At 68.7% G+C, this 50200-nt stretch carries 91 protein-coding genes and 1 pseudogene (1 of these 92 only partly in view); 79 read left to right on the top strand and 13 right to left on the bottom strand.

Annotated features, from left to right (window positions below; all coding sequences use genetic code 11):
- Positions 1-56: 56 nt before the first annotated feature.
- The 3 genes from ABZ453_RS31610 to ABZ453_RS31600 form a co-directional block, all read right to left on the bottom strand.
- Positions 57-1388 carry a tyrosine-type recombinase/integrase gene (locus tag ABZ453_RS31610; RefSeq protein WP_359020214.1) on the bottom strand — a complete coding sequence of 444 codons (1332 nt, stop codon included), beginning with the start codon at positions 1386-1388 and terminating at the stop codon, positions 57-59.
- 77 nt (positions 1389-1465) lie between these two features.
- Positions 1466-1651 carry a hypothetical protein gene (locus ABZ453_RS31605; protein WP_359020212.1) on the bottom strand — a complete coding sequence of 62 codons (186 nt, stop codon included), beginning with the start codon at positions 1649-1651 and terminating at the stop codon, positions 1466-1468.
- Between the two features lie 135 nt (positions 1652-1786).
- Positions 1787-2326, bottom strand: a complete 540-nt coding sequence (locus ABZ453_RS31600) for a helix-turn-helix transcriptional regulator (protein ID WP_359020210.1) — start codon at positions 2324-2326, stop codon at positions 1787-1789.
- 268 nt (positions 2327-2594) lie between these two features.
- Between ABZ453_RS31600 and ABZ453_RS31595 the strand changes: the two genes are divergently transcribed.
- The 31 genes and pseudogenes from ABZ453_RS31595 to ABZ453_RS31445 all read left to right on the top strand — a co-directional run bounded on the left by ABZ453_RS31595 (position 2595) and on the right by ABZ453_RS31445 (position 17239).
- The gene (locus ABZ453_RS31595; RefSeq protein WP_359020208.1) at positions 2595-2813 is read left to right on the top strand and encodes a helix-turn-helix transcriptional regulator; all 219 of its coding nucleotides are present in this window, start codon (positions 2595-2597) and stop codon (positions 2811-2813) included.
- Complete coding sequence (locus ABZ453_RS31590) at positions 2800-3111, top strand: hypothetical protein (RefSeq protein WP_359020206.1); 312 nt, start codon at positions 2800-2802, stop codon at positions 3109-3111. Before ABZ453_RS31595 ends, ABZ453_RS31590 begins: the two co-directional genes overlap by 14 nt.
- Positions 3112-3201: 90 nt before the next feature.
- Positions 3202-4059, top strand: coding sequence for a hypothetical protein (locus ABZ453_RS31585; protein WP_359020204.1), 858 nt, complete (start codon positions 3202-3204; stop codon positions 4057-4059).
- The gene (locus ABZ453_RS31580; RefSeq protein ID WP_359020202.1) at positions 4056-4277 is read left to right on the top strand and encodes a hypothetical protein; all 222 of its coding nucleotides are present in this window, start codon (positions 4056-4058) and stop codon (positions 4275-4277) included. Before ABZ453_RS31585 ends, ABZ453_RS31580 begins: the two co-directional genes overlap by 4 nt.
- On the top strand, positions 4274-4618 hold the full coding sequence (locus tag ABZ453_RS31575; protein WP_359020200.1) for a hypothetical protein: 345 nt from the start codon (positions 4274-4276) through the stop codon (positions 4616-4618). The genes ABZ453_RS31580 and ABZ453_RS31575 overlap by 4 nt, the downstream gene beginning before the upstream one ends.
- Positions 4618-4836, top strand: coding sequence for a hypothetical protein (locus tag ABZ453_RS31570; protein WP_359020198.1), 219 nt, complete (start codon positions 4618-4620; stop codon positions 4834-4836). Before ABZ453_RS31575 ends, ABZ453_RS31570 begins: the two co-directional genes overlap by 1 nt.
- On the top strand, positions 4833-5351 hold the full coding sequence (locus ABZ453_RS31565) for a hypothetical protein (RefSeq protein ID WP_359020196.1): 519 nt from the start codon (positions 4833-4835) through the stop codon (positions 5349-5351). The genes ABZ453_RS31570 and ABZ453_RS31565 overlap by 4 nt, the downstream gene beginning before the upstream one ends.
- The gene (locus ABZ453_RS31560; protein WP_359020194.1) at positions 5351-5539 is read left to right on the top strand and encodes a hypothetical protein; all 189 of its coding nucleotides are present in this window, start codon (positions 5351-5353) and stop codon (positions 5537-5539) included. The genes ABZ453_RS31565 and ABZ453_RS31560 overlap by 1 nt, the downstream gene beginning before the upstream one ends.
- The gene (locus ABZ453_RS31555; protein WP_359020192.1) at positions 5536-6039 is read left to right on the top strand and encodes a hypothetical protein; all 504 of its coding nucleotides are present in this window, start codon (positions 5536-5538) and stop codon (positions 6037-6039) included. Before ABZ453_RS31560 ends, ABZ453_RS31555 begins: the two co-directional genes overlap by 4 nt.
- Entirely contained in the window at positions 6039-6260 is a 222-nt protein-coding gene (locus tag ABZ453_RS31550) for a hypothetical protein (RefSeq protein WP_359020190.1), read from the top strand. Before ABZ453_RS31555 ends, ABZ453_RS31550 begins: the two co-directional genes overlap by 1 nt.
- Positions 6257-6475 (top strand): hypothetical protein, encoded by a 219-nt coding sequence (locus ABZ453_RS31545; RefSeq protein WP_359020188.1) that lies wholly within the window; start codon positions 6257-6259, stop codon positions 6473-6475. The genes ABZ453_RS31550 and ABZ453_RS31545 overlap by 4 nt, the downstream gene beginning before the upstream one ends.
- Positions 6472-7314: a hypothetical protein gene (locus tag ABZ453_RS31540; protein WP_359020186.1), complete on the top strand. Its 843-nt coding sequence runs from the start codon at positions 6472-6474 to the stop codon at positions 7312-7314. Before ABZ453_RS31545 ends, ABZ453_RS31540 begins: the two co-directional genes overlap by 4 nt.
- A gap of 2 nt (positions 7315-7316) precedes the next feature.
- A complete protein-coding gene (locus ABZ453_RS31535) occupies positions 7317-8327 on the top strand; it encodes a hypothetical protein (RefSeq protein WP_359020184.1) in 1011 nt (336 codons plus the stop codon).
- Between the two features lie 63 nt (positions 8328-8390).
- The gene (locus ABZ453_RS31530) at positions 8391-8693 is read left to right on the top strand and encodes a hypothetical protein (protein ID WP_359020182.1); all 303 of its coding nucleotides are present in this window, start codon (positions 8391-8393) and stop codon (positions 8691-8693) included.
- Complete coding sequence (locus ABZ453_RS31525) at positions 8690-9508, top strand: exonuclease domain-containing protein (RefSeq protein ID WP_359020180.1); 819 nt, start codon at positions 8690-8692, stop codon at positions 9506-9508. Before ABZ453_RS31530 ends, ABZ453_RS31525 begins: the two co-directional genes overlap by 4 nt.
- Position 9509: 1 nt before the next feature.
- On the top strand, positions 9510-9998 hold the full coding sequence (locus ABZ453_RS31520; RefSeq protein ID WP_359020178.1) for a hypothetical protein: 489 nt from the start codon (positions 9510-9512) through the stop codon (positions 9996-9998).
- On the top strand, positions 9995-10297 hold the full coding sequence (locus tag ABZ453_RS31515; RefSeq protein ID WP_359020176.1) for a hypothetical protein: 303 nt from the start codon (positions 9995-9997) through the stop codon (positions 10295-10297). The genes ABZ453_RS31520 and ABZ453_RS31515 overlap by 4 nt, the downstream gene beginning before the upstream one ends.
- Positions 10297-10614 carry a hypothetical protein gene (locus tag ABZ453_RS31510; protein ID WP_359020174.1) on the top strand — a complete coding sequence of 106 codons (318 nt, stop codon included), beginning with the start codon at positions 10297-10299 and terminating at the stop codon, positions 10612-10614. Before ABZ453_RS31515 ends, ABZ453_RS31510 begins: the two co-directional genes overlap by 1 nt.
- Positions 10611-10949 (top strand): hypothetical protein, encoded by a 339-nt coding sequence (locus ABZ453_RS31505; RefSeq protein ID WP_359020172.1) that lies wholly within the window; start codon positions 10611-10613, stop codon positions 10947-10949. The genes ABZ453_RS31510 and ABZ453_RS31505 overlap by 4 nt, the downstream gene beginning before the upstream one ends.
- A complete protein-coding gene (locus ABZ453_RS31500; RefSeq protein WP_359020170.1) occupies positions 10946-11683 on the top strand; it encodes a hypothetical protein in 738 nt (245 codons plus the stop codon). Before ABZ453_RS31505 ends, ABZ453_RS31500 begins: the two co-directional genes overlap by 4 nt.
- Positions 11680-11982: pseudogene (locus ABZ453_RS31495) on the top strand (WhiB family transcriptional regulator); the annotation flags it as partial. The gene ABZ453_RS31500 and the pseudogene ABZ453_RS31495, both read left to right, overlap by 4 nt.
- A 557-nt stretch (positions 11983-12539) precedes the next feature.
- A complete protein-coding gene (locus ABZ453_RS31490) occupies positions 12540-12788 on the top strand; it encodes a hypothetical protein (protein ID WP_359020168.1) in 249 nt (82 codons plus the stop codon).
- Positions 12785-13222 (top strand): hypothetical protein, encoded by a 438-nt coding sequence (locus tag ABZ453_RS31485; protein WP_359020166.1) that lies wholly within the window; start codon positions 12785-12787, stop codon positions 13220-13222. Before ABZ453_RS31490 ends, ABZ453_RS31485 begins: the two co-directional genes overlap by 4 nt.
- Before the next feature lie 68 nt (positions 13223-13290).
- Positions 13291-13809: a helix-turn-helix domain-containing protein gene (locus tag ABZ453_RS31480; protein WP_359020164.1), complete on the top strand. Its 519-nt coding sequence runs from the start codon at positions 13291-13293 to the stop codon at positions 13807-13809.
- On the top strand, positions 13806-14168 hold the full coding sequence (locus tag ABZ453_RS31475) for a hypothetical protein (RefSeq protein WP_359020162.1): 363 nt from the start codon (positions 13806-13808) through the stop codon (positions 14166-14168). Before ABZ453_RS31480 ends, ABZ453_RS31475 begins: the two co-directional genes overlap by 4 nt.
- Positions 14165-14305, top strand: coding sequence for a hypothetical protein (locus tag ABZ453_RS31470; RefSeq protein ID WP_359020160.1), 141 nt, complete (start codon positions 14165-14167; stop codon positions 14303-14305). The genes ABZ453_RS31475 and ABZ453_RS31470 overlap by 4 nt, the downstream gene beginning before the upstream one ends.
- Before the next feature lie 25 nt (positions 14306-14330).
- Positions 14331-14660 carry a hypothetical protein gene (locus ABZ453_RS31465; RefSeq protein WP_359020158.1) on the top strand — a complete coding sequence of 110 codons (330 nt, stop codon included), beginning with the start codon at positions 14331-14333 and terminating at the stop codon, positions 14658-14660.
- A 111-nt stretch (positions 14661-14771) separates the two neighbouring features.
- Positions 14772-14969 carry a helix-turn-helix domain-containing protein gene (locus tag ABZ453_RS31460; RefSeq protein ID WP_359020156.1) on the top strand — a complete coding sequence of 66 codons (198 nt, stop codon included), beginning with the start codon at positions 14772-14774 and terminating at the stop codon, positions 14967-14969.
- Positions 14969-16579 (top strand): DNA methyltransferase, encoded by a 1611-nt coding sequence (locus ABZ453_RS31455; protein WP_359020154.1) that lies wholly within the window; start codon positions 14969-14971, stop codon positions 16577-16579. The genes ABZ453_RS31460 and ABZ453_RS31455 overlap by 1 nt, the downstream gene beginning before the upstream one ends.
- 13 nt (positions 16580-16592) lie before the next feature.
- Positions 16593-17018 (top strand): hypothetical protein, encoded by a 426-nt coding sequence (locus tag ABZ453_RS31450; RefSeq protein WP_359020152.1) that lies wholly within the window; start codon positions 16593-16595, stop codon positions 17016-17018.
- Entirely contained in the window at positions 17015-17239 is a 225-nt protein-coding gene (locus ABZ453_RS31445; protein ID WP_359020150.1) for a hypothetical protein, read from the top strand. Before ABZ453_RS31450 ends, ABZ453_RS31445 begins: the two co-directional genes overlap by 4 nt.
- Positions 17240-17329: 90 nt before the next feature.
- Here the strand turns inward: ABZ453_RS31445 and ABZ453_RS31440 are convergent, their stop codons facing one another.
- Complete coding sequence (locus tag ABZ453_RS31440; protein ID WP_359020148.1) at positions 17330-17545, bottom strand: type II toxin-antitoxin system prevent-host-death family antitoxin; 216 nt, start codon at positions 17543-17545, stop codon at positions 17330-17332.
- Between the two features lie 76 nt (positions 17546-17621).
- Here ABZ453_RS31440 and ABZ453_RS31435 point away from each other — a divergent pair, with 76 nt between their 5' ends.
- The 20 genes from ABZ453_RS31435 (at position 17622) to ABZ453_RS31340 (ending at position 28472) form a co-directional block, all read left to right on the top strand.
- Complete coding sequence (locus ABZ453_RS31435) at positions 17622-18587, top strand: hypothetical protein (RefSeq protein WP_359020146.1); 966 nt, start codon at positions 17622-17624, stop codon at positions 18585-18587.
- Positions 18584-19951 carry a replicative DNA helicase gene (locus tag ABZ453_RS31430; protein ID WP_359020144.1) on the top strand — a complete coding sequence of 456 codons (1368 nt, stop codon included), beginning with the start codon at positions 18584-18586 and terminating at the stop codon, positions 19949-19951. The genes ABZ453_RS31435 and ABZ453_RS31430 overlap by 4 nt, the downstream gene beginning before the upstream one ends.
- Before the next feature lie 12 nt (positions 19952-19963).
- Positions 19964-20236: a hypothetical protein gene (locus tag ABZ453_RS31425; protein ID WP_359020142.1), complete on the top strand. Its 273-nt coding sequence runs from the start codon at positions 19964-19966 to the stop codon at positions 20234-20236.
- A complete protein-coding gene (locus ABZ453_RS31420; protein WP_359020140.1) occupies positions 20233-20475 on the top strand; it encodes a hypothetical protein in 243 nt (80 codons plus the stop codon). Before ABZ453_RS31425 ends, ABZ453_RS31420 begins: the two co-directional genes overlap by 4 nt.
- Positions 20472-21428, top strand: a complete 957-nt coding sequence (locus ABZ453_RS31415; protein ID WP_359020139.1) for a hypothetical protein — start codon at positions 20472-20474, stop codon at positions 21426-21428. The genes ABZ453_RS31420 and ABZ453_RS31415 overlap by 4 nt, the downstream gene beginning before the upstream one ends.
- A gap of 87 nt (positions 21429-21515) precedes the next feature.
- On the top strand, positions 21516-22037 hold the full coding sequence (locus ABZ453_RS31410; protein ID WP_359020137.1) for a hypothetical protein: 522 nt from the start codon (positions 21516-21518) through the stop codon (positions 22035-22037).
- 161 nt (positions 22038-22198) lie between these two features.
- Positions 22199-22711: a hypothetical protein gene (locus tag ABZ453_RS31405; protein ID WP_359020135.1), complete on the top strand. Its 513-nt coding sequence runs from the start codon at positions 22199-22201 to the stop codon at positions 22709-22711.
- Positions 22708-23055 (top strand): hypothetical protein, encoded by a 348-nt coding sequence (locus ABZ453_RS31400; protein ID WP_359020133.1) that lies wholly within the window; start codon positions 22708-22710, stop codon positions 23053-23055. The genes ABZ453_RS31405 and ABZ453_RS31400 overlap by 4 nt, the downstream gene beginning before the upstream one ends.
- Complete coding sequence (locus tag ABZ453_RS31395; RefSeq protein ID WP_359020131.1) at positions 23052-23576, top strand: hypothetical protein; 525 nt, start codon at positions 23052-23054, stop codon at positions 23574-23576. The genes ABZ453_RS31400 and ABZ453_RS31395 overlap by 4 nt, the downstream gene beginning before the upstream one ends.
- Positions 23573-23788: a hypothetical protein gene (locus ABZ453_RS31390; protein ID WP_359020129.1), complete on the top strand. Its 216-nt coding sequence runs from the start codon at positions 23573-23575 to the stop codon at positions 23786-23788. Before ABZ453_RS31395 ends, ABZ453_RS31390 begins: the two co-directional genes overlap by 4 nt.
- Before the next feature lie 246 nt (positions 23789-24034).
- Positions 24035-24433, top strand: a complete 399-nt coding sequence (locus ABZ453_RS31385) for a hypothetical protein (protein ID WP_359020127.1) — start codon at positions 24035-24037, stop codon at positions 24431-24433.
- Between the two features lie 116 nt (positions 24434-24549).
- Positions 24550-25848 carry a hypothetical protein gene (locus ABZ453_RS31380; protein WP_359020125.1) on the top strand — a complete coding sequence of 433 codons (1299 nt, stop codon included), beginning with the start codon at positions 24550-24552 and terminating at the stop codon, positions 25846-25848.
- A gap of 286 nt (positions 25849-26134) precedes the next feature.
- A complete protein-coding gene (locus tag ABZ453_RS31375; protein ID WP_359020123.1) occupies positions 26135-26515 on the top strand; it encodes a DUF2493 domain-containing protein in 381 nt (126 codons plus the stop codon).
- A 64-nt stretch (positions 26516-26579) separates the two neighbouring features.
- Positions 26580-26861, top strand: coding sequence for a hypothetical protein (locus ABZ453_RS31370; protein WP_359020121.1), 282 nt, complete (start codon positions 26580-26582; stop codon positions 26859-26861).
- On the top strand, positions 26858-27133 hold the full coding sequence (locus tag ABZ453_RS31365) for a hypothetical protein (RefSeq protein WP_359020119.1): 276 nt from the start codon (positions 26858-26860) through the stop codon (positions 27131-27133). The genes ABZ453_RS31370 and ABZ453_RS31365 overlap by 4 nt, the downstream gene beginning before the upstream one ends.
- Positions 27130-27321, top strand: a complete 192-nt coding sequence (locus tag ABZ453_RS31360) for a hypothetical protein (RefSeq protein ID WP_359020117.1) — start codon at positions 27130-27132, stop codon at positions 27319-27321. Before ABZ453_RS31365 ends, ABZ453_RS31360 begins: the two co-directional genes overlap by 4 nt.
- Positions 27318-27650 carry a hypothetical protein gene (locus tag ABZ453_RS31355; RefSeq protein WP_359020115.1) on the top strand — a complete coding sequence of 111 codons (333 nt, stop codon included), beginning with the start codon at positions 27318-27320 and terminating at the stop codon, positions 27648-27650. The genes ABZ453_RS31360 and ABZ453_RS31355 overlap by 4 nt, the downstream gene beginning before the upstream one ends.
- Positions 27647-27883: a hypothetical protein gene (locus ABZ453_RS31350; protein WP_359020113.1), complete on the top strand. Its 237-nt coding sequence runs from the start codon at positions 27647-27649 to the stop codon at positions 27881-27883. Before ABZ453_RS31355 ends, ABZ453_RS31350 begins: the two co-directional genes overlap by 4 nt.
- Positions 27880-28152, top strand: coding sequence for a hypothetical protein (locus ABZ453_RS31345; protein ID WP_359020111.1), 273 nt, complete (start codon positions 27880-27882; stop codon positions 28150-28152). Before ABZ453_RS31350 ends, ABZ453_RS31345 begins: the two co-directional genes overlap by 4 nt.
- Entirely contained in the window at positions 28149-28472 is a 324-nt protein-coding gene (locus ABZ453_RS31340) for a hypothetical protein (protein ID WP_359020109.1), read from the top strand. The genes ABZ453_RS31345 and ABZ453_RS31340 overlap by 4 nt, the downstream gene beginning before the upstream one ends.
- Positions 28473-28544: 72 nt before the next feature.
- Here ABZ453_RS31340 and ABZ453_RS31335 read toward each other — a convergent pair whose 3' ends face one another.
- From ABZ453_RS31335 to ABZ453_RS31320, 4 genes are all read right to left on the bottom strand, one after another.
- Positions 28545-28712, bottom strand: coding sequence for an FXSXX-COOH protein (locus tag ABZ453_RS31335; protein WP_359020107.1), 168 nt, complete (start codon positions 28710-28712; stop codon positions 28545-28547).
- A gap of 152 nt (positions 28713-28864) precedes the next feature.
- Positions 28865-29143, bottom strand: a complete 279-nt coding sequence (locus ABZ453_RS31330) for a hypothetical protein (protein ID WP_359020105.1) — start codon at positions 29141-29143, stop codon at positions 28865-28867.
- Positions 29144-29340: 197 nt separating this feature from the next.
- Positions 29341-29685 (bottom strand): hypothetical protein, encoded by a 345-nt coding sequence (locus tag ABZ453_RS31325; protein WP_359020103.1) that lies wholly within the window; start codon positions 29683-29685, stop codon positions 29341-29343.
- A gap of 368 nt (positions 29686-30053) precedes the next feature.
- Positions 30054-30356 carry a helix-turn-helix domain-containing protein gene (locus ABZ453_RS31320; protein WP_359020101.1) on the bottom strand — a complete coding sequence of 101 codons (303 nt, stop codon included), beginning with the start codon at positions 30354-30356 and terminating at the stop codon, positions 30054-30056.
- Between the two features lie 161 nt (positions 30357-30517).
- Between ABZ453_RS31320 and ABZ453_RS31315 the strand changes: the two genes are divergently transcribed.
- The 11 genes from ABZ453_RS31315 to ABZ453_RS31265 all read left to right on the top strand — a co-directional run bounded on the left by ABZ453_RS31315 (position 30518) and on the right by ABZ453_RS31265 (position 37792).
- Positions 30518-30850 (top strand): hypothetical protein, encoded by a 333-nt coding sequence (locus ABZ453_RS31315; RefSeq protein WP_359020099.1) that lies wholly within the window; start codon positions 30518-30520, stop codon positions 30848-30850.
- Positions 30847-31053 carry a hypothetical protein gene (locus ABZ453_RS31310; protein WP_359020097.1) on the top strand — a complete coding sequence of 69 codons (207 nt, stop codon included), beginning with the start codon at positions 30847-30849 and terminating at the stop codon, positions 31051-31053. The genes ABZ453_RS31315 and ABZ453_RS31310 overlap by 4 nt, the downstream gene beginning before the upstream one ends.
- Entirely contained in the window at positions 31050-31217 is a 168-nt protein-coding gene (locus tag ABZ453_RS31305) for a hypothetical protein (protein ID WP_359020095.1), read from the top strand. The genes ABZ453_RS31310 and ABZ453_RS31305 overlap by 4 nt, the downstream gene beginning before the upstream one ends.
- Before the next feature lie 155 nt (positions 31218-31372).
- On the top strand, positions 31373-31516 hold the full coding sequence (locus tag ABZ453_RS31300) for a hypothetical protein (protein WP_359020093.1): 144 nt from the start codon (positions 31373-31375) through the stop codon (positions 31514-31516).
- Positions 31513-32871 carry a glycosyltransferase family 2 protein gene (locus tag ABZ453_RS31295; protein ID WP_359020091.1) on the top strand — a complete coding sequence of 453 codons (1359 nt, stop codon included), beginning with the start codon at positions 31513-31515 and terminating at the stop codon, positions 32869-32871. Before ABZ453_RS31300 ends, ABZ453_RS31295 begins: the two co-directional genes overlap by 4 nt.
- Positions 32872-33120: 249 nt before the next feature.
- Complete coding sequence (locus ABZ453_RS31290; RefSeq protein WP_359020089.1) at positions 33121-33294, top strand: hypothetical protein; 174 nt, start codon at positions 33121-33123, stop codon at positions 33292-33294.
- A gap of 84 nt (positions 33295-33378) precedes the next feature.
- Positions 33379-33591 carry a hypothetical protein gene (locus ABZ453_RS31285; protein ID WP_359020087.1) on the top strand — a complete coding sequence of 71 codons (213 nt, stop codon included), beginning with the start codon at positions 33379-33381 and terminating at the stop codon, positions 33589-33591.
- Positions 33588-34664, top strand: a complete 1077-nt coding sequence (locus tag ABZ453_RS31280; protein ID WP_359020085.1) for a hypothetical protein — start codon at positions 33588-33590, stop codon at positions 34662-34664. The genes ABZ453_RS31285 and ABZ453_RS31280 overlap by 4 nt, the downstream gene beginning before the upstream one ends.
- Positions 34661-36841: an FtsK/SpoIIIE domain-containing protein gene (locus ABZ453_RS31275; RefSeq protein WP_359020083.1), complete on the top strand. Its 2181-nt coding sequence runs from the start codon at positions 34661-34663 to the stop codon at positions 36839-36841. The genes ABZ453_RS31280 and ABZ453_RS31275 overlap by 4 nt, the downstream gene beginning before the upstream one ends.
- A gap of 183 nt (positions 36842-37024) precedes the next feature.
- The gene (locus ABZ453_RS31270) at positions 37025-37354 is read left to right on the top strand and encodes a hypothetical protein (protein ID WP_359020081.1); all 330 of its coding nucleotides are present in this window, start codon (positions 37025-37027) and stop codon (positions 37352-37354) included.
- Between the two features lie 21 nt (positions 37355-37375).
- Positions 37376-37792, top strand: coding sequence for a hypothetical protein (locus tag ABZ453_RS31265; protein WP_359020079.1), 417 nt, complete (start codon positions 37376-37378; stop codon positions 37790-37792).
- A gap of 58 nt (positions 37793-37850) precedes the next feature.
- On the opposite strand, the gene ABZ453_RS31260 is transcribed toward ABZ453_RS31265, so the two are convergent.
- From ABZ453_RS31260 to ABZ453_RS31245, 4 genes are all read right to left on the bottom strand, one after another.
- A complete protein-coding gene (locus tag ABZ453_RS31260) occupies positions 37851-38030 on the bottom strand; it encodes a hypothetical protein (RefSeq protein WP_359020077.1) in 180 nt (59 codons plus the stop codon).
- A 167-nt stretch (positions 38031-38197) separates the two neighbouring features.
- Positions 38198-38365 (bottom strand): hypothetical protein, encoded by a 168-nt coding sequence (locus ABZ453_RS31255; protein ID WP_359020075.1) that lies wholly within the window; start codon positions 38363-38365, stop codon positions 38198-38200.
- Complete coding sequence (locus tag ABZ453_RS31250; protein WP_359020073.1) at positions 38362-38595, bottom strand: hypothetical protein; 234 nt, start codon at positions 38593-38595, stop codon at positions 38362-38364. Before ABZ453_RS31250 ends, ABZ453_RS31255 begins: the two co-directional genes overlap by 4 nt.
- The gene (locus tag ABZ453_RS31245) at positions 38592-38795 is read right to left on the bottom strand and encodes a hypothetical protein (protein ID WP_359020071.1); all 204 of its coding nucleotides are present in this window, start codon (positions 38793-38795) and stop codon (positions 38592-38594) included. Before ABZ453_RS31245 ends, ABZ453_RS31250 begins: the two co-directional genes overlap by 4 nt.
- A 124-nt stretch (positions 38796-38919) precedes the next feature.
- Between ABZ453_RS31245 and ABZ453_RS31240 the strand changes: the two genes are divergently transcribed.
- The 9 genes from ABZ453_RS31240 (at position 38920) to ABZ453_RS31200 (ending at position 42815) form a co-directional block, all read left to right on the top strand.
- Positions 38920-39297 (top strand): hypothetical protein, encoded by a 378-nt coding sequence (locus ABZ453_RS31240; protein WP_359020069.1) that lies wholly within the window; start codon positions 38920-38922, stop codon positions 39295-39297.
- Between the two features lie 68 nt (positions 39298-39365).
- Positions 39366-39704, top strand: a complete 339-nt coding sequence (locus tag ABZ453_RS31235) for a hypothetical protein (RefSeq protein WP_359020067.1) — start codon at positions 39366-39368, stop codon at positions 39702-39704.
- A gap of 12 nt (positions 39705-39716) precedes the next feature.
- Positions 39717-40094: a hypothetical protein gene (locus ABZ453_RS31230; protein ID WP_359020065.1), complete on the top strand. Its 378-nt coding sequence runs from the start codon at positions 39717-39719 to the stop codon at positions 40092-40094.
- Positions 40095-40111: 17 nt separating this feature from the next.
- Positions 40112-40282, top strand: coding sequence for a hypothetical protein (locus tag ABZ453_RS31225; RefSeq protein WP_359020063.1), 171 nt, complete (start codon positions 40112-40114; stop codon positions 40280-40282).
- 38 nt (positions 40283-40320) lie between these two features.
- Positions 40321-41061, top strand: a complete 741-nt coding sequence (locus tag ABZ453_RS31220) for a mucin-2 (RefSeq protein ID WP_359020061.1) — start codon at positions 40321-40323, stop codon at positions 41059-41061.
- 10 nt (positions 41062-41071) lie between these two features.
- Positions 41072-41524 carry a hypothetical protein gene (locus ABZ453_RS31215; protein ID WP_359020059.1) on the top strand — a complete coding sequence of 151 codons (453 nt, stop codon included), beginning with the start codon at positions 41072-41074 and terminating at the stop codon, positions 41522-41524.
- Positions 41525-41589: 65 nt separating this feature from the next.
- Positions 41590-41829 (top strand): hypothetical protein, encoded by a 240-nt coding sequence (locus ABZ453_RS31210; protein ID WP_359020057.1) that lies wholly within the window; start codon positions 41590-41592, stop codon positions 41827-41829.
- Positions 41826-42038, top strand: a complete 213-nt coding sequence (locus tag ABZ453_RS31205; RefSeq protein ID WP_359020055.1) for a hypothetical protein — start codon at positions 41826-41828, stop codon at positions 42036-42038. Before ABZ453_RS31210 ends, ABZ453_RS31205 begins: the two co-directional genes overlap by 4 nt.
- 153 nt (positions 42039-42191) lie before the next feature.
- Entirely contained in the window at positions 42192-42815 is a 624-nt protein-coding gene (locus ABZ453_RS31200) for a PASTA domain-containing protein (protein ID WP_359020053.1), read from the top strand.
- Positions 42816-42876: 61 nt separating this feature from the next.
- Here the strand turns inward: ABZ453_RS31200 and ABZ453_RS31195 are convergent, their stop codons facing one another.
- Positions 42877-43074 (bottom strand): hypothetical protein, encoded by a 198-nt coding sequence (locus ABZ453_RS31195; RefSeq protein WP_359020051.1) that lies wholly within the window; start codon positions 43072-43074, stop codon positions 42877-42879.
- A 61-nt stretch (positions 43075-43135) separates the two neighbouring features.
- Here ABZ453_RS31195 and ABZ453_RS31190 point away from each other — a divergent pair, with 61 nt between their 5' ends.
- From ABZ453_RS31190 to ABZ453_RS31155, 8 genes are all read left to right on the top strand, one after another.
- Positions 43136-43753 (top strand): hypothetical protein, encoded by a 618-nt coding sequence (locus tag ABZ453_RS31190; RefSeq protein WP_359020049.1) that lies wholly within the window; start codon positions 43136-43138, stop codon positions 43751-43753.
- Positions 43750-44013 carry a hypothetical protein gene (locus tag ABZ453_RS31185; RefSeq protein WP_359020047.1) on the top strand — a complete coding sequence of 88 codons (264 nt, stop codon included), beginning with the start codon at positions 43750-43752 and terminating at the stop codon, positions 44011-44013. Before ABZ453_RS31190 ends, ABZ453_RS31185 begins: the two co-directional genes overlap by 4 nt.
- Positions 44006-44245, top strand: a complete 240-nt coding sequence (locus tag ABZ453_RS31180; RefSeq protein WP_359020045.1) for a hypothetical protein — start codon at positions 44006-44008, stop codon at positions 44243-44245. The genes ABZ453_RS31185 and ABZ453_RS31180 overlap by 8 nt, the downstream gene beginning before the upstream one ends.
- 5 nt (positions 44246-44250) lie before the next feature.
- Positions 44251-45798, top strand: a complete 1548-nt coding sequence (locus ABZ453_RS31175) for a hypothetical protein (protein ID WP_359020043.1) — start codon at positions 44251-44253, stop codon at positions 45796-45798.
- A gap of 100 nt (positions 45799-45898) precedes the next feature.
- Entirely contained in the window at positions 45899-47440 is a 1542-nt protein-coding gene (locus tag ABZ453_RS31170; protein ID WP_359020041.1) for a phage portal protein, read from the top strand.
- Positions 47440-48456 carry a hypothetical protein gene (locus tag ABZ453_RS31165; RefSeq protein WP_359020040.1) on the top strand — a complete coding sequence of 339 codons (1017 nt, stop codon included), beginning with the start codon at positions 47440-47442 and terminating at the stop codon, positions 48454-48456. The genes ABZ453_RS31170 and ABZ453_RS31165 overlap by 1 nt, the downstream gene beginning before the upstream one ends.
- A 37-nt stretch (positions 48457-48493) precedes the next feature.
- Positions 48494-49237: a phage scaffolding protein gene (locus ABZ453_RS31160; RefSeq protein ID WP_359020038.1), complete on the top strand. Its 744-nt coding sequence runs from the start codon at positions 48494-48496 to the stop codon at positions 49235-49237.
- A gap of 125 nt (positions 49238-49362) precedes the next feature.
- Positions 49363-50200, top strand: the 5' portion of a protein-coding gene (locus tag ABZ453_RS31155; protein ID WP_359020036.1) for a phage major capsid protein. It continues 71 nt past the right edge of the window; only the first 838 of its 909 coding nucleotides appear in the window; the start codon lies at positions 49363-49365; its stop codon lies beyond the right edge, outside the window.

Here is a 50200-nt window from a genome sequence, read left to right as displayed (position 1 = left end):
ACTAAAACAGAAGGGCCCCCGACCTGACTCGCATGCAGGTCGGGGGCCCTTTTCGCTCAAGCCGCAGCACTACCATCATGATCTTGATTTACAAGATTGGGAGAATCCGGGGAGATCAACTTACGCCGAGGCTCCCTCTCCCAGTGATTCCGGGGCTCCTCCCACTCACGGGGGTGGTCCACCACACCCACCGCGGTCTCCCACAGCTTCTGCAGATCCGCCGCGATATCCAACTCCATCGCCAGCGTCGTATGACTGTAGGTGCCCTCGACTCCACCAATAACGTGCCGCATCCGCTCCTCAACCGCAACCCTCGGATGCCGCAGCTCGTCCAACCACACCTTCATCGAGTGGCGCAGCCCGTGCGGCACCAGGCCCTCGATCCCCGCCACGGCCTTCATGTCCGGCAGACGCGACGGCCGGCCCAGCGAATCCGGCACGGCTTCATGCCCGTCGACCCACCGCCGCCACACCTCGCCGTAGAACGACGTCGTGTTCTGCTTCCCGCCCTTGGCAGCCGGGAACACCCACTCGGACTTGTGCGAGGCGAGCACCTCCCGCAGCAGCTCGGCGAGGAACGGCGGCAGGATGAGATCGCCGCTGCTTCCGTACTTGGGGTCGACCTGACCCGGCTTGCCATCGACGTACTGGTGCTGCTTCTGCACGAGGACCCGGCAGCCCCGGCCGTGGTCTTCGAGGACGAGGTGCTCGCGGCGCAGACCAACGAGCTCGGAGATCCGCAGCCCGCAGTAGGCGATCATCAAAACCTGCGCATACCCGACCAGCCCGCGCATCGCCCGAGCGTTACGGGCCAGCAGCAACGCCTGCCGCGGCGTCGCAATGACGACCTCGTCGTGCTGCTGCTTCCCCTTGTACTTCCCACGGCGCCGCGACTTCAGGGTGGGCACCGGATTGTCGGCGCGAACCTTCGAGGAGACAGCATCGTCGAACATGACCCGCATCACCGACATCACGGACTTCACATAGCGGGGCTTGTACCGCTCGCGCAGCTCCTTCTCCCACGTCTTCACGGCAACCTCCGCGACGTCACCCATCGCAGCCGCCTCCCAGCGGGGAAGGATCACACTGCGAAGGCGCTGCTGGTACGTCTTGTCGCTGCGGTTCGCCAGCTCAACGGACTTGATCCACAACTCGGCCCACTCGCCCACAGTGATCCGGCCGTCGCGCGGGTTGATGAACGTCTTGCGGCGCACGTCGACTTCGAGGCCGGCCGCGTAGTCCTCGGCGGACTTCTTCGTGTAGAAGGGCTGCCCGTTGTCGTCGCGGCTGACGCTGCCGTAGTTGATGCCGTCGGGGAGCAGGTACCGGCCGCGGTAGCGCCACTTGCGCATCTTCTTGTCGTAGCCGCGCTTCTCGCCGTAAGCCACGGGTCACCTCGCACTGTGCAGTGGACTCGCTAACAATGGGCGGGCACCCGTGGGGGGTCGGATGCCTGTCAGCGGCGTCACCCGGTGATGGCCCGGAGGGTGCGGTAGACGAACGTTTCGTCAAGGCGCTGCCAGCCCTTGATGTGTTGGCGCAGTACCGCCTGGAGGGATGCGGCGCCCTCGTCGGTGATGAGTCTCTTGTCGATGTATACCGCGAAGTATCCGGGGTCGTCGTCGACCCAGATGTCGACGTTGCACGGCATTCCTGAAACCCGCAGAACCTGTACAGACATAGGTCCCCCAAGACCACTGCGGGCGCCCCCCTTTGTGGTGTCCGGATATGACATCACACGATGGGGTGGCATGGGAGGGAATGTTTGCAATTCGTGTGCGTGATGTTACGAACCGTTCGCCGCTCGGGGTTCGTCGTCGCCGTCGTCGCCGTCGGAGAGCCGGTGCAGATTGCGCTCTGCCTTGCGCCAGGCGACCAAAGCTTCCTGGATCTCCTGCGGGGTGGCGTCCGGCTTCCCTCGCACCACGACCGTCATCCGGGCCCCGTTCGCGCCGGGCAGTTGGATGACCCCGGCTTCGAGCAGCGGACCGTCGGACTCCAGTTCGTCGACGACCCGCAGGGGAAGGTCACTCAGGCGCGGATGCCCAGCTGCGGGCTCGGCGGTCGCCGGGGCCGGAATCGGGTCGCCGCCGTGGAGGATGGCACTCCCGGACTCCTCGGCCCACCCGAGGTGAGGCGCGATCTTTCTCAGGCTCTGCGGCATGCGCGCGGGGCGCCGGTTGGCGTCTTCGAGGTTTTGGACGGTTCCCTCGCTGATGCCGGCGAGTTCTGCGAGGGCGACCTGCGAGAGGCCGCGTGCTTCGCGGGCTGACCTGATGGCAGCCGCGAGCTTGGCCCACTGCAGGTTGGTCCGGTCCTCTGTCATGCGGCCATCATGCCGCACGGTTAGGCAACACGCACCTGCCGCTTCACCTAATTGACCAGGATTGATCGGTCTTTGGGGCGCAATTTTGTTGCCTCGTTTGCGCCTCCTTGCGCTTGCGTACCGATTTCACCCCCGTGCGCTCCGTACATCTCTGGCCACGGATGGAAGCGCTTGCGGTCTAGCAGCACCCAACAAGACGCAACGAACACCCAACGAATCCGCATCAACGCCTTGCACTCCTCTCGCCGATGGGTCTAGATTGTGTCTCGTGAGACCCAACGGAGACGCAATGAAGGCCATCCGCAAGGCACGGGGGATCGGTCTACGGCGTCTCGCCGAAGCCATCGGCATCGACCCCGGCTACCTCTCCCGCATCGAAAACGGCAAGCAGGGAGCAGGAGCCGGAACCCTCCACCGCTACGCCGACGAGCTTGACGTGCCCGTCCAAGCCATCACCCACGAGGAGGCCCCCCGTGGCCACGAATGACCCGGCTCCCCCCACCGAAACGACCCTGATCCTGCTCATCGCCGAACTCACGGCAGCCCTCGAACGCCTCACCGCATCCCCCAGCTCGGCCGAACTGGAAATCACGGCCTTCCCCCCGGCCAAGGCTGCCGAGCTCCTCGGCAAGACCCCGAACTGGGTCGTCGAGGCCATCCAGGACGACAGGGTGCCGCACACCTACATCGGTAAGTCGCCGCGCATGACGGCCGACCACATCCGGCAGGTCATCGCGGAGGGCGAGCGGAAGCCCAACAAGTACTCCAAGACCGCCGCGGCCTGACCCCCTGAACGAAATGCGGGGCCGCCCCGGATGCGCGTCCGGACCGACCCCTACGCAGCACTCTCCTACGAACCGAAAGGAGAGACACACGTGTCTCTCATTCTCCCCGATCAGCCGAGTGAGCTGATGCTCACCGAGTCCCGGACCCTGCGGGCCCAGACCGCCAGCCGCGTCGATGTCCTCGACAAGGTGAAGGCACTCGCCCTCCTCCCCGACGGCGTACACGCCACGATCGAGATCGTTGCCGACTTCTTCGAAGCTTCGGTGGACTCGATCGAGAAGGTCGTCCAGCGGAACCGCAAGGAGTTGGAGGAGAACGGCTACGTCGTCCTCCGAGGAGCCGAGTACCGCGCTTTTGCTGCGGACAATCTGTCCGCAGCAAACCCCAAGTCGCGGACGGTCGCTCTCTTCACCCGCCGCGCGATCCTGAACGTGGGCCAGCTGCTGACCGAGTCGGACGTTGCCCGCCGGGTCCGTACGTATTTGCTGGAGGTTGAGGCTCAGGCCACCCCGCAGCAGAAGTCGGAGGCGCTCCTTCAGCTGGAGCTGGCCGAGGCCCGGATGCGGGTGCTGAAGGTCGCCGAGGGCATCGTCGATGACGCGTGGCTGGAGACGAAGGCCCGCCTGGTCGCTGCGAAGGCACTGGGCGAGGAGCCGGAGATCGATCCGCTCGATGTGCCGCTGTACGTGCCGGACTTCCTGAAGGCGCTTGGGCTGAAGCCGAAGGACGTCACGTCGGCGCAGTCCTGGTTCGGGAAGTACGCGCTGGCGATCTGCCGGGAGTTGCGGATCGAGGCGCCGCAGGAGCGTCAGTCGGAGTTGCCGAACGGGACGGTCCGCAAGACGAAGGCGTGGACGGAGCGGCATCGGCCTGTGTTCGAGCTGACGTGGGCGCGGCACTACGCGCACAAGTTCCCGGGCCTCTTCGACCTCGGCGGTGCGGCATGACGACGGATTCGTTCGACGTGGCTGCCTTCAAGTCGCTATGTGCCGCGCTCGACATCGAGACGCATGTGGTGACCGACACCTTCGGCCGGCAGGACGTCCGGATCGACAGGAACGGCCTGAACAAGCTGATCGCCGCCGGATTGCTCCCCGAGGACCCGACAACCCACCCGGCCTGGACCGAGGTCGTTCGCAGGCGCCAGGAAGGCGGTACGTCGTGAACTTCTCCGAGATCTACCTGAAGGCTGCCGGGGTCATCCGCGCCAACGGCCACTACAAGGGCGCCTACTACGGGGTCGGAGAGTCCGGTGTCGGGATCATCCTGACCGCTGCTGAGTCTCCGGTGTGCACGGCGGGCGCGCTCAGTATCGCCATCTCCGGTCAGCCGGTCCCGACGAGTGACGACTTCGACGAGGTTGCCGAGGACTTCGCCCGCCGGACGCACCTCGCATTCGATCCGGCGTGGCCGACCATCGCCATCGGTGATTGGAACGACGCCCCCGAGCGCACCCCTGCCGACGTGATTGCTGCCCTGGAGCAGGCAGCCCGGGAGGTGGCGTGATGGCGACCGCTGTTGAGATCGCTGCCGCTGAGTCCCGCCCGCTGGCTGATCTGGAGATGGATTCGGTCCTCGCGGTCGAGGCCGCGTGGGGGCGTCGGGCGCATGGCCGGAAGCCGCAGACGATCCCCGAGTTCCTGGACGCCGTCGCCGCCGTACACGCCCGCTACGCGCTGCGCCGGGAGTGGCTGCGCACCCATCCGCAGGGGGTGGCGTCGTGAGCATCACCTTCCCGTTCGTGGGGCGCCGTGACCGGCGTAAGCACCGTGCCGTCGACAAGGTGGCCGAGTTGCGGGACGAGAACCGCAGGCTCCTGGCCTGGCAGATGGCCGCTGACGACTTCTTCGCGATCCTCACCGCGGACCGCGAGCAGGTGTACGGGGCGTGGGAGTTCACGGAGGAGCGGCGGCAGGAAGCCGAGAAGGTGGCGGCTTGCACGCTGGAGGAGAACGCGGTCCTGGCTGCCGAGGTGGCCGGGCTGTGGTCTCGGCTGGCGCCGTTCCTCGCGGCTGAGGCGAATGCGCATCGGATCACGCCGCCGCCGATGGTGCGTGACACGAGCGCGATCGAGGACCAGGCGACCGGGCCGATTGATGTCCGGTCTTTGCGGGAGGCGCTGACGGCCCCGTGCGCGGAGTGCACTGCGCCGGTTCCGAAGGGGACGACGTTCTGCTCGGCCCGCTGCCGGAATGCGGCTGATGACCACAACGACTACGGCCAGGACGGGGATCTGTGATGGCCATCTACGACCAGGAGCCCGAAGAGGGCGCCGAGTTCGACATGGCGGACGAGGTGTCGCTGCAGGACACCGGCCGCCCGTATGGGTGGGCTGCGCGGATCATCCGGCATCCGTCGATGGCGCCGACCCGCCGCTACCTGGACGCCCACCCGCTGCCCGAGCAGAAGACCCGGAGGACGGCATGAGCGCCACCATCTGCCCCATCAACCCGCCTGGTCACGACTGGCAGGCCGGTCTGGTCTGCCGCTGGTGTGACGCCACCCGTACCCCGGGGGAGGCGATCCTGTCCGGGCTGGCGAGTGTGCGCGGCTGGACGCCCGAGGCGGCCCGTGTCGTCCGCGACGCCTACCGCGCCGAGGTCCTCGCCTCGGATGGGCAGGCGTACGCCAGCGAGCTGGCCATGCTGCGCACTCTCATCCGCACGGTACGTGTCGCGGTCCGCAACAACGACTGGGATGCCGTCTGGCAGGCCCTCAACAACCACGCCACCGATGACGCTCTGGCCCGCGCGGAGGCGAGAGAGAACGACAGCCACACGGCCGACACCACGCCCGCATCGGGCTTGTCCGACGTGGTGTTCGCTGCGGTGTCGTCGTTCCAGGTCGACCGGTTGAATCCGGGCGGCTACGACCAGCAGCTCACCGCGCACCTGGTGGCCGCGCTCGTCGAGTGGGGTGAGGTGTGATGCCTCGCCCGATCTCCGATCTCGATGTGCCGGTGACCCGGCTGCAGCGGGACCTCCGCGACCTCGCCGCCCGGCAGCGTCTCGCGGCCGGTACTGCCGCTGAGGCCCGGCATCAACTCGACCCTGCCGACACCGCGTTCGCTGCGCTGGCCTGCGAGCACCCCGAGAAGTGCTCCTGCCCGGCCGACTACCCGGCATGGACTCCGGGAGGCGCCCGGTGAGCCTCGACCTCCGCACCATCATCCGCACGCTCCTCGTCTACGGCATCGCCGCCCTCATGGCGGCCATCGCGGCGACCGCAGTCACGGTCCCCCTCGGCCCGCAGCCCGCGATCGTCATCACCGGCGTGTGGACGTGCGCCGCCGCATCGACCGGCTACACCACACTCCTCGTCCTCGACGGATACCTCACCGGCCGGAAAGCAGGCCAGCGATGACCGATCCGAAGTACGCCAAGGCGACCGAGCAGGGCCGGTACTACGAAGACCCTGCCGGGGGCCCGGACCTGGTGTCCGTCACCAACGTCCTGAACATCAGCGTCCACAAGCACTCGCTGATCCCCTGGGCGGTCAAGCTCACCATCGAGTGGATCCTCGACCACCGCATGGAAGTCGCCCGCCGGGCCATCACCGACCGGGCGGAACTCACCAAGCAGCTCAAGCAGATCCACATCGACGCACGCGACCAGGCCTCCGACCTCGGCACCACCATCCACAAGGCTGCCGAACTCCGACTCCTCGGTGCCCCGTTCGCGGTGCCCCGAGAAGTCGCTCCCTATCTGAACCAGCTGGAAGCCTTCCTCGGCTTCTGGGGCGTCGACATCGACAAGCACGTCGAGGCCGCCGAGATCACCTGCCTGCACCGCCGCCTCGGCTACGCAGGCACCGCGGACCTCATGATCTGGCTGCCCACCGGCAAAGGCCGGGCTCGCGAACTGTGGCTGATCGACTTCAAAACGTCAGCCACCCGCTCCGCGAAGTCCGTCTACCCGGAGAACACCCAGCAGCTCGCCGCGCTCCGCTACTGCGAGACGGTCCTGCTCCCCGACGACACCGAGCAGCCGATGCCGAAAATCCAGCGGGCCGGTGTCCTCAACCTGCGGGCGAAGTCTCACGCCCTCGTTGAGATGCCCGCCGGACGTGACGCCCACAGGGCGTTCCGTGGCGCCCTCGCCAACGCGCTGTGGCACCACGCCGCTCCCTCCTCCTACCCGGCCCTCCTCGCCCCGGACCAGCCCGTTCCGGCCCGGTGGCGCAACTTCCGAAAGGTGGCCTGACCGTGGGCGCCCGACTCCGCAACACCCAGGCCCGCGCGGCAGAGCACGGCCGGCTGCGCACTGGCTACACCCAGGGCAACCGGCCTATGCGCTCCGCAACTTGGGTGGTCACATCGCACTCCGAGGAGCACGTCCGTAAGGCAGCCGAACTGTGGGGCGGCGAGCCTGAGCAGTGGCAGCCACTGAACTCCACGATCAGCCAGTGGCGGGTCATCACCAAAGCGTCCTCGATCGAGGCGCTGATCACCCCGGGTGATCCGCTGAACCAGTACAACGAGATGTGGTCCAAGGGCGGTTGCCAGCGGCGTTGTGACGGCGAGACCGAGACCCTGACCCGGCAGCCCTGCATCTGCGCTGCCCGCTTCGGTGAGGACTGGCACCTCCAGAAGAAGGGCGTCGTCTGCTCCACCACGTCCCGCCTGAACGTCATGCTCCCCGACCTGTCCGGAATGGGCATGTGGCGAGCTGAAACCCATTCTTTCTACGCCGCGCAGGAGTGGCCGGGCATGGTCGACATGGTCCTCGCTGGAACCAACGGCAAGGGCTTCATCCCCGTGACGTTGCGGATCGAGCCCCGGCAGCGTGTCGCGAACGGGGAGACGAAGAAGTTCCCCGTCGTCGTGGTCGAGTTGCGCGGCATCACCCCGCGACAGGCGCTGGCTGGCCCGGTGAACGCGGCGACCGCGTTGAACCCGGGCGTCACGCCGCAGGCCGTCGCGGCGATCGAGGGACCGAAGGGCCGCGACTGGCTCGCGGAGGCCGCGGGCGCGCTGACGTCCGACGACGTCCGGGACCTGTGGATGGAAGCCCAGCAGACGGGCGACGTCCACCCGAAGGGCACCGACCCGCTGTCGAAGCAGCTCATGGCGATCGCCGCAGAGAAGGACGCCGAGAACGCAACCCCGAACCAGGGCCCGGAGCCGGACGAGAACGGCGTGTACGACGCCGAAGTCGTCAGCGACGAGACCGGACCCGTCACCTGGCCCGCTACCCGGCAGCCGGCGTCCCGATAGCCCGCACGAACGCACCGGACGCCCCGCGGGCATGGCGGGGCGTCCTGGTCAAGGAGACCACACATGACCGTCAAGACCTCCCAAGAGGACGAGTTGCGCACCGTCCTGACGACCCTCGTCGAACGCTGGCAGGAGCAGCTCGACGAGTACACCGAGCGGGCCTCCACCACGGTGAACGAGCGCTACGCGCGGTACGCCCGCATCCGCGCCACACGCGTGCGGGCCTGCATCACCGAACTGAAGATCGTCCTCAACACCGGCCACCTCCCCTACGACCTGATGACGGACGACGAACTCGCCGCGCTCAGCCTGACCCGCGAAGACGCCGAGATCGTCGAGATCGCCGAAGCGGGGGGTCAGCGATGAGCGACCTCTGGTTCAAGCAGCGCATAGCCGCGCTCGACTTCGAAGCGTCCGACAAGGACCCGCAGACCGCGCGGATCGTGTCGTGCGCGCTGATCCTCGTCGGCGGCGACCTCCCCACGGACACGCGCACCTGGCTCGTCAACCCGGGCATCAAGCAGGAGCCGGGTGCGGTCGCCGTGCACAAGCTGACCGACGAGTACCTCGCCGAGCGCGGCCAGCCCGCCGAGCAGGCGGTGGGTGAGATCGCGAAGGCGGTCGCCGAGGTCGTCGCCGGGAAGGTGCCGCTCGTCGGCCACAACCTCGGCTCCTTCGACCTCAACCTGTTGAACGCAGAGTGCCAAAGGCACCTCGGCGACACCCTCGAAGGCATCTGCCGCGAGCCCCTCAACCGCGTCATCGACACGATGATCCTCGACTGGCACGCGGCCCCCTTCCGGCGTCGCGTGTCGGAGAAGCAGGGCGCCTACGAGATGAAAACCACCGCGCAGACCTACGGCCTGGGATGGGACGACAAGGCTGCGCATGAGGCGAAGTACGACGCGCTGATGTCCGCCCGCGCGGCCTGGCACATGGGGAACATCGCCCATCTGCCGGCCGAGGAGCGCCCGGAGTGGGTGCAGCAGCTGCGGAACTCCTGCGGACCGTACGACCGGTTCGACGACCTCGCCGGCATCGACGTCGAGGAGTTGCATCTGCGGCAGACGTGGTGGGCCGCCGAGCGGGCCGCCGGATTGCAGGAGCACTTCCGCAAGAAGAAGCCGGACACGGTGATCGACGGCTCGTGGCCGCTGCGCCCGACGGGCGGTGAGCGCTGACATGTTCGGACTCACTACCACCCGACGCCTCCATGCCGAACTGGCCGCCGCGAAGGCGGAAACCGACCGGCAACGGCAGCGCGCCGAGAACGCCATCAGGGACAAGCAGACCGCCGAGACCAACCGCGCGCAGGTGCTGCGGCAGATCGCCGAGCAGGACGCCGCGATCCGTCGTCTGCGCGACCGGAACCTTGAACTCGGCCGCCGTGTCAGCCAACTCGCCGAATCCGACCCCGACCACTGCGCCGCCCTCGAACAGAACATCGCCCGCGTGGAAGCGGAACTCGCCGAAGCCCGCAAGCAGGTCACCGACGGGGTCGTAGCCGAGTGGCGAACCCGGGCCGCGGTCGCGGAGAAGCGCGTCAAGCACCTGGAGAAGCAGCTCGACGACGCCGTCGGCTTGCCGGTCGGACGGGTCGAGGACTCCCGCCCGTGGCAGCCCGCCTACCAGAAGCCGGCCGACGACGTCATTGAGGAGACGACCCCATGAACGACCACATCACCGTAGGTGCGGGTGCCCTCGTCGCGAGCATGGCCGGGGCGACCGTGATTGCCCGCGCGTGGCCTGCCCCGGCGCGGCATCGGACGGCGTGGCGGCTTCCGTCTCTGTCGGTGCTGCTGGGGGCGCCGTCCGCGTACACGACACCTGATGTCCCAGAACTGGCGGTCGTCCCGGGCCGGTTCGCGGACTGCCCGATCTGCGACAGGGCCGAGGCCGGGACCGTCACAAAGGATCACACCTGGCGGTGCGGGAGTTGCGGCACCCACGTCCTCGTCGGCGGTGCGTGATGGGCCTCGAACTGAACTCGCAGACGTGGGCGGCGGACGTCGAAGCCACCCCCGCCGAGAAGCAGACCGCCAGCCTGTACGTCGCCGCGAAAGCGACCGGCCCGGCGGACTGCCGTCACCTCCTCGACGTCCTCGGGCTGCTGCCGAAGCTTCTGCGGATCACCGACCACGGCATGGCCGGCTACCGCAAGGGCTGCAAGTGCAAGCAGTGCCGGAAAGCGAACCGGGACCGCAACCAGCGGCAGCGCGCAAAGAAGACCAGCGTGCCCGCGTCGACGGTCGTGGACTGCCCGATCAACACCACGGAGGCGTCGTGACGACCGCCGACCTGTACGCGGCATGGCTCACCGCGGGCGACCGACTGCAGGCCATCGGGGCGTGGCTGGCGGGGGACGGCGCCTGGTTGCCGCTCCTGGTCGTGGCTGCCGTCGTCATCGCCGGGATCTGGTGGCATCGACCCCGCGACGACTACCGCACCCGCAACGACCAGGCGTCCGCCGCGCAGGCCGCGCGGCGCGACCTGGGCGAAGTCCAGAAGCCCGGCACCAACCACGGCCTCTACCTCGACTGCCTCGCCGTCTACGGCGACTGCGAAGAACTCGACCGCCTCCGGAACGCCATCCGCGACCACCAGAAGGGAGAACAAGCGTGACCGCGGACACTGTCGCCTACCGGCGGCGTCTCGGCTACGACCGGGTAAACGGCATCCGGCGCCGCGTCGACGCCACCCAGACCCGCGCCCACATCGAACGGCTGGCTGCCCGCGGCTGGACCCAAGGCCAGATCGCCGCGGCCGCGGGCATTCACCAGACCACCGTGTCCATCGTCGCTTCCGCCCGCCACCCGCAGGTCGCCCGTAGCACTGCCACCGCGATCCTCGCGATCCGCCTCGACCAGAAACCACCCATCCCCAGGGGCCTGACCGACGCCACCGGCACCCGCCGGCGCCTGCAAGCCCTGATGGTTCTCGGCTACACGCTGCCCGACATCACGACCCGGGCCGGCATCACCCGGGGCGGCCTCCACCAGACCCTGGACGGCCGCTGGGAATGCGTACGCACCACTACAGCCGGCCGGGTGGCGCGCGTCTACCGGCAGCTGTCCGTACTCCCCTCGCCGGTGGGGCGTACGGCCGAGCTGGCCCGTAACCATGCGATGGGGCAGGGCTGGCACGGGCCGATGGCGTGGGCGGACATCGACGACCCGCAGTGTGTGCCGGAGCCGACCACGCCCGGTGCGCCGTCGAGTGTGCACCCGGACGATGTCGCCGAGCTTGCGGGCTGCGGTCTGGACGACCTCGAGATCGGCCGACGCCTCGGGGTGTCCCCGCGGACGGTGCTACGCGCCCGTACGGCCCACAACATCCCGGCAGGGGTTACCGAATGAGCCACTACAGCGGTTCCGTCCCGGACAGTCTCCGGGCTGCGGACTGGCGTGACCAGGGGGCGTGCCGGGAGACGGACCAGGCCGGAAAGCCGCTGCACGACCCGGAGTTGTTTTTCCCCGTCGGTAACTCTGGTCCGGCCGTGATGCAGGCGCGTGAAGCCAAGCAGGTGTGCGCCCGCTGCGCGTCATTGATCGAATGCCGGGCGTGGGCGCTGGACTCGAACATCGAGTTCGGCGTATGGGGTGGCCTCACTGAGGGTGAACGCCGCTCCATCAAACGCCGCCACGCTCGAGGCCGCACCGACGAACCGGTGGAGAAGCAGCCGAAGCCGGCCACCGTGCAGGAGTTGTGGGCTCGGCGCGCGAAGCCGCTCGCTGGCGGCCACTTCCGCTGGTCCGGCACCGCGCCGGGGCGCACCGAGCAGGGCCAGTTCACACCGATGCAGGCCGCGTTCGTCATCGACCGCGGACGGAAACCGGTCGGCCGGCTGAAGCGAGTGTGCGAGGTGCCCGCCTGCATCTGGCATGTCGAGGACGAGCAGGAGCGGACACGCTGCGGGACTCGGCCCGGCTACCACAAGCACTTCAAGGACGGCACGGAACCGTGTCCGGAATGCCGTCAGGCGAACACGGACGCGAACCGGCGTCTCGCGTGGACAGGCACGACGAAGCAGTCCGCCGAGCAGCCGAAGCTCGGCCCAGGGCGGCCGAAGACGCCGCGGCCTCCGTGCGGAACGCCGGCTGCCTACCACCGGCACCGTCGGTACGGCGAGCCGGTCGATGATGCGTGCCGGCAGGCGAACGCGCAGAAGTGCGCCGAGTACAAGCAGCGCGTCGCAGCGAAGAAGGCGGTCGCGTGACGGGCGGGAAGCGGCGCCGTGCCCCACCGAAGGCGCCGGAGCGGGAGTACACGCCGGGCCAGCTCCTCGACTGGACCGACCGCTCCCACTGGGCCTGGGACCCGCTGCCGTGCCGCTACTGCGGCCAGCCCACCAACCTCCGCGACAGCAAAGGCGCACCAGCACACAAGACGTGCGCCGAAGCCGCCCTCGCCCAACAGGCCGCAGAAGCAGCCGATGCCTACCAGAACGGACAACACCCGTGACCGTCCCCCTGTACACCGACGCCGATCTCCGCTCCGAGGCCGCGGTCTGCCTGAGCGCTCTCAGCGAGGCGCCGAGCGTGGCGGACATCCTCCGCTGGCTGCCCGGCGCTTACGTCGACTCCTACCGCGAGGACGACGGCTCCGGCCAAACCTGGGGCGACGTCCTCGACAACGAGGGCCTCGCCGAGACCGCACGGAAGATCCACGCCCTGATCGGTGAGGCAGGCAACGCCGTCGGCGCAATCAACTCCGCCCGCTGGCTCGTCGGCCTCGGCGCCGACGGGTTGGAAGCCGACCCGCGCACCGTCGAGATCACCGAAGGCACCCACATCGGCGTCCGCATCCACTTCGCGTTCGACCCGGACCTGCCCGAGGAGATCCGGGAGCAGGTCATCGACGCCCTCCGCGAAGACATCCGCATCACCGACTTCTGACCACCCGCCCGAGCGCTCGGCCCGCGCGAACCAGGCCGGGCGCCCACAACCCTCAACAGGAGAACACCATGGCCGACTGCCAGAAGGGTTACCGCCTCACTGGCGAAGCTCGCGCCAAAGTGGCAGCCGAGCTGAAGCCTCGCTACGAGGCGGGCGCCACCATAAAGCAGCTCGCAGAAGAGACGGGACGCTCAACGGCTGGAGTCGCTGATCTCCTGCGGGCGGCAGGGACAGAGATGCGCCCTGGGACGCGGAGGACGCACGGGTACACCGGGACCTCCTTGTACCGCTCCTGGGCCGACATGGTGGATCGCTGCACGCGGCCCACGCACAAGCGCTGGGCCGACTACGGCGGCCGTGGAATCACCGTGTGCGAGCGGTGGCGGAAGTTCGAGAACTTCCTCGCCGACGTCGGAGACAGGCCGCCTGGAATGACCATCGACCGGGTCGACAACGACCGCGGCTACGAGCCCGACAACTTCCGGTGGGCGAACACCTCTACGCAGAACCGCAACCGCCGGTACTACGAGCGCGGGCCACGCGACCCCTTCACCGGCCGGTACACGCCGAAGGGAGAAGTCCGTTGAGGCGCCTTCTGGCCGCGGTGTGCACGGTCCTCACGGTCGCCGCGCTCGTCACCGCCTGCTCGTCCGGCCACGCCGCCGCGGCGCACGGCCGAGTGACGGACAAGCAGTACCACCCCGCCAGCAGCACGTGGACGTGGCAGCCCACCACCCGCCGGTCGTGCAAGACGAAGACGAAGCGGTCCGGCAAGAAGGTCCGCACCACCACGTCCTGCCGAACGGTCAAGACCGGCCGCCACCGCGCCGTCCACCACACGGCCGCCTGCTGGCTGCTGGAGATCGACCACAGCGCGACCGTCTGTGTGAGTTCCACCCGCTGGCACCACACGCACCGCGGCGACCGGTACCAGGGGGCAGCGTGAACCGCTTCGTCCTCGGCCTGGTCTTCGGCGGCTGCGCCTACGCCATCGCCTGGGCCGCGGGTGCGGACCAGTACGTGACCGTCACCGCCGCCCTGCTCACCGCACTCATCGTCTGGATCGCCGGCGCCGCCCGGTAACCCCACCCTCACCAAGGAGCACGACATGGGCCTCTACCACTCCGTCAGCCTTACCTACGGCTTCGAGGTCCCCAAGGACACCGACCTCGACACGCTCGACAAGGTCATCGGCGACGGCCCCGACCTCGTCAAGGACAGCGTCGGCCATCACATCGTCGGCGACTGGGACCGGCTGCTGCTCGTCACCCGGTTCACCCGCGTCGACGAGAACGAAGTGGTTCCCGTCGTCCCGGCCGAGCTCGCGTCGATCGCTGAACTCGCCGCGTGGGACAGCGCACTCCACGACGTCGCCGTACGCCTCGGCCACGAAGACCACCCCGAACCCCAGTGGCTGGTGGTCCACAACTACCGCTGACCACCTGACCGGCCGCCCCGCACACCCCCCCCGGCGGGGCGGCCTTCCCGGGCTCCCTGGCCCGACTTCCCCCAACGGGCCAGGGAGCCCTTCACACAACGGGAGAACCTCATGAGCAACACCAAACTCACCGGCCAAGCCCGCCAAGCTGCCGCGCAGGACTGCCGCGAGTACTACGAAGCCGGCGCCAGCGTCCGCTCCACCGCCGCACGCTTCGGCCGGTCGTACGGCGTGACGTACCTCCTCTTGCAGGAAGCCGGGACCGTGTTCCGCGACAAGCTCGGCCGGCCCCGCGAGGCGGCCGTCTGATGAGCCCGCCGCCCTACTACACCGCCGACAGCGTGACGCTCCACCTCGGCGACTGCCTCGACATCCTGCCCACGCTGCCTGACGCGTCTGTCGACGCGATCGTCTGCGACCCGCCGTATGGGCTCGCCGACCACCACCCGCGTGTCATCGCGGCTGCGCTCGCCGCATGGCTGGCCGGCGACCGGGCGCACGTCCCGGACGGCCGGGGCTTCATGGGCAGCGACTGGGACCGGTTCGTGCCCCCGCCCGCCGCGTGGGACGAATGCATGCGGGTGCTGAAGCCCGGCGGCCACCTCGTGGCGTTCGCCGCGCCGCGCACCGTCGACCTGATGACGCTGTCGATCCGGCTCGCCGGATTCGAAATCCGCGACAGCCTGCACTGGATTTTCGGGGCCGGATTCCCGAAGGGCCAGGACATAGCGAAGTCCATCGACCGACGTCGCGACGACCGCGCCCAGGTGCTGCAGGTGACCGCCTGGCTCGCAGCAGCCCGTGACGCCGCCGGATGGACGAACGCCCGCATCGACGCCCTATGGGGCTACAACGGCATGGCTGGCCTTTGGACCACCCAGGGCAAGGCCGCGATCGTTCCACAGCCCGAGCAGTGGGACCGGCTGAGGGACGCGATCGGCTTCGACGACACCGAGATCCGGCCGCTCGTCGCCGAACTCAACGGCCGCAAAGGCGCGCTGGGCGAAGCCTGGTCACAGCGGGAAGTCATTGGGACACGGCACTCCGGCCTCGCCGACGGCTCAACGAGCGTGTTCCTCAACGGCACGACTGGACGGAATGTCGACGGAACGGTCAACGTGACCGCCCCGGCCTCCGATGCGGCGCGCCAGTGGCAGGGCTGGAACACCGCGCTGAAGCCCGCTCACGAGCCGATCGTCCTCGCCCGCAAGTCGACCGGCTTCAACACCACGGTCGCCAACGTCCTCGAGCACGGCACCGGCGCTCTCAACATCGACGGCTGCCGCACTCAGGCCGGTCAGGACTACCGCGAGAAGTGCGCGTCCGTCGTCGGCATCTCCAGCCCCCGCAACGGCGACACGCTCGGCGAGTGGACCGGCGTTCGCGAAGACTCCGCGCACGACGCGGGCCGCTGGCCCACGAACATCCTCCTCGGCCACGGACCGGACTGCATCGACGGCGGGGACTGCCAGTCCGGCTGCCCGGTCGCCGAGATGGACCGGCAGAGCGGCATTACCGGCAGCAACGCCCGCGCCGACAAGGGCCAACGTCACGGCGCGCTGTACAACGAGCCGTCCGGTGCGGGCGGCCCGCGCGGTCACACCGACTCGGGCGGCGCATCCCGCTTCTTCCCCGTCTTCCGCTACGAGGCGAAGGCGCCCGCCTCGGAGCGGCCCCGGCTCGCGGACGGCACCGCACACACCACGGTCAAGCCGCTCGCCCTCATGCAATGGCTGGTCCGGCTCGTCACCCCGCCCGGGGGAACGGTCCTCGACCCGTTCGCCGGCTCGGGGACCACGTTGGAGGCCTGCCTGATCGAAGGCTTCCACACGATCGGCATCGAACGCGAACGGCCGCACGCCGAACTGTGCGTGACCCGGCTGTCCAAGCCGATCGCATCCAGTCTCTTCACGATCTGACCAGGAGTGTCCGATGCGCTACTTCCACGGCGGTATCCCCGGCCTTAAGCCCGGCGGCCTCATCACGCCGCACGAGCCGAACTACGTCGACGGCTGCCCGACCTGCGACGCGAAGAAGCAGGGCGTACAGCCCGTCGTCGAGGGCCTCGGCGTCGTCGACCCGCTCACCGAACGCCCCGACCGCGTGTACATCACCACCGACCGCGAATACGCCCGCTTCTACGCCTCGAAGTACCCCCTCGGTGACCTGTACGTCGTCGAGCCCGTCGGCGGCATCGAGGCATCCACCGAGGACCACTTTCCGACCTGGACCACACCGGCCGCCCGCGTGGTCAGCGTCTACGACCGGGCCGTACGCCTCACCCCGCACCGGCGCCGCACCCTCCTCAACCGGTGGGCCGTGGCGGACGCCGCCGCGCTCTACGGCGGCACGTCATGACCCACTGCCCTCCGCCGTGCGGCAAGCAGCGGTACGCCACGAAGCACCTCGCCCAGCTCGCCTGCATTCGCATCGCCATGACCGACGGCAAAACCCTCTACTGGTACCTCTCCCGCCCCTGCCGCTGCTGGCACCTGACCAACCCCGCCCGCCACGGCAACGGCCGCGGAGGCCGACGAGGCCAACAGATCCACGCCTTCACCCGCGACCAGCCGCCCTAACCCCGCCCCGGGCCACGCCGGACCGGTCGCGCAACAGCAAACCCCGCACCGATGGTGCGGGGCCGGACGTACAGGAAGGGAGGGGCAGTGTCAGGACTCGGCCGGCTCGTCGGCAAGCACGCGTTGCTCGCCGAGTGCTTCGCAGGCGCGCTCGTAGAAGTCGTACGGCACGACCACGGCCGCTTCCTTGCCGCGGTTCACCAGGATCGTCGGTTCGCCGGCGTAGCGGGCGCGCGAGATCACCTCGCCGAGGACGTTGCGCGCCTCGGCGATCTTCGCGCGGTGCTCGGTGCGAGTGGTCGCCATGTCGACAGAGTAGCGGATTCGCTACGCCACTCAACACCGCAACGTCGCTTTCTTAGCTATGATGACTATGTCAGGCATGATCCCGACCCGCCTTGAAAGGGGCGATGCACCGCCATGTCCTGATCAGCACAAACCGAAGAGAGAACACGTGAGCCTCGACGCGCAGGACTGGGTCTGGAACCACTCCCAGTCCAAGGGCACCGCCCGTCTGGTGCTGCTGGCGATCGCCGACAAGGCGTACGGCAAGGGCTGCACGGCCTACGCCGGTACGACCATGCTCGTCCAGCGTTCCAATGCGGCCCGGTCCTCCGTCGTGGCCGCTGTCGACAAGCTCATCGAACTCGGCGAGCTGGCGGTCGTCGACGGCCAGCAGGGCCCGCGCGGCGAGACCGTCTACACCCTGCCGAAAGCGCGACGTCACCGCAGGTCAACACCGGAGGGGGGTCCGGATTCCGGACCGGTACAGATTCCGGACCGGTCCGAAAACCGGACCGGTACAGATTCCGGACCGGGGGGGTCCGAAAACCGGACCCCTGGGGGTCCGAAATCCGGACCCCATAACGCAAGAAACACAAACACCAACCACCCCTCTGCTCCTGAACCCGGACCCGGCAATGAGCAGGAAGGCCAGCAGGACCGGATCCCGAGGGCGTTCGACTACATCCAGCCGCTCATCAAGGCCATGGGCGAAGCAGGCATCCGCGTCTCCTGGCAGATGGCCGCCGAAGACATCCAGGCGATCGCCGTCGTCCAGCAGCGTGCGGGCGTCAAGGAGATGGTCACCTTCGCCCGCAACATCAAGGGCCGCGCTCGGGAGCCCATCACCCACGCCACGTACTTCCTCAAGTCCGGCTGGCGCGGCCTACCGCCCCAGACCGAACCGCGACCCGACAACGAGCCGGAAGAAGACACGCCGCCCTGGTGCGGAGATCCCGACTGCGACGAACGCACCCGCCTCCGCCAACGCGAAGACGACAACGGCCTCCGAGCCCTCTACCGCTGCCCCCAATGCCACCCGGACCGTAAGGACCCCGCCGCGTGAACGACTTCCAGGACACCGCCGACTTCGAGCGTGTGCCGCCCAACGACCCCCACGCGGAACAAGCCGTCCTCGGCAGCATGCTCCTCTCCCACCACGTCATCGACCGCGTCACCGCCCGCGTCGAAACCATGCACTTCTACCGAGCCCACCACCAGACGATCTTCGTAGCAATCATCGACCTCTACGGCCGCAGCCGCACACCCAAGATCGACCCCATCACCGTCGGTGAAGAACTCGCACGCACCGGCGACCTCAACAAGATCGGCGGATCCACCTACCTCCACCAACTCATCCAAGCCGTCCCGACCGTCGCCAACGTCGAGGAATACGCCGAGATCGTCCGCGACAAAGCCATGCTCCGCGCCGTCATCGGAGCCTCCAGCCGAGCTGCCGCCCGCGCCTATGCCCAACAAGACACCGCAACCGAAATCCTCGACGACGCCATGGCCGAGTTCCAAGGCGCAGCCACCGGATCCTCGCCCCTCGACGTCAAACTCGCCGTCGGCGACCGCTGGGCATCCTTCCTCGACGAACTCCAAGCCGGGAAAGACCCCCGCGCCCTCGACACCCCCTGGCACGACCTCAACGACGTCATCGAGCTCAAGCCCGGCCAGCTCATCACCGTCGGCGCCGCAACCGGCGGCGGCAAGTCCCTGTTCGGGATGAACCTCGCCTCCCACGTCGCCCTCACCCGCTGCCGCCCCGCCCTCGTCGCCTCCATGGAGATGGGTGGCAGCGAACTCATGGCCCGCCTCACAGCCGCCGAGGCCGGCGTCGACCTCGACCACCTCATCCGACGCCAGCTCACCGACTACGACTGGGCGAAGGTCATCAAGGTCTCCGACCGGATGCAGAACGCCGGGAACTTCATCCTCGACGACTCCCCGAACCTCACGCTCTCCAAGATCCGCGCCCGCATGCGGTGGATGTCCGGCCATGGCCAGGCCGCTGCGATCGTCGTCGCCGACTACCTCCAGCTCATGACCCCCGAAGGATCGTCCAGCACCACCAGCCGCGCGCAAGAAGTCGCCACCATCAGCCGCGGCCTGAAACTCCTCGCGATGGAGTTCGAAGTCCCCGTCGTCGCGCTCGCCCAGTTCAACCGCGGCGCCGTCGGCCGTCAGCCGGTCGTCTCCGACTTCAAGGACTCCTCGGCGATCGAGCAGGACTCCAACGTGATCCTCCTCATGCACAAGCCGCCGGAGCTCGACCCCGACGACCCGGACTACAAGCGCACCCGGGACCGGACCGGGGAGATCGACGTGATCGTCGCAAAGAACCGTAACGGCATCAGCGGCCGCATCATCCCCCTCGCTTTCCAAGGCCACTACGCGCGCCTGCAATCCCTCGGCCCCGACCTCTGAACAGGAGCAACCGTGATCACCTGGCCCGAACTAGCGGCAGCCGAGCCGCGGTTGCGCGACCTCGAAGAAGAAGTACGCGCCGAGGCAGCCAAGGCTGAGACCGACCCGATGTGGTCGTTCTCGATCTACTGGACGTACACCCTGCGCCCCGCCGTCAAGCCCCTCGTCGGCTGGTACCGCGACACCGGCGCTCACCCCCGCCTCGAATCCGAAGAGGCCTGGCACACCGCCATCAGCCACCTCACCGGCATCCTCCCCGCCGGCGAAGGGCTCTGGGCGTCATGAGCGAACTCCGCATCGAGGACATCGCCGAGCTCCGCAAAGACCCCGACAGCTTCCGTGACTACCTCCGCCACCTCACCGGACGCGCCGTCGTAGCCCCCGTCGAAACGTCAGGACCGGACGACGAGCCGGAGCCGGCCGCCTACCACATCCCGCGCAAGGGAGCGTGGCCCTGCGGCACCGCCGCCACCGGACCCACGCCCGCCCCCTGCGGCAACTGCCAGGAGGGAACCGCCCGATGACCATCCGCCCCCAAGACCTTCCCGAGATCCGCGCCGACGTCCTCCACTGGCACCTCCAGCACGGGCCCGCTTTCTTCGACATCTGCATCCGAGCGGGAAAAATGGACATCCGCCCTGCCGGGCCGACGCACGAAGCCGCCGCCTACCTTGCCAAGGCCGAAGCCGACCGCATCATGCGCGCCGACCTCTATTGGATTGACGCCCACATGGCCGAACTCGCCATGACCGCAGCCGAGTCACTCCCCGAGTTCACCCTGATGCCCGAAGACCTTCCGTCCCCACACGGTTTGATGGTCTTCGAGAAGCCCGTCTACACCTACATCGAAGACGGACGCCAGACCCACCTCACCGCAGTCGCCTGGGGACCTTTCAACTACGAGAACTTCCCCTACGGCGGCACGTGGATCAGTTGGTACTCCGACCGCGAAACGAACCTCGAAGCGGAAGCCAACGTCGGCTCCCTGGGGAACACCGAGAAGCGGATCATGCGCGCGGCACTCCCCGCCCTCTCCTACGACCAAGAAGAGGTCTACCCCTTCAGCCCCGCCCCCCTCCCCGCGCGCACCAGCAGGGGCCAGGAGGCGCAGCCCTTCAGCCTTGACGGCCGATACCGGACCAGCGAACTCCTCCGGGTGTCGTGGCTCCTGATGCAACAGCCCCTCGCGGACGTGAGTGAAGTCGAACCCGATCGCGCTGCACGCAAACGCCTGCGCCGCGCCGGCCGGGAACCCGCCATGGTCCGCATCATCGGCCTGCGCCGCCCGAAGTCCTCGACGGACCACGGCAACAGCGACCGCGAGTACCACCACCAGTGGGTCGTGCGCGGCCACTGGCGGCAGCAATGGCACCCGAAGCGGGAAGTCCACCGCCCCGTCTGGATCGCCCCGCACATCAAGGGCCCCGAAGGCGCACCGCTGATCGGCGGCGAAAAGGTCTACGCCCTCAAACGCTAGCCGCCGACTCACCATCGCCAGCCACGACGCCCGCATCACCACCTGGACCACCGCCCAAACCGCCGACCAGCAGACCGGAGACACCGAATGAGCAGCACGCCCGAGGAGACCACCGTGACCGACATCCAGAACCCCACCGACTGGAGCGACTTCGACTTCCTGGAGTTCGAAGCCTTCTGCTCCAAGGTCAACATCGAAGGCTTCACCTACGCCGCCGAGAACTACGGGCCCAACTTCGAGGACCCGCAGCTGAAAGTGATCGCCGAGGACCTCGGCCAACTGCGCACCCTCTACGTCGAGAACGAGGACAAGGTCGACACCTGGTACCTGGCCGTCGGCGGGGAGCGCGCCTGCGACCTCCACAACGCCCACGTCGACGAGGAACGCCAACGACGTGAGGACGCCCGCCTGTTCGGATTCCGCTGCACCGACGGCTACGTGATCACCGCCGACAGCAAAGCCGACCGCGACCGGAGCGTCGCCTACCTGCTGGAGAACGAAGGCAAGGGCTGGCGGGTCCCGCAGACGCTGCTGCGCCGCGAGACGGCAGGCGGCGAGTGGACCGACGACGGTGACGCACGCGCCGCGGCCTCGGGGGACACGCGGTGACCAACAGCACCGGTTGTACTGACCGGTCAGTGCAGAAACCTCAGCCACTGAACCGTTTGGAGACAAACCACATGCAGAGCACCAACGAAACAACCACCCCGCAAGCCCCCAAGGCCGCAAACGCCCCTCTGAGCGCCGAACAGACCCCCGGAGGCCCCGGAGTGCCAACCGGGCCCCAAGCGACCCCTGACGCACGCACAGCACCGCTCCCCGGGCCTGCCACGGTCGAACCGAACCCCGCCACCCGCACCAACACCCCCGACCGCCGCAACCCCGACGGGTCCACCACGATCCGCCTGAAGCGGTGCTGCAACGGCTGCGGCCAGTACGTCGGCGACCTCGACAACCGCGACATCAACGCCCACGGCGGCCTCACCGACGTCCGCCGCGAGTGCCCCAACTGCCGCCCGCTCGTCGAGCTGGAAGCTGCCGGCTGCCGGACATGGCGCCTGACCGAGCGCAGCTTTAGCCGCGTTGCTCACGAGATCGACCAGCTCCGCCCGTGGGTCTTCACCAAGGGCTACTGGCAGGAAGTCGACGGCAAACTGCAGGTCGTCGGCCTCCGCGTCGGCCAGTACCCGGACCACGTCGTCGCGTTCTTCGGCGACACCCTCGTCCGGCATCCCGACGGCACGTTCAGCGTCCACAAGGCGCCCGAGGCGGTGTCGGCATGACGCGCCCCGATATCCGCCGCGAAGACGGTGACCACGCCGCCGCCCGTTCCAAGTGGCCCGCTGCCCAGCACCTCCAGCAGGCCGCCGACCAACTCCGCGACCTCGGCCCCGACCTGCACCCCGACCTTCGAAGCTACGCCGATCCCGTCGCCGAATGGCTCGACAAGACCGCCAACGAGATGGCGTGGCTCGCCCCGTACCGCGACCACGAAGGCGGCCGCCAGCCGTGGCGGGTCGCAACCCGCATCGCCCACACCACGCTCGGCCTGCCCAACCCCGACACCTGCCCGACCTGCCACACCCGGGTACGCCCCGGAACCACCACCGAGGAGCCGACGGCATGACCGAGCCCCTGACCCCGACCCGCCTCGACGAGATCGACACCCGGGCCGGATACCTCCACGAGTACGGCACCCTCACCGACGGGCCCCTGCAAGCCGACCTCGACCAACTCGCCGGCGTCGATGTCCCCGCCATGGCCGCCGAACTCCGGCGGCTCACCACGGCGCTCGACGAGATGACCCACCTCCGGGACAACGCCCTCCGTGCCCTGTACCGGGACGACGTCGACACGGACATCGACCTCGAGGAGACCATCGCCGCCCCGTTCTACGGGCCCGGCTGGGACTGGGACGAACACGACCTCACGCCCGTCGTGAAGGAGGCCGCGGACGCGGTACGGCCCGCGTTCGGGAAGCTCACCCAGCAGCGTGACCAGGCCCGCGACATCGCCGTCGCCTTGGAGCAGGAGACCGCGCACCAGGCCGTGCAGATCGACCGCGTCCGCGCCTGGGCTATCAGCCACGAATACCGGTGGCTGCACGAACTCCTCGACGGCTACGGCACCCACGGAGGCTGGCTGTGACCGCCGCGATCCCCGATGGGCCGCTGGACAGCCGGCCGGACGGCTACGCGACCGCCGCCGAGCGCGACGCGATCCTCCGGCAGCTGCTGACCGACGCCAACGTCCGGTTGGGCGCGTACGACGAGGTCACCGTCCGCTGGCTGGTCAACACGCTGGACTGGTGGACGTTCGCGGGCGTCGCCTCGCTGATCCGGCAGGCCGCCCGTGAGTGAACCCCCGCGCTGTCGTGGCTGTAAACGCCGGCTGAAACAGCCGTCCCCGTCCGGCTACGGGCCCGTCTGCGAACGCCGCGTCAACGGCCGCCCGGCCCGCATCCGGACCAGCAGCAGCGACGACCAGATGCCCGGCCAGGCAGAGCTGGAGCTACGGCCCATGCAGCCGACTTTGTGGTCCGTCTGACCACTGTCGGTACCACCATCTAACCTGCTCAACACGCCGCAAATCAGGAGGAAATGACCATGACCGCACTCGATCCGGCAGCCGCCCAGAACGTCCGCTACACCACCGTCCCCCGCGTCCTCGCCCTCGCCAAGGCCCGCCAGAAGGTCGGCACCGACACCGGCCACGTCTTCGCCTGGGACGACCTGAACCCGGTCGAACAGGAGATGGCCCTCAGCGTCGCCGCCGCGTGGCTGGAGGCCGCCATCGCTGCCGGGATCGCCCCGCCCGCCGAGCGCCCCACCGACCGGCATGACGCCGTGTACGTCGACGACGAAGGCCTCCTTTACGCCGAGTACCGGACCATGCCCGAGTCCGACGGCCTGCTCCGCCTTGTGTGGGCCGACCGCATGGCCGAGTCGAAGGCCGATCTCGAAGACCGCGGCGCCACCTTCCGCTTCCTCGGCTGGTGCCTGTAGCCGCCGTCCAACGATTCGCCGAACCAACAGACCAGTGAGCAGCAGGACGGCCGGCCCGGGCTGTATCCGGGCCGGCCGCGCCACCCATCCCACCACACACGACCTGGAGCCTGACCATGACCGAACACCCCACCGGCCCGCGCTGCGGGAACAACCCGAACACCCAACTCACCGGCGGCGACCAGCGTGTCGTCGACGAGTTCCGTGCCTTCCTCGACGCCCGGTCCGTACTGCGGGACCGCATCGTCAAGGTGCTGGCCGCCACGGAGTTGAAGCCGCCGTGGCCGCACTGCCTGGCCATGGCCGATGCGGTGCTGTCGGTGCTGCCCGCGCCCGCCGACCAGGGCGCCGCGCTGCGGGAAGCGGAGCAGCGCCAACGCCCGAACACGCCGCCCTCAAGGCCGGAGCCGCACATCCCCGACCACACCATCAACGAAGAAGAGGCCCCGCGCCCAGTCAAGCAGCGCGCCGACTGCACCGAGTTGGAGTGGGCCGAGCAGGAACGCGCCCGCTTCGAACGGCTCTACACCCGCGAGACCGTCCGCGGCGACCTTGCCGAGCAGCGCGCCGACACGGCCGCCCGTGACGCCGACATCTACCAGCAGCGCCTCGAACGCCTCGGTGAGGGATACACCAGGGAACGCAAGCGCGCTGAGAAGGCTGAGGCGGACGCCAATCACAACGCGGGCCTCGTCGCCGACGCGGTGCAGCGCGCCGAGCGTGCGGAAGCTGCGCTTGAGCGGGCCCGTGGCATCCAGTTCCGCACCTCTGCCCCGGACTGCAACTCTCTGGCCCGGGCGCAGGACAACGGGTGGAACGCCGCACTGCACTGGGTGCGGAAGGCCCTCGACGGCCCGCTCGACGAGCCCGCTGCCGAGGCGCGCGGCAACGACAAGCAGGACGACCGCGAGACGCTCGCCGCCTTGTTCGAAGGCTTCGGCCGCCTGCTCGCCACCAGCTCCCGCGACTGGGGCCAGTACGCGCCCGACGCGTGGCTGTACGCCGTCATCCTCGGCTGGGACTGCGAAGAGACCGAGCACGACGAGACCTGCACCCACGGAGCCATGGAGGAGATGGCCGCCCGACACGGCTGGGACGCGGAGGCCGTGGCCAAGGCGCGCAGGTACCGGGCCGTTGTGCGGGCTCTCACGGAGTCCGCCGCTGTCGTGCGGGCCGCCGAACCAGCCGACACCCAGACGCAGACGCGCGCCCTGTTGTTCTGGGACGCGACCAACGGAGCGTCCCTCAGCGACAGCAGGATCACCATCCCAGTGGACAAAGCCGCGAACCTCGCTGAGTTCACGCCCGCAGGAGTGCTGATCCTTCAGATTCCGGATGCGTCGGCTCTGCGGGCCACCCTGACCACGCTGATCGCCGAAGCCACCGAGGCGCAGCAGGACGGGGCGCAGTCGTGATCGTCCACGAAGCGGTCGAGGCGTTTCTCGCCGTCTACCACGCCATCGTCGCCTGGCTGATCTTCCTCGCGGTGTTCGCGTCAATGATGGCAGGGGCTGCGGTCGCATGCTTCGCGCCCGACACACGGCAGCCACGGCGGCGCTCCAGGCGCCCCTCCTGGGCTTGCGGGCGCCTCGGCGCCCGAATCCACGCACGAACCCGCGTCAGGCCGCGGGAGAGGCGCACAGCGCCTCGCGTGCCGTCCTGGGCCACACAACAACCCGTCGACCACTACGAGGAGGCGGCATGAAGCCGTACCGCATCCTGATCACCGGATCACGCACCTGGGACGACCGCGACACCATCTGGCGCGAACTCGGCAACACCGTCGCCCCCATCCCCGTCGACCGAGAGATCACCGTCGTTCACGGCCACTGCCCACGCGGCGCCGACGCCATGGCCGACGAATGGGCCCGCAAGTACGGCGCCACCGTCGAACGCCACCCCGCGAACTGGCGGCCCGGCGGCGTCCTCGACCGGGCGGCCGGCTTCCGCCGCAACGCCGAGATGGTCGCACTCGGCGCGGATATCTGCCTGGCGTTCATCAAGGACCGCAGCCGAGGCGCCAGTCACGCGGCTGGCCTCGCTGCTGGCGCTGGGATCCCCGTGAGGCGGTGGATCGCATGACCACGCACCGCGACCCCGAGCCCGACGACGAGGACGACGACGGCCCGTACTGCGGGAGCCGGCCGTGACCCGCCGCGCCTGGCTGCCACACCCCGCCCGCACCGTAGGCCAGTCCCGACCATGCTCCACCGGCCTGCCCCGCTTCACCAACCTCGACCGCGCCCGCGAAGCCCGCATCCACGGCCACGGCAACCACCAGCTCACCGCCTGGGCGTGCCACCAATGCGGGGGTGCGCACATCACCGACCAGACCGACGCACCCCCCAGCGCCGGCGACTGCGAACCCGCCTGGACCACGCCCAGCAGCGCGGTCAACACCGTCACCGTCCAGGAGAACTACCTGTGACCAACCCACCCACCCCGTACAACGGCCGCTGCTGGACGAGGCAGGAGCCCGTCGACGTCCGCACCTGGACCGGCCGGCTCACACCCGCCCTCGCGGCCTGGATCGGCGACAACCTGATCACCGTCGACGAGCAGCAGCTCACCGTCCACAACGCCGACCACGACCCCGTCACGTTGCAGCCCGGGTGGGTCCTCGTCCGCTACCCAGACGGCGCCCTGATCGTCCACTCGCCAGCAGCAGCCGCCCGCAAACTCGAACCGGAGGCATCGTGACCGGCCCGTCGAGCACACCCCGGGGTGAGCACACGCCCGCCCCGGGCATCACCTGGGACACCCAACTCGTCCGCCACGAGCGGGTCATCGACGAGACCAGCGGCCCGGACATGAACCAGCCGCTCCCGCCCCGCCCGAACCGGGCCACCAGGCGCGCCGCCGCGCGCGCAGCACGGAGGAAGAAGTGACCGAGCACATCACCGCCCGCACCCCGCTGATCTGCTCCGACGAACGCCACAAGGCCAGGGTCGCCGACCTGGAGCGCTACCGCATCGCGGTCGAAGCGGTCGCGGAGGTGCTCGCCGACCACAACGGCGACGACTGGTCGGACCACCCCGCAACAGAGGCCGTAAAGGCAGCGCTCACCCTGCGGCCAACCCCGAACCCGGCAGCGACCGAAGCGACCAACGGCGCGAGTTGTCCACGGACAACCCCGGACAACCCGCCCGCCAGCCGCAACACGACGATCACCGACCGCCCATTCCGCAGCCACCGCACCTCGGAGGAGTCCCGATGACCGACATCACGGCCGCCGACATCCACGACGTCACCGCCGCGATCCGCGACCTGACCACGGTCATCCGCCAGGAGATCGCCGACCGGCAGCCGATCGCGAAATGCGGTGCGCCCAACCGGGCAGGCAACAGCCTCGGCACGCAACGCTGCGAACTCCCCGCCGGACACGACGGCCGCCACGGCGAAGGCATCAGCAGCTGGCCACGCACCGCGACGAAGGAGGCCACCCGATGATCCGCCTCATCTCCGACCCCACCGTGTGGGCCGAGCACCTGCGTGCCGGCCGCCGCGACGAAGTCTGCGCCTGGCTGCAGGCGAACGGACTCGACCCGCTCGCCGTGCTCTCCACCCACCCCACCACCATCGAAAACACCGCGGCCGGGCCCGTCATTTGGTGTGTGGTGATCGAAAAGGACTCGGCCGTACCCGAACAGCGGACGGTGCCCCTCGTCGTACCACCACCCGCACACTGGCCCGTACACGAGACGGCGGAGCAGCGGTGAGCATCTACGCCAGCATCGAAGGCATCGGCGATGTCGGCGACCCCGAATACCTCGGCGCCCCGTGGACGTACCAGGGCAGCCACATCCCACCCCGGGAAGACGGGCCCCGCGCCGGCGTGGTCGGCCTCGCACTGATTCCGTCGCACATCACCGCCGACGGCCGCGACGACCAACCATCCGACGGGCCGCCGTGGCCGTTCCTGCGCCTCCACCTCGACGTGGAAGGCGACGACCCGACCGTCCTCCTCGACATCGCGCAGGCCCGGTTCCTTGCCGCGCAACTCAACCACTGGGCAGACCAGGCCGACGTGGCATCCTGAACGCGCGGGGCGGCACGATCCCCGGCACCCTGCCGGGACACCTGGCGGTGACGGCCGCCGCCCCGCACACCGTCAAACCGACGACTGGAATGCGGCCACCGACACCCGCGCCGGCCCACGCTGGTCGTCCACCGACGGCAGCACCCGCAGCAGCACACCAGACGCCTCCGGCCGGACGGCGAGCCGCACCAGGGGGACACGCTCCAGCTCGGCCGGACGCTCAGCGGGTGTAGCGGTCATCGCGGGCTCCTCGGAATGTCAGTGCGGCACCGTATCGTGAGTGTGCCGCCTGGCGTTCCCTGCTGCTGCGCCCGGCAGCGCTGCTACCGCCCGAGGATCGCTTCACGGGCAACACGAAGGCCCCGGACGCCATGCGACCGGGGCCGTCGGCGTCACCCCTCCACGGTCACGTACCCGGCTGCCTCCAATTCGACGACGAGTTCGTCGATGTCCTCCGGATCGATCCCCGCAGCCCGCCGCTGCAGCTCCTGCGCGCGTGCCGTGTCGATGTCCCAGTCGTCGCCGGACACCAACTCCAGCAGCAGGCCGAGCGCGCCGAGGCTGAGCCCCGACCGCCGGATCAGCTCGTTGGGGAACCACGTCGTCGGCGCGAACGGGTCGCGGAGGACGCGGTCCTGGACGTGCGGCTGCACGCGAATGATCTTCTTCATCTGCTCTCCATCTCATCAAGCGCCTCGCGCGCACGTACTAAGGCCGGGCAGAAGCGAGGAGTATTAGCCGCCCGCAGTGTTGTGAGCCCGTATTACGTAACCCGTGTTTCTAAAGGGGACCCGCTGGCGAGGTGTCCGGCTGAGACCCCTTCCAGCCCGGAGGGCGCGGGACGCGAGGGGTCCGCTGGTTGCGTCCTCTAATTGTCCGTTTTCTGCGGAAGGTCGTAGACGGTGAGCACCGTCACGAAACCACCCCCGCCAGGCTCTCCAGCCGGGATCTTCTTCGTCTCCCGCGTCATGTAGCCGAACTCCTCCAGCTCCGCGAACGCCGTCCGGTAGGCCCGCTTGCCCTCCGCCCGGGCGCCGCGGTGTCGGTACGCCTTCTCCCACATCTGCTGCGCGTTGGTCTGCCAGCCAGGAGGCCGCGCGATGATCTCGACCAGCACCATGCGGGCCAGCATGCTCATCCGCTCGTCGAACACCATCTCGTTCGGCGGCTGCGAGAAGTTCTTCTTCAGCTTCGAACGTCGGACTATGAGCACGCGCGGGCCCCCGTCTGGCAGGCGCGAGCGTGGAACGGTACTGTCATGAGTAGTGCCTTACTTCGTGGTGGGACACTGTGGCAGCGGGAGTCGAGGCCCGCTCAAAACGCAGAACGGCCGGACGGTTGACCCCGTCCGGCCGTCGCCGTTTCACAGGTAATTCTATGTGACTACTGTGGCCAAAACCGGCCATTGGCCTGCAAGTTCACCGATCCCACCCCGCGCCCTCATCCCCGTCCAACCACGCGTAGTAGTCGCCCCCCTGCCACGCTGTATGCCGCTGGTGATAGCCGCGCTCGCCGCAGTACACGGTGTCTGGCATCGGCTCCTCCCGGAACGTTGCCGCACACGGTGCGTCGCCTGTCGGCTCATCCATCCTGCGCCTCCTTCGGCGTGGCCTTCTTGCGCGTCCTGCCAGAGCCTCGGTAGTTCTCGATGATTCCCTGCACGGTGGAGATCGATAGGCCGAGTCGATCGCCGATCTCCCGATAGGTGATCTTCGCTTCGCGCATGGCCAGTACCAGTTCCCGGCGCTCCTGGGTCCAGGTCTCGTTGCGCTTCATCTGGTCGGCCAGCACCTTGTTCCTGGCGCGCACCCGCTCTTCCGGATCCTCGATGCGGTCCACTTCGTCCAGGGCGTCCGTCACTCGGCGCACCTCCTCGTCGCTCATACCCGAGCCCTTCTTCCGGGCGGGCACTGGCATGAGTTTACGGGATCCCGTAAAGTCTCTTCCAGCAGTCCGCACTGCTAACGCAAGAAGCCCCCGGCCCGGCGCTGGAACGCCATATGGGCCGGGGGCGCCCACCTTCAACCGTGACGAAGAGGCAGGCAATGCCCAACCGTACCGATCACCGCACCACCGAGCACCCTCCGGGACTCCCCGAACCCTCGTACGCGTCGCCCTGGCCCGAAGACTGCATCGCCCGCTACCTCACCCCAGCCGGCGAACACGTCGACATCACATACGTCAGCCGCGCCGGATACCTACTGAGCACCTGCACGGGCTGCGGCAACGTCGACGACACCGACACCTACGGCCTCCTCTCCGACCCGCCGGAGAAGGAAGACGCCCGCATCGAGAAGGCGCTGCCCGAAGCCCGCGAGCAAGCCCAGGCCCACGCCGAACGCTGCCGCGCCCTCCCGCGCCCGACGGTGACCTCATGAGCAAGAAGCAGCCACCCGCCGTCGCCGCCTACGCCCAAGCCGCACAAAACTGCCGCGACATCGGCCAGCAAGTCGGCGTCCGCAACTGCGACAACGACCTCAACTGGCGCGCCGCCGAACTCGTCGCCGAAGCCCGCTTCAACGACGCCCGCAACGCCGGCCACAGCGTCGACGAAATCCTCAAAGCCGGGCGGAAGCAATGAACGAGCCCATCACCCCGGTCGACGAAGACGTCAACGCCAACTCGGCCGAGCTCCTGGCCCGCGCTGCCACGGACTACCGCGTCACGCAGACCGCAGGAACCGAGCAGCAGAACCAGGGCGGCACTGGTATCCGGCAGGGCGTCCTCCCAGGAGGAACCCGCTGATGGGCGAACGCTTCTGGTACGGCCTCGGCGTCCTCGCCACCCTCGCATCCGGCATCTTCGCCGTCACCTGGATGACCACCCACTAGACCGGCCGGCGCCCGCGACCACTCCCCCCGCGGGCGTCGGCCACCCCCAATCCAGAACAGGAACCACTCGTGTACACCGGACTTGCCCACACCGGGGTTGGCGCCGCCTTCCTCACCGTTGCCGCGATCGGCACCACGATCAGCGGCTACATCACCAGACGCGCCACCCGCCGTGCCCTCCGCCGCAACCAGCAGGACGGTGGCGACCAGTGAGCCTCACCGTCACCGTCCTCATCCCCGCCCACGACGAAGCCGCCACCATCGAGCGGTGCATCCACGCCGCCCGCACCTCCAGCTACCCGGTGGAGCGGATCGTGGTCGTCGCAGACGCCTGCTCGGACAACACCGCAGAGTTGGCGCGCTCGGCCGGCGCCGACCTCGTCCTCGAGACCGACTTCAAGGACAAGGCCGCCGCGCAGAACGCCGCCCTCTGGGACATCACCAGCGACATCACGATCGGCTTCGACGGCGACACCTGGCCGGACCCGGACTGCATCCGCCTCATGATGGAGCACATCGAGCGGGACGGCCTGGACGCCACCTGTTCGACGATCCTGCCCGCCCAGGGCGCCGTCGTGCCCTACTCCAAGACGACCGGCTGGGGCCGCGCCGAGGCCGCCTTCTTCACCCGGCAGCGCCGCTTCGCCTACGCGTTGGGTCGCCGCTGGTGGCGCCTCTGCCAGGCCAAGGTCGGCCGTATCCAAGTCCTCACCGGCGCCTGCTACGCCTTCAAGACCGCAGCGATCCAGGGGATCGGCGGCTTCCCCAACGGCTTGATTACCGCCGACATGGACGCCACCTGGGCGCTGCACGGCGCTGGCTACAAGCTCGACTACACCGGTGACGCTCTCGCCTACACCCTCGACCCCGAGGACTTCCGCACCTACCGCAACCAGATGCGCCGCTGGTCCTCCGGCTACTACCAGAACATGGCCAAGCACCGCCGCCAGCTCAAGAACTGGCGGTCCCTGCTCGTTGTCGGCGGCGCGATCTTCGACCTGGTCAGCCTGTTCTTCGCCGAGGGGTACCTGATCTGGTCCGCGGTCACCGGCACACACGAGGCCCTGCTGAAGGCGTTCCTGTTCTGGACCGCCGTACACACGATCGTCTCCTCGGTCCTCGTCGCCACCGTCGTCGGCGTCCGCGAGGCCGTGTACGGCGTCGTCCCGTACACGCTGGTCAACTACTACAACAAGTGGCTCTACCTGTGCGGCTTCACCCGCGAATGGATCCTCGGCCGCCACTACGCCTCCTGGACCGGACGCCAAGGCCGCAAGACCGTCATCACCCCCATGACCGCCGCCCGCCGCCGCACCCTCAGCATCCTCGCCGCCGCCACCGGCTCCCTCACCGGTCTACTCGGCGGATACCTCGGCAACAGCCTCCTCTACACCGCCGGCATGGGCGCCGCGGTCGCGATCCCACTCTCCATGGTCCGGCTCCGCGGCACCGGCAAACGCCGCGCCACCGACACCACCACCCCGGCCGTCACGGAGGAGATCCCCCTCCTGAAGCTGTACGACCCCGACACCGAACAGACCCTGCAACTCCAGCTGCCCGCACGCTGAGGAGCCCGACCGTGCCCCGCCGCCGACACCGCACGATCAGCGACCACATCGCAGGCACCTGATGGCGCTCCGGAAACCATGCCCGAAGGGCCGGGGCCAGTGCCGCACCTGCTGGAACCACGCCTACAACCCCGACATCCACCGCCGGATGCGCGGCGACTGCCCCACCTGCAAAAAGCACATGGTTGACGGGTGCCCGCCCCAAGACATCGAACCCTGACCATCCCGATCATCCGAGAGGAGCCCCTGATGGGCATGTTCACCCGCCAGAGCAATGAGGACGCCGCCTACCGCAGCGGCCAGGACCGTGCCGAGCGCGCGATCCGCGAGGGCAAGGTCGCCGAGCACGAGCAGCTGCTGACCGAGCTCAACGCGCACCCGCAGACGCTGCGCGGTTTCCGCGACCGCACCGGCAAGCACTGACCGGCTGCCCGCGGCCCGCGACCCCGTACGTGGGCCAAGGAGAACCGACCAGTCCCCACCCTCAACCCTCGAAGGGAGCCCGCCATGCGCGTGCTCTGGCTACTCCTGGCGGCACTCCTCCTCGTCCTCGTCGGCGCCCAACCCGGCCTCGCCGTCATCCTCGGCTCCCTGCTGATGTTCACCATCGGGCTCGCCCTCCACGGCGCCGCACTCCTCCTCGCACAAACCGTCATCAAGGCCATCGTCCTTGCGGCCGGCGCGCTCTGGCTGCTCGGCAATCGGAGGGCGACCGCGTGAGCATCGACCCTGGCAGCTTCCGGCCTCTCCCGCTGCACGACGAGCGGGCAGAAGCCGCGCGTGCCGAAGCCGAGGCCCTCCTCGTCCAGGCCAACAAGATGCACGAGCAGGCCCAGACCGAGGCGCAGCAGATCCGCGACGAAGCCCGCAGCCTCCGCACCCGCACGCTCGCCGAGGCCACCCACGAGGCCAACCAGATCCGCGCAGCAGCAAAGGCCGAGATCGAAGTGCGTCAACAGCGCGACGACAAGCTCGACGTCTGGGCCGCACGCGCCATCATCGCCGGAACCGTCGGCCTCACCGCCTCCGGCGAATACGCCCTCGCCCGCATGGTCGGCTTCGACCGGACCGTTGCCTGGTTGCTGCCGTTCGTCATCGACGTCTACGTCATCCAAGCCTTCCGCCGACACCGCGACATCGTCCAGGCGATCAGCCTCACCGTCGCCGCGAACGTCACCTACCACCTCGCCGACAAAGGCCTCTTCGGCGTCGAGGCCGTCAAGAACCGGCACGAGCCGCAGTGGTGGCTGATCGCAATGGTCGCCTCCGTCGCCTCCCTCATCCTGTGGCGCGTCCACCTCATGACCGCCCCACCCAAGCCCGCACGCGAGCGCCGGAAGCAGCGCCAGGAAGCACGCCAGGTGCCCGTGCCGCAGCCGACAACCGCGCCGCCAGTTCCGGCCCCCGCCGCCGACAGCAGCACCGCCAAAACGACCGTCAACAGCGAGCCTCAGGAACCGCCAACTGGCGGCGACAAGAAGCGACAGGAACCCCCCGCCAAGAAGGCGCCCGCTGTCGACAAGAAGCCTGCTCAACCGCGCCGCCAGAACACCGCCAGAAGCACCGCCAAGAAGACCGCCAACAAACGGCGCTCTCTCGACGAATGGGCCACCGACGCAGGCCCTGTCTTCCACGCCGAGTTCGCCCGGCTCCGCCGCAACCCGACCGCCACCGAGTTCGCCACCGCCATAAGCAAGGCCGGCCTCGGCAAGGTCTCTGACTCCACCGCCAAGAACATCCGCGCGGAGATCCTCGACCGGACCCCGCTGCCCGAACTGGACGACACCCAATGACCATCGAAGACGGCACGACGGGCACGCTCATCAACGGTGTCGCGCAGCCGCTGAAGTTCGTGAAGGTCGACACTAACCCGGAAGCGTCCACGGAGACGTTCGCCCTCAAACCCGAAGCCCCGCCGGAACCCGTAGACACCCCGGAGGTCGCCGCCGACACCGGCACATGGATCGAGGGGCGTCGTGCCTACCTCGAGGACGCGCCGCCCGTCCTGCCGTCCTGGCTGCGTAAGGCCGGCGAGTTCACGGAGGCCGCCCGCTGGACCGTGTCTTACGCGGCGCACGTGACCGCCTTCCACACCGTGCGCCTGCCCGTCTACCTGGTGCGACTCCTCGCCCGCTCACCGCGCGGCACGGGCCGGCTCATCATCCGCTGGGGCAAATGGGTCGCCGACACCGAAGCCCGGCCCGTCGAAGCGAAGGCCGCGGCGACCGCCGACATCGAGGCGTGGCTGTCCCTGTCGCGGGAGAAGTCCCGCCGCGTCCGCCCGCGCCGTGTTGCTTCCCTGGCCGTCGCGACCACCACCGGAATCACCACGCTGATCTGCGGTTTCCTCGTCCCCGGCTGGACCGCAGCCGCCTACGTGGCCGCCGCGGCCCTGGCCGGCCTGTACGGGAAGAAGGGCGACAAGCCGCTCATCACCCGATACCTGTCCGTCAACATTCAGCGGCCCCTTGACTCCGGCGACCTCATCGAAGCGTTGGAGGCCATGGGCATCAAGGGCGACATCAAGTTCGTCGCCCCCATCCAGGTCGACGGACCCGGCTGGCTCGCCGAAATGGACCTGCCCCGCGGCGTCCTCGCGGAGAAGCTCCTGGACCGGCGTAAGGAGCTGGCCGGGGCGATGCGCAGGCCGCTGCAGTGCGTATGGCCGTCCGTCGGCACCGAGCACCCCTCGCGCGTCAACCTGTGGGTGGCGAAGCGGGACCCGCGGACCATCAAACGACCCTGGCCCCTCCTGGCCGGCGGCAAAGCCGACCTGTACGGGGAGTTCCCGTTCGGCGTCACCCCCCGCGGCGAGACCGTCACCATGTCACTGATCGGCACGAACGTGCTGATCGGAGGCGTCATGGGCTCCGGGAAAACCTCGGCCGTCATGGTCATCGCCCTCGCCGGCGCCCTCGATGTGACGTGCGAGATGTGGCTGTTCGAGCTGAAGGGCTCCGGTGATGCCGAGTCCGTGCAGCCCGTCTGCCACCGCTACGTCCAGGGCGACGACGACGAGCACTGTGAGGCCGCCCTCGAAGGCATGCACGCTCTCGAAGCGGAGATGAAACGCCGCAAGAAGATCGTGTCCGAGCTGCCCATCGAGGACGTCCCCCACGGCCGCAAGGTCACCCGGAAACTCGCCAACAAGTACCCCCACCTGCGACTTAACCCCATCCTCGCCATCTACGACGAGGTCCACACCCTGTTCGAACACGCCGCCTACGGCAAGGAAGCCGAAGCTGTCGCCGCCCGCCTGATCCGCAAGGCCCGCGCCTACGGCATCATCCTCGTCCTCACCACACAGCGGCCCGACGCCAACTCCATCCCCAAGAAGATCAGCGACAACGCCATCGTCCGCTTCTGCCTCGCCATCACCGGCCACGTCTCCAACGACCTCGTCCTCGGCACCGGCATGTACAAGCGCGGGATCAGGGCGAACATCTTCGAGCCGGCCGAAGGCGACGACCCCAAGGACTCCGGCACGGGCTGGCTGACCAGGTCGGCGACCAACGCGCGCATCGTCCGCTCCTACTTCGTCCCGCAGGCCGACGCCCGGGAGGTCGGCAAGCGGGCCCTGGCGATGCGCACCGCAGCCGGAACGTTGACGGGTGAAGCCGCAGGTGAGGAGGTCAAACCGGTCGAGCACTCCACGATCGTCGACCACCTGCACTACGTGTGGCCGGATGGGGCGGAGACCGTGCACTCGCACCGGCTCGTCGACGCGCTCGCCTCCTACCTGCCCGAGCTGTACGCGTCGTGGCTGGACGCCGGTAAGCCGCGGTCGGAGATGACCGTGGACGAGCAGCGGGAAGTCCGCACCGCGGCCTCCACGTCGCTGTCGGCGGCGCTGAAGCCGCACAAGGTGCCCACCCGGCAGATCACCATCCGGGAGTGCTGCGGAGGCGCCAAGGGGGTGCGCTACGCCGACCTCCCCGACCCCCGAACCGACCTCGATGACGACGACTAGACCGCCTGAAACCCGGTTTCGGCATGGGGGAGTGGTTTCACCCCGACCCGAAACCGGTTTCGACCCTGATATCGGATCAGCGAGCCTGTGACCTGCACTGATTTCAGGTTTCGAGGCCCGCGCACCACCCCCTGAAACCGCCCTGAACAGCCCTCTGAGACACCCAGACTGAAGGAGAACTCAATGCCAGGCATGTACACGTGGGGCGAAGTGTTCGGTATCGCCGGCCACGCCATCCGAGGCGGCCGTCAGGTCGTCCGCAGCGGCAGCGAGAACGTGGACGGTGGGCACGGTGACCGTGCGGACCGTATCGCTGACAAGGCTGCCGAGCGGCGTGAGCGGGAGGCGGCGGTCGCGTTCGGCGCGCTCGAGGCCGCCGAGAACGAACTCGCGCGCACAGAACACGCTCTGCGGACCGCGCGGGGCCGCGAGAAGGACGCCGCCCGGCGTGCCCGCAACGACGCCAAGGCCATGGTGCGTCGCACCGACGCCGCGGCCCGCCGATACCGCTAACCCCGAAGGGAACCGATCGTCATGTCCGAGCAGCTGCCCGAGCCGCTGTCCGACTACCTGAAGGCCGGGCAGCAGCCGATCCCCGCCCACCACCGGCCCCCCAACATCGCCTACGACGACTATGGTCGTCCGCACCACGTCGTCCTCGGCCAGGCCGCGCCGCCGCCCGTCATCGTGCAGATGCCGGAACGCCCCGGCCTGGACCCGGCCATGCAACGGCTCATCATCATCACGTTCCTCGTGCTGGCCGTGGTCGTCGTCTGCACTGCGGCGGTGTGCGCGGTTGTCGTCCTCGTCGGCGGCACCCTGATGGGGATCATTGGGACGGTGTCGGCGAACCTGCCCATGGTTGGCCTGACCGTGGCTGGGGTGATCCTCGCCGCCGGATGGGCCGCATCCAAGGCTGGGCTCAAACCCGGCAAGAAGTCCAAAGGCTGACCGTCTGCCACACTGCGGTACCAGGCCCGGTCGCGCCCCCCGTCGCGGCCGGGCCGCTCTACGTCTGCGGCTCGGTGGTGTCGGCCGGCGTGGGTCGCTGTACGGCGCGGGCCATCCACCCGTTGGAGATCATGTCGCGGGGCGGCATCTTGGTCTCCAGGCCGAGGGACAGCAGCATGCGCAGACCCTCGGCTGTCTCAGCCTCGTCATCGCCCTGCACCGTGAACCTGAGCGCCATAGCTGCGAGTGTGACGGCCCGTCTCGTCTCGCGCGGCCGGAACCGGGAAGTCCGGGTGTGCGCCGGGGCATGCTGGAGGCGCGCGACCAACGCACAGGCCCCGTGCCGGGGTTGTCGGCCTCGTCGTCCTGCTCCGGGACGACGGGGCCGACTCATGCAGCGGCAGGTCAGCCGGAGGCGTCGGGCCAGTACTCGTCATCGTCCGGCGGGCAGGTGCACAGGTCGGACCAGAGGGCGACGCCGCAGTCGCAGCGGGGGCAGTCGCAGGAGCCGATGCCGTCGCCCTGGCCGCGGTGCAGGTCGGGCAGGCCACACACGTCGCAGCGCTGGCTCACGTAGGCTCCTCGTCCGGGCGCGGACCCGCGCTGACCTTCGGGTCGATGAGGTCGGCGGCGTCGTACGGGTTCGTGATCCAGTTGTCTCCGTCCGGGCCGTCGCCGCTGTACGCAGCTCGGATCTGCTCGGCCAGCTCGTGCGCGTGGATATCGAGCACACCCCTGATGACGCCTTCAGACAGGCCGTAGTCGGCGAGCATCTGGCAGGCGGTGCGGGGGTGGGCGCTCATCCGGTCTTCTCCTCGCTGGCCGCCGGGCGCTCCGGGGCGGTGGTCTTGGTCGGTGTGGCGGCGTATCGGTGGAGCGCGGTCACGACGACGTCTGTGATGGTCCTGCCCTCCGCCTTCGCTTTCGCCTTCACGGCGTCCCAGATGCCGTCGGGCACTCGGACGTTGCGGATGGGTGTCTCGCCGGTCTTGGGCCGGGCCACGGCTTCCCCTCTCTCTGGCTGTACCCACAGAAACTAGCATCCATCTGCCATGACGACTTGACAACCCTCTCCCCTGAGAGCATTCTGTAGGTACAGAAACAAGCGGCGGTCAGGGGAGACGGTAATGACCAAGGGTCAGCAGTTCACGAAGGACATGCGGAAGAACCTCGGCATCGGCACCCGCACCCGCCGCTTCCGCAACGGCCTCGACCTCCACGTCGACATCCTGGAATGCATCCAGCACGCCACCTTCGACGCCGGCTGGTACCGCCCCGAACGCGAGGAACTGTTCCGCGCAGCCTTCGGCGCCTGGCAGTCCTACAACAAGCACATCGCCGGCTACCGGGCCAACAGCAACGTGATCTCCCACATCAACGCCCTGTCTCCCTGGCAGTTCTGCGCCCTGCTCGGCGAGATGGTCGACGCCGAGATCACCAACGTCGGCCAGGGCGAACGCTTCTTCGCCGACATGGCCCGCCGCATCTACACCGAGGCCGCCTGACCCGCGCTCCGCCCGGCCCTTCGGGGCCGGGCCGCTCAACCACCGCACACCGCACCAAGGGGGACCCGATGATCGCCGCCAACCGCACCCGCTGCGCCACCCTCCGCCAGCGCGCCCGCACCCGGCGCGCCACCGCGAAGATCCGCCGCGAAGGCGTCGCCACCCTCGCAACGCACGCCGTAGCCGCCGGGCTCAGCATCAAGGAAGCCGCCTCCGTCGCAGGCAGCCTCCGCGACAAGGTCAGCAAGGCGGGCGTCGTCGGCATCACAGGCCGCACCTTCCGGAAGGGCGCCTCCCGCCCCTGCACCCGCTACACCCCAGCCGACGTTGCCGCGCTGGTCGCGTACTACCGGCCCCGCAAGCCGGCCTATCGCCTCGCCGCTGCCAAGCTCGCCCTCGCGGCCTGAACGGAGAACACCATGACCGTCCGCCTCTGCTGGAACTGCCGCCAGCCCGCCACCCACACCCTCACCCGCGACGGCTCCATCCCGCTCGACGCCTGCGACAACTGCACCCGCATCGACCAGGCCGAAGCCGAGACGCGCGGCTGGACCATCACCCGCATCAAGCGCGCCACGCCCGCGAACCACAAGCCCATCAACACCGTCGGCGGGTTCCAACTGCACTTCCGGAGCGTCGGCCCGCACTACGACCCGGTACAGACGCAGCGCGTGATCGGAAAGCACGTCTACGCCTTCCGCACCCTCCCGGACCGCATCGACGTGTGGCGCTCCGACATGGCAGACCAGCGCGACGGCTACCGGTGGACCCGCGTCCACACCTTCCCGACTACCTGACCCGAGAGGACCCCGCCATGCCCCGCTCCGAGCACCTCGCCGACATGACCACCCCCGGCCTCGAAGACGAACGCGCCGCCTGCCTGCACCTGGCCACCGCCGACTACTGCACCGACCGCGTGCAGGAGTTCCACGCCGACTACGCCGACCGGATCAGCGACGAAATCGACAGCCGCGACAACACCTGACCGCCCGGCACGACCGCACCAGAACGGGGAACCCCGCAATGCGCCCCTACGCCACCGCCCAGCTCATCGGCGACCGCTCCCATCAGTGCGACGCCACCGCCACCGCGACCGGCCCGAATGGCACCCGCGCGTTCGTGCTCCTCGACGGCATCGGCTCCAGCGACGAGGTCCACGACTGGACCCGGACCGCTGCCCGCCGGCTCGCCCGCACGGCCGCCTACCACGCCGACGCGGAAACCGGGCTGCGCGCCCAGTACGACCGGTACGCCGCCGACCCCGACCGGCAAGGCCCGTGGGCGCGCCAGCCGGACGCGTGCGCCGTCGTCGCCGTCGCCTCCCCGCGCTGGCTGACCGTCGCCTGGTGCGGTGACGCCCGCGCCTACCTCCTCGTGGGCGGCAGGCTCATCCGGCTCACCCAGGACCACAACCTGCGGCGCGTCTACCCGCCCAACGACATCCACGGTGGCGGGAACCGGAACATCGTCACCTCCTGCCTCGGCAACTACGAAACCGACCAGCAGGTGAAAGACCGGTACGGGCATCCCGCGATCGAAACCACCACCCGCATGCTGGAGAACTCCCGGCTCCTCCTCGCCTCGGACGGCGCGTACGAGCCGCTGGAAGACGCCGGCCTGGATCTGTCTGGCTACCTCGTCGGCGATGTGGGCGAGACGGCCCGCGCGTTCGTCGACACCGCGGTGGCCACCGCTCGCGCGGTCACGGACCCGTACGCGGACAACGCCACCGTCCTGATCGCCGACCTCCGCACAACCAACTGAAGGAGAACCCGTGGACTTCCACACCGCCCTCAACAGCCTGATCGCCGACCTCACCCCCCAGCCCTGGGACTGGACCGACGGCGCTGGCACCCGGCTTCGGATCATCCCCGAAGGTCTGCGGCAGGACCCGGGTGACGGTGTCGTTGAGATCCAGATCGTCGAGGCCGCTCACGTCCAGGCCGTCCCGGACGGGCCCGAGTACCCGATGCGGTCGGTCGACGTGCCCGGCCTGATCGCCGCCCTCAACGACCGCCGCGAGTGGACCACCACAGACTGGGGCGACACCCTCACCATCCGCCCCGAAGACGACGGGATGCGGCTCGCGTACACCGTGTACGGCCGCGACACCACCGGGCAGCCCGCCGACGTCGACCGCACCATCCTCGTGCCGGAAGCCCAGCGGATGCCGCTCGCCTCCGCGCTACTCCGCGCCCTGGACGTCGCCCGCGACTGGGAAAGCTGAGCACCACCGCGGCCCGTCACCCCGACGGGCCGCGCCTGACCGCCCGACACGACAGGATGAACCACATGACCGCTCACCCTCTGCCCGTCGGTACCCGCGTCCGCCACTACGGCCAGCAGTGGGCCGCCGCCCGCCGAGGAACCGCCACCATCCGCGAGTCCAAGGGTCCGTACCGGGACGGCTCCTACGAGTACCGGGTCACCACGACCGTCGACTTCTCCCGGCGCCCCAGCCCGGACAACCCGGAAACCCGCGAAACCTGGTGGTCATCAACCGCCACAATCCCGACGGAGACCACCCAGTGACCGCCAAGCCTCGTAAGCCGTGGCGTGTGATCCTCACGCAGAACGGTGTCCAGCTCGCCGAAGTCGAGCACACCAGCGAGGCGAAAGCGTTCGCGCACGTGCGCGCGGCCCTCAAGGCTGGCGCGGACACGGCGAAGGTCATGCAGTGGGAGGGCGGCCGTTGGTGGCACTTCGAAACCATCCACGCCGACGACCTCCCCACCACCTGATCCCGCCCGCTCCGTAGGCCCTCGAACCCGCACGGGAACGAGGGCCTCGGCGCTGCCCGCAACCGTCACAGGTCCGTCACACCAGCACCACAGCACCCGAACCCGACCGTAAGGTCACCCCCTGACGTAACCCGCACACAGGGGGAGAACACCGTGAACCGCAGACTTGCGGCAGCGACCGCCATCATCGCCGCCCTCGGCGCAGCGACCGCATGCAAACCGACCAGCACCACCGGTAGCAACGGCAGCATCGCCACCCCGGCCAGCAATGCCAGCACTGGGAATACCACGGCTGCCACCAAGACCGTCCCCGCCTTTACCGGCATGGGCCTCCAGTCCGCGCAAGACGCTGCGCAGGCAGCGGGGTTCTACAGCCTGGACTCCCATGACTCCCTCGGCCGCGACCGCATGCAGATCCTCGACCGCGACTGGAAGGTCTGCTCTCAGAACGTCAAGGCCGGCACGAAGGTAGCTACGGACACGAAGCTCGACTTCGGCGCGGTGAAGCTCAAGGAGACCTGCCCGGCCCACGACCAAGCCGCACCGACGGCAGTTGGCGGAGCGATGCCCAACTTCAAGGGCAAGTCCGTGAAAGCCGCCCGCGCTGCCCTCGACGGCGGCACGTCGATCAACGTCAACGACGCCTCCGGGGATGGCAGGTTCATTCTGGTCGAGTCCAACTGGCAGGTGTGCACCCAGACTCCCGCCGCTGGTGAAAAGCTGAACGGGCAGCCAGTCCAGCTCACGGCGGTCAAGTACGGCGAGAGCTGCCCCTGACACACCGATGCCCTGGGGCCGCTGCCAAACACCCCAGGGCATCGGCCCTCATCGTCACCCCTCAGTGACGCTTGCGCCCCCGCGCCTGCCGAGTCCTCGCTGCCTTACGGGCCATCAGGCTGCGCTGGGGGAACGACCTGCCAGCGTTGGAGATCTCCGCCGCGCGCTGCTTGGTCAGGCCCTTCCGTCGCAGCGCGCGGTACGTCTTGAAACGGCTCCGGTAGACGAACCCGTACTTGCCGCCGCGGTCGCTGACCACACCCTCACCTCGTGCTCGAATCGAAGATGAGATGACACTCTGACCTACGATTCAAAAGTACATGCGCGAGGAGGCATCCACTATGGCCAACCCCAACCAGAGCGCACGCAACAGCCGCAACGGCCACTACATGCGCACGCCAGACACCGTCGCCCGCGACGCCCAAGCCGCCAACCTCCGATCGAAAGGACGCACCTACGCGCAGATCGCCGAAGAACTCGGCTACTACGACAGAGGCAAAGCCCACGCAGCCGTCCAGCGCGCCATCCAAGAGATCGTGAAGGAGCCCGCCGAAGCAGTCCTCCACTTCGAACTCGAACGCCTCGACGCCGAACTCGGGCGCCTCGACGCTCTCGAAGAGAAAGCTCGCGCCGTCCTCAATACCCGGCACATCACCGTCAACAACGGCCATGTCATCATCCACCCCGAAACCGGCGAGCCGATGGAGGACGATGACCCCGTTCTCCGCGCCATCGACCGCCTCCTGAAGATCGAGGAAGCCCGCCGGCGCAACGGCGAACGCCGCGCCAAGCTCACGGGCATCGAAGCCGCCGTGAAGATCGACGCCACCGTGCACGAGGTCACCCAGCAAGACCTCGAACTCCAGGAGATGCTCCGCGAAGCCCGGGCCGCCGTGGACTCCGAGGAGCAGCAGATCCGAGACGGCGGTGAGGAGTGACCCGCACCGGCTACTACCTCGAATCCCTCGTCCCGTCCTGGCTGATGCACGATGGCGGCTACCGGGCCGCCCTCACTCAGCACCTCCGCGACCGGCTCCAACTGCAGGGCTACGAGATCGTCGCGCCGATCCGCATCCGGCCGGCCCAGGGCGATGTACCACCGCCGGTCGGAATGCTGATGCTGCGCGCCGAGACGGAGGTCGAGGAGTTCGACGTCGAGATCGACGATGAGAGCGACACGGAGGAGCGCCATGGCTGATCAGAAGATTGGGCAACTCCTGGACTCCCTCGGCGTCACAGTCGACCTGGACGAAGGTGACATGCCGACCGACGCCCATGTGATCATGAAGGTCGTCAAAGCTGACGGCGCGGTCAGCCTCGTCAAAGCCGCCAGCGAATCCCTCGACTGGATTACCACGCTCGGCATGCTCACCGCTGCCCTGAAAATCGAGAACGACGGCTACGTCAACAGTCGCGACGACGAGGGCTGACCCCGGTGACCACCGCACCCCCGGTCGCCGGATACCTCGACGGGCTCGACGCCGAGACATTTGACCTCCACGCCTACCTCGCCCGCTTCGACCCGCGGCTCCTCGCCGACCCGGAAGGCCGGCGCACCCTCACCCGTCTCGATCCCCTCCTTTTCGCCCTTGTCTACCTCCGCCACCACCTCAAAGACGAGGAAGGGCGAATCACGTTCGGGGATGCGCACCTCGACTGGTGCCGTGCCGCCCGCCGCTGGGTACGGCCACCGGCCAGTCCCAGCGAGAACCGGGACGCTTACATTGCCCCCCGCAACATGGGCAAGTCGACGTGGTGGTTCCTGATCCTTCCGATGTGGGCCGCAGCGCACGGGCACGTCCGCTTCGCCGCTGCGTTCGCCGCATCGGCCACGCAGGCCGAGACGCACCTCGCGAGCTTCAAGAAGGAGATCGACCACAACGACGTCCTGCGCCGCGACTACGCGGACCTGTGCGCACCGGCCAAGCGCCCGTCCGGCGGGAGCGTCGCGGACACGCAGTCGATGTACATGGCCAAGTCCGGGTTCGTGTTCGCTGCCCGCGGCATCGACTCCTCGAACCTCGGCATGAAAGTGGGCGAGCGGCGGCCTGACCTGATCCTGTGTGACGACATCGAGCCCGACGAGTCGTCGTACTCGCCCGACCTCGCGAGGAAACGTCGGGTCACCCTCGTCGACGCGATCCTGCCGCTGAACGTGTATGCGCGCGTCGTGATCTCCGGCACCGTGACGATGCCGGGAAGCATCGTGCACAGTCTCGTGAAGCACGCGCGCGGTGTGGAGACAGCCGAGTGGATCCGCGACGAAGGGTTCGCCGCGCACTACACCCCGCCGATCATCAAGACCATTGGCGGGTACGAGCGGAGCGTATGGCCGGCGAAGTGGCCGCTGGCCTACCTCAAGTCGATCGAGCACACCAGGTCGTTCGCGAAGAACTACGCCAACGATCCCATGGGCGCTGACGGTGATCTGTGGACGCCGGACGACTTCCGCTACCCGGGTGACGAGGGCCCGGACTCGGTCACGCACATGATGCTGTCCATCGACCCTGCGGTCACGGCGAAGCGCAGCTCGGACTTCACAGGTCTGGGCGTGGTGTCGTGGTCGGCGCAGACCCGGCGGTGCACGGTGCACGAGGCGCTCGCGGTGAAGATCCCGCCTGGGGAGCAGTTGCGGGAGCGGGTGCTGGCCTTGCTGGATGAGTGGCCGCAGATCGGTCTGATTCTGGTGGAGGTCAATCAGGGCCATGACGTGTGGAAGGCGATCCTGCACGGCATGCCGGTGAAGGTGAAGACGGTCTCGCAGAACGAGCCGAAGTTCGTCCGGGCGGAGGGTGCCCTGGGGCTGTATCAGCGGGGGCGGGTTCTGCATGCGCGCCGGTTGCGGGAGTTGGAGGAGCAGATGTGCGCGTTCCCGAAGGCTCCGAACGACGATCTCGTGGACTGTGTGGGGAGTGCGGTGCGCCGCTTCATTCCGCCTGAGAGGAAGGCGGCGCCGTCGGCGTCGAAGGCCCCCTATGCGTGATGCGGTTTCATATCGAAGGCGGCGCCGTCACAGCTAGGGGCGCGTCGAGCGTCAAGGCTTCGTCTATCCTTCGATTCAAAGGTGAAGGGTGGAGGTTGCATTGGATGACGAGGCGATCGACCCGCGCGCCGACCTCATGTACGGCCTCGAAGAACTCCGAGAGTCCCGCCCCGAGTACGACCAGGCGCAGGTGTACTACGAAGGCAAGGTCCCCGAAGTCTTCACCAGCGTCCGAATCCGCCGGGCCCTCGCCATCCACCACGTCGACTTCGACCTCAACTTCGCCAAGACCCCCGTCAACGCTGTCACCAACCGGCTGAAGGTCGCCTCCGTCACCAGCCCCGACGAGCAGACGAACACCCTCATCTCGAAGATCTGGCAGGACAACCAGCTCAACATCGAACTCCCCGACCTCTTCCGCCGGGCCGGCGAGTACGGCGACGCCTACCTGATGGTCCTCCCCGTCGAAGACGAGCAGGGCGCCGTCCAGCGGGTTGAGATGTTCTACAACTCCCCGCAAACCGTGCGCGTCTTCTACGACGAGGACAACCCCCGCCGGAAAAGGTTCACGATCAAGAAGTGGTGTGACGGGCCCTACCTGCGTGCCGAGCTGCTGTACGACGGTCTCACTGAACGCTGGACCACAGGCAAGGACTCCCGAGGCGACCAACCCGCCGACTGGCAGCCGTGGCTGGCCGATCCGGAAGACCCGGAGTCGTGGCGGATCGAGAACGACTGGGGCGAGCAGCCCTGCTTCCACTTCAGGAATGACCGCCCCTACGGCACCCCAGAGCACTACGGCGCGTACGGCCCGCAGAACGCCATCACCAAGCTGCAGGCCACCCACATGGGCACCGTCGACTACCAGGGCTTCCCGCAGCGGTACGCGCTCACCGAGACCGCGAACACCGACACGTCCGACTTGGAGCCCGGAGACTTCGACGACGGCGACTGGCCCATCCCCGAAACCAACATCGGGCCCTCCGATTCCGGAGACGACTCCAGCCTGAAGGCCGGCCCCGGCGAGATGATGCTGCTCAGGGGCTTCAAGAGCGTCGGCCAGTTCGATGCCGCGCAGCCAGGCGTGTTCCTCGACCCGATCCAGTTCAACATCCGTGCGATGGCGCAGATCACCGACACGCCCCTCAGGATGTTCGACCCCGAGTCCAGCCGTCAGCGTTCCGGTGTCTCCTTCCAGGAGGAGGACGGCCCGTACATCGCCAAGGTTGAGAACCGGCAGACGTCGTACGGAGCCTCCCTGCACGCGGCGTTCGTATTCGCGCTGCGCCGCTTCGGGATCCCGGACCCAGTCGTCACCATCGACTGGGTCCCCGCCCGGTCCGTGTCCTCAGTGGAGGGGTGGCAGACCGTCCAAGCGAAGATCGCCGCCGGGGTCCCGCGCAAACAGGCACTCATGGAGGCCGGCTACCGCGCCGAACAGGTCGACGCATGGTTCCCGCCCGGCCTCGACGACGCGGAACTCCAGCGGCGCGTCGAGATCCTCGCCGCCCTCGCCACGTCCGCGCAGCAGCTCGGCTCCGCCGCCGCACTCGGCGTCATCAGCAACGATCAGGCCCAGCAGCTCATGACAGGCGCCATCGATGACCTCGAACTCCTCGCGCAGGCGCAGGAGGATAGCTGATGCCCTACAACAGCGATGACCTGCTACGCCTCGTCCAAGACGACCACACCGGTGAAGTCATCGACCTGGAGAACCAGATCAGCGACCGCACCCTGGGCGGCAGCGACCGAACCTTCGAGGACCTGATCCGAACAACACTCACCGCATGGACCCGCGCATTCGGTGGCCCCGACCGCCCGGCAGTGCCAGGCGAGGTACTGCGGCGCATCCTTGCCGCAGCGCGGGCAGCGGTGCAGCGCATCCTGGACGCTGTCGCCCACCGGGCCCCGGCCGCACTCGCTGACGGGCTCTCCCCGGCCTTGGCCATGGGGGTCAGGCAGGGTGCCGCGTTCGTGCGGGCCGCAGCCCGGCGCCGACGACGCGAGCCACGGGTGCCGGCCGTGGACCGGGTGCTGCGGGATGAGGGCCGCCGGATCTGGGACATGGTGGTGGAGCGCCGCGACCGGGCGATGTTCCTGCTGCACCCGGACCGGGTGGATCGCTGGTCGCACCTGCTGGCCGGGCTCGGCGCCGCCAGGGCTGCTCTGCCCGCCGTCCGTGCGCACGTCGCGTGGGTCATCAACACCGCAGTCCACCAGGGCCTGGATGCGGTAGTACGGGCGACGGCCCCGCTGCGGGTGTGGGTGGCGGAGGCGGACGCGTGCACGGTGTGCTTGGCGTACACGGGCCGCGTTGTGAAGGCAGACGAACCCTTCCCGGGCGGACTGTCCTGGGACCCGCGGCAACGTAGGCCGCGCGCCGCAGCCATCGAGGGGCCACCGAAGCACCCGCACTGCCGCTGCCGGGTGCTGCCGTGGAGCGACGCCTGGCGAACGGACGGCGTCCCCTTCCCGGAGGCCTTGCGCCGCGAGGCCGAACGGTCCATCGGGTACGGCCGGGCCCGGCCCTCCGAGGCCCGCGCCGTCCGCCTGCGCGCCGCCCGAGAGCTGCTCCGCACCGTCGACGATCTGCTACCAGCGGTCGAAACCACCGCCCGAACCGCACTCCGTAACAGCCGCTTCCCGGCCGCCGCATAACCCTCGGCGACCGAGATGGGAGCCGACAACACCCGTGATGGGAGAACACCCGATGGGCATCCACACCACCACCCGCCGCCGTCCGGTCATCAGCCTGCCGCCCGGCACAGTGCTCGGCTACCGGGCTGACGGCCGGCCGATCCACATCATCGCCGGAGGCGCCGAGGACGACGACCCGGACGTCGTCGTCGAAGACGAGCCGGAGCCCGAGCCGGTCGAGGACCCGGAACCCGAGCCCGACCCTGAGCCGGAACCTGCGCCGAAGCCGAAGCCGCCGGTGAAAAAGACGGATCCGAAGCCGGGCGACGACGACTATGTGCCCAGCGCGGCGGAGTGGCGGCGCACCCAGGAGGCGTTGAAGAAGGCCAACCTCGACGCCAAGCGGAACCGGGAGCGCGCCCGCGAACTCGAGGAGAAGGCCCGCGGCGACGAGACCGAGCACGAGAAGCAGCTGCGGGAGGCGAAGGAGGAGGGCGAGAAGCGGTTCCGTGAGCCGATGAAGAAGGCCGGCGTCCGGGCCGCACTCGCGGAGGCGGGCTTTTCGGCGCCCGACCGGCTGATGAAGCTGATCGACTGGGATGCCGTCAGCGTGGACGACGAGGGCGAACTCCTCGGCGTGGAAGCAGAGGTTGACCGGGTGAAGGCCGACTACCCGGAGCTGCTGCCGCAGGAGAAGCCGAAGCCGAAGCCGCGGCCGACGGGGGCGCCGAAGCCTGCCGTGTCCGACAAGCCGAAGTCCACGGCCGAACTGCATGCCGCCCGGATCCTGGGCAGGGCTTGACACCCACAGGTATATTCATCACCAGGTGAATTGCTCCGTGATGGAGCAGACCGCCCGCTTGCGAAGGCGACCGTGATGGGGCCACGCGTACCCCGCCCATCACGTTCGCCCGCAGGAGGGCACCCGTGGCTCGCAACACCTATGAGGCATGGATCCCGGAGGAGTACGGCTCCGAGGTCATCCAGCGCATCAACCAGACGTCCGTGGTCGAGGCCATTGCCTCCCGCATCCCGATGTCCACCGATACCCGGCACGTCGCCCGCAGCGCGGGCATGGGCGTCGACGTCGTCGACAAGGGCGGCGCATACGGCGAGGACGTCTCCCTCAACGACGAAGTGGTCTTGTACGCCAAGAAGTTTGGCAAGGCCATCCGCGTCGCCGAAGAGGACATCAACGACAGCCTGCCCAACATCATCTCCACCAAGATGAAGGACTGGGCCACCTCGTACGCGAAGGTTCTCGACAACTCGTGCCTCGCCGTGACCGCCGCGGCCGGCACCGGAGTGCCGTTCACGTCGCTGTACAACCTGCTCCACACCACCGACGCGACGGTCGGCTATACCGCCGATAGCAACATCACCACCGCCGCCACCGCGGGCGCACCGACCTACGCCGAGTTTTCCTCGACGATCGGTCTGGTCGAAGTCGGTGACTACTACGACCCGGCGACGATGGTTGCGATCGCCCACCCGGCGTTCCGTAAGAGCCTCCGCGGCGTCCTGGATACCCAGAACCGGCCGATCTTCATCGAGGGCCTGAACGGCACCCCCGACACCATCTTTGGTGTTCCGATCCGCTGGTCCCTCGGCGCCCGCACCTCTGCGGTCGCGACCGCGTCGCCGACCGGACGGCCGCTCATGGCATTCGTCTCCACTGAACTCATGCAGCTCGGCATCCGCTCCGGCCCCGAGTCCGTGTTCATCGACGGCCGCGACGGACTCAGCGCCCTCACTGACGAGTCGA

It is taken from the genome of Streptomyces sp. NPDC005799 (assembly GCF_040630525.1).
Lineage (GTDB): Bacteria > Actinomycetota > Actinomycetes > Streptomycetales > Streptomycetaceae > Streptomyces > Streptomyces griseorubiginosus_B.
This window is presented reverse-complemented; position numbering and strand designations above follow the sequence as displayed.

Excerpts from the sequence above, each read along its gene's own strand:
- ABZ453_RS31605 (WP_359020212.1), bottom strand. The coding sequence starts at position 1,651 with ATGCCGTGCAACGTCGACATCTGGGTCGACGACGACCCCGGATACTTC.
- ABZ453_RS31600 (WP_359020210.1), bottom strand. The coding sequence starts at position 2,326 with ATGACAGAGGACCGGACCAACCTGCAGTGGGCCAAGCTCGCGGCTGCC.
- ABZ453_RS31580 (WP_359020202.1), top strand. The coding sequence starts at position 4,056 with ATGACGACGGATTCGTTCGACGTGGCTGCCTTCAAGTCGCTATGTGCC.
- ABZ453_RS31570 (WP_359020198.1), top strand. The coding sequence starts at position 4,618 with ATGGCGACCGCTGTTGAGATCGCTGCCGCTGAGTCCCGCCCGCTGGCT.
- ABZ453_RS31560 (WP_359020194.1), top strand. The coding sequence starts at position 5,351 with ATGGCCATCTACGACCAGGAGCCCGAAGAGGGCGCCGAGTTCGACATG.
- ABZ453_RS31555 (WP_359020192.1), top strand. The coding sequence starts at position 5,536 with ATGAGCGCCACCATCTGCCCCATCAACCCGCCTGGTCACGACTGGCAG.
- ABZ453_RS31550 (WP_359020190.1), top strand. The coding sequence starts at position 6,039 with ATGCCTCGCCCGATCTCCGATCTCGATGTGCCGGTGACCCGGCTGCAG.
- ABZ453_RS31540 (WP_359020186.1), top strand. The coding sequence starts at position 6,472 with ATGACCGATCCGAAGTACGCCAAGGCGACCGAGCAGGGCCGGTACTAC.
- ABZ453_RS31530 (WP_359020182.1), top strand. The coding sequence starts at position 8,391 with ATGACCGTCAAGACCTCCCAAGAGGACGAGTTGCGCACCGTCCTGACG.
- ABZ453_RS31525 (WP_359020180.1), top strand. The coding sequence starts at position 8,690 with ATGAGCGACCTCTGGTTCAAGCAGCGCATAGCCGCGCTCGACTTCGAA.
- ABZ453_RS31520 (WP_359020178.1), top strand. The coding sequence starts at position 9,510 with ATGTTCGGACTCACTACCACCCGACGCCTCCATGCCGAACTGGCCGCC.
- ABZ453_RS31515 (WP_359020176.1), top strand. The coding sequence starts at position 9,995 with ATGAACGACCACATCACCGTAGGTGCGGGTGCCCTCGTCGCGAGCATG.
- ABZ453_RS31510 (WP_359020174.1), top strand. The coding sequence starts at position 10,297 with ATGGGCCTCGAACTGAACTCGCAGACGTGGGCGGCGGACGTCGAAGCC.
- ABZ453_RS31480 (WP_359020164.1), top strand. The coding sequence starts at position 13,291 with ATGGCCGACTGCCAGAAGGGTTACCGCCTCACTGGCGAAGCTCGCGCC.
- ABZ453_RS31465 (WP_359020158.1), top strand. The coding sequence starts at position 14,331 with ATGGGCCTCTACCACTCCGTCAGCCTTACCTACGGCTTCGAGGTCCCC.
- ABZ453_RS31460 (WP_359020156.1), top strand. The coding sequence starts at position 14,772 with ATGAGCAACACCAAACTCACCGGCCAAGCCCGCCAAGCTGCCGCGCAG.
- ABZ453_RS31455 (WP_359020154.1), top strand. The coding sequence starts at position 14,969 with ATGAGCCCGCCGCCCTACTACACCGCCGACAGCGTGACGCTCCACCTC.
- ABZ453_RS31450 (WP_359020152.1), top strand. The coding sequence starts at position 16,593 with ATGCGCTACTTCCACGGCGGTATCCCCGGCCTTAAGCCCGGCGGCCTC.
- ABZ453_RS31445 (WP_359020150.1), top strand. The coding sequence starts at position 17,015 with ATGACCCACTGCCCTCCGCCGTGCGGCAAGCAGCGGTACGCCACGAAG.
- ABZ453_RS31440 (WP_359020148.1), bottom strand. The coding sequence starts at position 17,545 with ATGGCGACCACTCGCACCGAGCACCGCGCGAAGATCGCCGAGGCGCGC.
- ABZ453_RS31435 (WP_359020146.1), top strand. The coding sequence starts at position 17,622 with ATGATCCCGACCCGCCTTGAAAGGGGCGATGCACCGCCATGTCCTGAT.
- ABZ453_RS31420 (WP_359020140.1), top strand. The coding sequence starts at position 20,233 with ATGAGCGAACTCCGCATCGAGGACATCGCCGAGCTCCGCAAAGACCCC.
- ABZ453_RS31415 (WP_359020139.1), top strand. The coding sequence starts at position 20,472 with ATGACCATCCGCCCCCAAGACCTTCCCGAGATCCGCGCCGACGTCCTC.
- ABZ453_RS31410 (WP_359020137.1), top strand. The coding sequence starts at position 21,516 with ATGAGCAGCACGCCCGAGGAGACCACCGTGACCGACATCCAGAACCCC.
- ABZ453_RS31400 (WP_359020133.1), top strand. The coding sequence starts at position 22,708 with ATGACGCGCCCCGATATCCGCCGCGAAGACGGTGACCACGCCGCCGCC.
- ABZ453_RS31395 (WP_359020131.1), top strand. The coding sequence starts at position 23,052 with ATGACCGAGCCCCTGACCCCGACCCGCCTCGACGAGATCGACACCCGG.
- ABZ453_RS31385 (WP_359020127.1), top strand. The coding sequence starts at position 24,035 with ATGACCGCACTCGATCCGGCAGCCGCCCAGAACGTCCGCTACACCACC.
- ABZ453_RS31380 (WP_359020125.1), top strand. The coding sequence starts at position 24,550 with ATGACCGAACACCCCACCGGCCCGCGCTGCGGGAACAACCCGAACACC.
- ABZ453_RS31375 (WP_359020123.1), top strand. The coding sequence starts at position 26,135 with ATGAAGCCGTACCGCATCCTGATCACCGGATCACGCACCTGGGACGAC.
- ABZ453_RS31350 (WP_359020113.1), top strand. The coding sequence starts at position 27,647 with ATGACCGACATCACGGCCGCCGACATCCACGACGTCACCGCCGCGATC.
- ABZ453_RS31345 (WP_359020111.1), top strand. The coding sequence starts at position 27,880 with ATGATCCGCCTCATCTCCGACCCCACCGTGTGGGCCGAGCACCTGCGT.
- ABZ453_RS31335 (WP_359020107.1), bottom strand. The coding sequence starts at position 28,712 with ATGACCGCTACACCCGCTGAGCGTCCGGCCGAGCTGGAGCGTGTCCCC.
- ABZ453_RS31330 (WP_359020105.1), bottom strand. The coding sequence starts at position 29,143 with ATGAAGAAGATCATTCGCGTGCAGCCGCACGTCCAGGACCGCGTCCTC.
- ABZ453_RS31320 (WP_359020101.1), bottom strand. The coding sequence starts at position 30,356 with ATGAGCGACGAGGAGGTGCGCCGAGTGACGGACGCCCTGGACGAAGTG.
- ABZ453_RS31315 (WP_359020099.1), top strand. The coding sequence starts at position 30,518 with ATGCCCAACCGTACCGATCACCGCACCACCGAGCACCCTCCGGGACTC.
- ABZ453_RS31310 (WP_359020097.1), top strand. The coding sequence starts at position 30,847 with ATGAGCAAGAAGCAGCCACCCGCCGTCGCCGCCTACGCCCAAGCCGCA.
- ABZ453_RS31305 (WP_359020095.1), top strand. The coding sequence starts at position 31,050 with ATGAACGAGCCCATCACCCCGGTCGACGAAGACGTCAACGCCAACTCG.
- ABZ453_RS31290 (WP_359020089.1), top strand. The coding sequence starts at position 33,121 with ATGGGCATGTTCACCCGCCAGAGCAATGAGGACGCCGCCTACCGCAGC.
- ABZ453_RS31285 (WP_359020087.1), top strand. The coding sequence starts at position 33,379 with ATGCGCGTGCTCTGGCTACTCCTGGCGGCACTCCTCCTCGTCCTCGTC.
- ABZ453_RS31275 (WP_359020083.1), top strand. The coding sequence starts at position 34,661 with ATGACCATCGAAGACGGCACGACGGGCACGCTCATCAACGGTGTCGCG.
- ABZ453_RS31270 (WP_359020081.1), top strand. The coding sequence starts at position 37,025 with ATGCCAGGCATGTACACGTGGGGCGAAGTGTTCGGTATCGCCGGCCAC.
- ABZ453_RS31265 (WP_359020079.1), top strand. The coding sequence starts at position 37,376 with ATGTCCGAGCAGCTGCCCGAGCCGCTGTCCGACTACCTGAAGGCCGGG.
- ABZ453_RS31260 (WP_359020077.1), bottom strand. The coding sequence starts at position 38,030 with ATGGCGCTCAGGTTCACGGTGCAGGGCGATGACGAGGCTGAGACAGCC.
- ABZ453_RS31250 (WP_359020073.1), bottom strand. The coding sequence starts at position 38,595 with ATGAGCGCCCACCCCCGCACCGCCTGCCAGATGCTCGCCGACTACGGC.
- ABZ453_RS31240 (WP_359020069.1), top strand. The coding sequence starts at position 38,920 with ATGACCAAGGGTCAGCAGTTCACGAAGGACATGCGGAAGAACCTCGGC.
- ABZ453_RS31235 (WP_359020067.1), top strand. The coding sequence starts at position 39,366 with ATGATCGCCGCCAACCGCACCCGCTGCGCCACCCTCCGCCAGCGCGCC.
- ABZ453_RS31230 (WP_359020065.1), top strand. The coding sequence starts at position 39,717 with ATGACCGTCCGCCTCTGCTGGAACTGCCGCCAGCCCGCCACCCACACC.
- ABZ453_RS31225 (WP_359020063.1), top strand. The coding sequence starts at position 40,112 with ATGCCCCGCTCCGAGCACCTCGCCGACATGACCACCCCCGGCCTCGAA.
- ABZ453_RS31220 (WP_359020061.1), top strand. The coding sequence starts at position 40,321 with ATGCGCCCCTACGCCACCGCCCAGCTCATCGGCGACCGCTCCCATCAG.
- ABZ453_RS31210 (WP_359020057.1), top strand. The coding sequence starts at position 41,590 with ATGACCGCTCACCCTCTGCCCGTCGGTACCCGCGTCCGCCACTACGGC.
- ABZ453_RS31190 (WP_359020049.1), top strand. The coding sequence starts at position 43,136 with ATGCGCGAGGAGGCATCCACTATGGCCAACCCCAACCAGAGCGCACGC.
- ABZ453_RS31180 (WP_359020045.1), top strand. The coding sequence starts at position 44,006 with ATGGCTGATCAGAAGATTGGGCAACTCCTGGACTCCCTCGGCGTCACA.
- ABZ453_RS31165 (WP_359020040.1), top strand. The coding sequence starts at position 47,440 with ATGCCCTACAACAGCGATGACCTGCTACGCCTCGTCCAAGACGACCAC.
- ABZ453_RS31160 (WP_359020038.1), top strand. The coding sequence starts at position 48,494 with ATGGGAGAACACCCGATGGGCATCCACACCACCACCCGCCGCCGTCCG.